The following is a 57,671-nucleotide window of genomic DNA, read 5'->3' as shown; positions in this document are numbered from 1 at the left end:
ATGAGAAAGACTGGATAAAAGCTAAAAGTGAGTTACAACCGGATAAACTTAAAAGTATATTTCCTGAAAATGTATTAAACACAAGTACTTTTATTATTGAAGAATTTATTCGTGGAGAAGAATATGCAATCGATTATTATTACGACAATAATGGAGATGCTGTTTTGTTAAACGTTTTACACCACCTCTTTTCATCCGGAACAGACACAAGTGATCGGGTTTATTCAACATCCAAAGCAATCATTGAAAAGTATAAAATTGATCTTGAATATTTTTTAAGTAAAATTGGTAAAGAGTTACATTTAAAAAATTTTCCGGCTCATGCAGAAGTCCGCATAGATGAAAATGGGAAAATAATCCCCATCGAAGTAAACCCTTTACGCTTTGGTGGATTTTGCACCACGGCCGACCTTCTAGGAGTAACTTTAGGATTTAATGAATACAAATGCTTTTGTGAAAATAAAAAACCAGACTGGGATTCTATATTTAAAGGCAAAGAGAATAAAATATTTAGTGTCATTGTTTTGGATAATAATTCAGGAATAATCCCTTCGGATATTTTAAGATTTAACTATTCAGATCTTGCTAAAGATTTTGAAAAACCAGTATTAATTAGAGAATTAGATATAAATAATTATCCTGTATTTGGATTTGCTTTTATTGAAAGTGCAGCCAGTAATAAAAAGGAATTAAATGATATTCTAACCTCTGATTTAAGAAAATATATAGTATCGAAATAAGGAAAATTTTAAAGTGAACATGCTAACTTAGCCATCATAGAAAGTTAAGAAATAATCTTAATTTTAATCTATGAAACAAGTGCGCAAAATTTACGAAAAAGCTTTTAAAGAAAAAGCTGTCCAAAGCTAGACTTGGTTGCGTGGCACAATAAAAGCATCTGCACTATTTTACCTTTCAGCAAATTCCACAAAAAAAGCCCCAAACGGGGCTTTTTACATATAACAAAATTCAAGTTTTTATTTACTCAAATACATTTTTCTTCTAGAGTACAATTCGTAAAACTGATCGTCTTTCAAGTCATCAATAAACAAGATGCTTTCTCCTGTTGATTTCATTTCTGGTCCTAATGCTTTGTTCACATTATGGAATTTACTGAAAGAGAAAACCGGTTGCTTGATAGCATATCCTTTCAACTGTGGGTTGAAAGTAAAGTCGGTTACTTTATTATGCCCTAACATTACTTTAGTCGCATAGTTCACATAAGGTTCTCCATATGCTTTTGCAATAAATGGAACCGTACGAGACGCTCTAGGATTCGCTTCAATGATGTAAACGATATCATCTTTTATCGCAAACTGAATGTTGATTAAACCAACGGTTCTCAAAGCCAATGCAATATTTTTGGTATGGTCTTTTATTTGTTGCATTACAAATTCACCTAAGTTAAACGGCGGCAAAGTGGCGTTACTATCACCAGAGTGTACTCCGCAAGGTTCAATGTGCTCCATAATTCCTATGATGTACACATTTTCGCCATCGCAAATTGCATCAGCCTCTGCTTCTATTGCGCCATCCAAATAATGGTCTAAAAGCAATTTATTTCCTGGAATCGTTTTCAATAAATTGATAACGTGCTCTTCTAATTCTTGTTTGTTGATTACAATTTTCATTCCCTGACCACCCAACACATACGAGGGACGAATCAATAATGGAAAGTCCAAAACATCTGCTAGAGCAGAAGCTTCGTCAGCAGTTTCTGCAATTCCAAATTGTGGAAAAGGAATTTTTAAATCGGTTAACAATTCTGAGAAACGTCCTCTGTCTTCGGCTAAATCCAAAGCATCAAAGCTCGTTCCTATTATTTTAATACCGTATTTAGATAGTTTTTCGGCCAATTTCAAAGCCGTTTGACCACCTAATTGAACGATTACGCCTTCTGGTTTTTCATGTTGGATAATATCGTAGATATGTTCCCAGAAAACGGGTTCAAAATACAATTTATCGGCTGTATCAAAATCAGTCGAAACCGTTTCCGGATTACAGTTAATCATGATGGTTTCATAGCCACATTCTTTGGCAGCAAGCACACCGTGAACGCAAGAGTAATCAAATTCGATTCCTTGTCCAATTCTATTTGGGCCAGACCCAAGAACAATTATTTTCTTTTTATCAGTAACAGTACTTTCGTTGTCCACGTAACGAGTACCGTCCGCTTTTTCTATTTCGGCTTCAAAAGTTGAATAGTAATAAGGCGTTTTTGCTTTGAACTCCGCCGCACAAGTATCTACTAATTTAAACACACGATTGATGTTCATTGTAGTTCGCAACGTATGCACTTGGCTTTCTAAACAACCTACCATGTGCGCGATTTGTCTGTCGGCAAAACCTTTTTGTTTCGCTTCCAATAACAATTCTCTTGGCAAAGAATCAACTTTATAATTTGAAATTTCTTTTTCTAACGTATAAAGCTCTTCATATTGTTTTAAGAACCACATATCAATTTTAGTGATTTCATGAATACGACTCAATGGAATTCCCAGCGCGATAGCATCGTAAATCACAAAAACACGATCCCAACTCGCAAAAGTCAGTTTCTCGATAATCTGTTCGTAGTTCGTGTATCCTTTTCCGTCAGCACCCAAACCATTTCTTTTAATTTCCAAAGATTGAGTCGCTTTGTGTAATGCTTCTTGGAACGAACGTCCAATTCCCATTACTTCACCAACGGATTTCATTTGAAGCCCTAAAGTTCGGTCAGCTCCTTCGAATTTATCAAAGTTCCAACGAGGAATTTTTACAATCACATAATCCAAAGTTGGTTCGAATAAAGCCGAAGTCGATTTGGTAATTTGATTTTGCAGTTCATCTAAGTTGTACCCCAAAGCTAGTTTGGAAGCAATTTTTGCAATTGGATAACCCGTTGCTTTTGATGCCAAAGCAGAGGAACGAGACACACGAGGATTAATTTCAATCGCTACGATGTCTTCTTTATCATCTGGCGAAACGGCAAACTGCACGTTACAACCTCCAGCAAAATTTCCGATGCTACGCATCATCAATATTGCATAGTCACGCATTCTTTGAAAAGTCGTGTCAGACAAAGTCATTGCTGGCGCAACAGTGATGGAATCTCCGGTGTGAATTCCCATTGGATCCATATTTTCGATCGAACAAATAATAACAACATTGTCATTTTTATCTCTCAAAAGCTCCAATTCGTATTCTTTCCAACCCATCAAAGCTTTATCAATCAAGACTTCGTGAATAGGAGATGCTTCTAACCCACGAGTCAAAAGTTCGTTAAAATCTTCTTTTTTATAAACAATAGCTGCTCCTGTTCCGCCTAAAGTAAAGGACGGACGAATTACTAATGGAAAACCAAATTCCTGAGCAATTTCTTTTCCTCTCAGATAAGACGTACATATTTCTGCCGGAGCAGATGGCACACCTATTTTTTTAAGCAATTGTTTGAACTGTTCTCTGTCTTCGGTAATATTGATAGCGTTTACATCAACACCAATTAATTTTACTCCAAAATCAGCCCAAATCCCTTTTTCATCGGCTTCTAAACAAAGATTTAAAGCCGTTTGCCCTCCCATTGTAGGCAAGACTGCATCAATCTGAGGATGTTCTTTTAAAATTTGAATAATTGATTTTGTCGTTAAAGGCAATAAATATATATGATCCGCCATTGATGGATCAGTCATGATTGTTGCCGGATTCGAATTGATCAAAATAACTTCGATTCCTTCTTCACGAATAGAACGTGCAGATTGTGATCCCGCATAATCAAATTCACATGCTTGACCAATAACAATAGGACCTGAACCTATTATTAAAACTGATTTTATGGATGTATCTTTTGGCATTTTATAGTATTATTGTGTTGTGTAGTTGTTGTTTTGAAAAGATTAAAATTACTGAACTCAAATCTTTTAACTGTAAATCTTAAACATTTTTTAACGAATAGGTATAAAAAAAGGCGATACTAAAAAAAGTAACGCCTTATTTATGTTTATACAAACATTATTTTTTGTGTCTTGGTTCGCAAGAAACAGTCAATTTATGTCTTCCTTTAGCTCTTCTTCTAGCAAGAACTTTTCTTCCATTCGCAGAAGCCATTCTGTCCATAAATCCGTGCTTATTTCTTCTTTTTCTTTTCGATGGTTGAAACGTTCTTTTGCTCATTGCTTTGTATCTTTAAAATCTTATTTATATGTCTTCTTATTTTGAATAACCGTTATTCTAAAACCGAGTGCAAATATACAAAGACTTTTTTTCCTCACAAGTAGTTTTGTAAAAATATTTTCATTTCATTTTACTATATTTGTGATCTTAAAATAATCACACTATGTTTCACAGAAATATTAAACTTATTATCGCCGGACTTATCATCGCTACTGGCATTTGGCAATTCACAGAAAGCAATATCGGTAATGGAATCTTCCTAATATTATTAAGTGCAATTCCTATATTCCTTTACTTCAAAAACGAATTCATCTTATTGGCTTTCTTAAAACTAAGAAAACAAGATTTTGAAGGTGCCCAAAAATGGTTGGCGTACATCAAAAACCCCGAAACAGCTTTAGTACAAAAACAACAAGGCTATTTCAATTACTTGCACGGAATTATGCTTTCACAAACAAATATCAACAAAGCGGAAAAATATTTCAGAAAAGCAATTGAGTTAGGATTATCAATGGATATGGATTTGGCTGTAGCCAAATTAAACTTAGCCGGAGTTGCCATGACACGCAGAAGAAAATTAGAAGCTACTTCCCTATTGAATGAAGCTAAAAAATTAGACAAACAGAATATGTTGAAAGATCAGATCACAATGATGAAAGATCAGATGAAAAAAATATAATTTATACAACTACAGAAAAAGGGTCAAATGATAACACATTTGACCCTTTTTTTATAGTTTAAGCATTGAAGTCAACGATTTTATAACTCCACTTATATTTTCTTAAATGCCTGATATCGTTTAAAAAATAATTAATACCCTTTTAGAGGAATTTCAATTTGGTATTTTTTACCAGTATCATTTATTAATTTGGTTTCCCTGAGCCAAGGATTGTGTATTTTCAAAATCTTATAATTAATCCCTTGTCCTTTTGCAAATGACGCCAAATCTGTAATCGAACTGTCAATTTCGATTTTCTTGGTTGGCAAAATTTCATACAAATCACCCGGAAGTATATTAAACTCATATTTTACCGGATTCTTCATGATCTCTTTCAAAGCTAAAATCCTAAAAACATAGCGAGACGTTTCTTCCGTAAGCAGCAAATCATAATAGTCAGACACTTTTTGGATTCCAATTTGTTTATTGACACCTGACATTCCCCCATTGTATGAGGCTGCCGCCAAAGTCCAGCTTCCAAATTTTCCTTTGGCACTCAAAAAATAACTGCAAGCTGCTTCCGTCGATTTTTCAAGGTCATAGCGCTGATCTACATTTTCAGTCACTTCTATTCCGCGTTCCTTTGCTGTATCCGGCATGAATTGCCAAACTCCCCGTGCTCCAGCTGGCGAAACTGCATTCACCAATCCGCTTTCAATTACTGCCAAGTATTTGAAATCGTCCGGAATACCATTCTTTTTCAAAATAGGCTCAATTACCAGAAAAGCCCGATTGGCTCTTTTTATCGCTAAAATTGTGGACGCGTGTAAATTCACATTCACCAGCAATTCCCGATCAAAACGTTCCTTTACATCTGATATTTTTAATGGTGTTTCCTCACCGGCAAAGTCTAATTTCACAGGAAAATTAGAAACAATTCCATCTTCAATATTTTTTTGTTTTGCATCATTTGTTGTAGCAAAAACAAATAGGCCACTCGCAAATACTACGGTACTTATTACCGCTACTTTATTAATTAATTTCATCTTTTTCATTTTTATCCTTTCATATCGTTATTAAAGTGTGATTACTTCATTTTTGCCCCCAATATAATCGAAGGTAAATTTTCGTTCAACCATTTGTATTTATTCAAAATCATGATGTGCGTCCCGCCTTTTACAACGATACAATTCTTAATATATTTTATAGGAAACACATCATCCGCATCACCGTGAATGTGAATTACGTTTTCATCAACAACGGTTCTATCCCATAAAATCACTTGCTCCACAGCCCAATTTAAATACCGAATATCCCTAACGGAAAGGAATTTCTCATATAATTTGAGCCGTTGATTTACTTTTTCACCAAAAGAAAACTTAGCCAGACTTTCGATATTTGCAAATAAACTCATCGGAATGAGTTTATAGGCTTTGGTGGTTTTAGCAATTTTTAGTCTTCGAGGAAATTCAGAATTACATCGTACACTCGAAATAATGATAACTTTGCGTGCGTCCACATATTTTGCCATTTCCTGAACTAAGATTCCACCAAAAGAAACACCAATCAAAACGGGATTTTTATGCTTTATTTTTTTTGTAATTCTCTGGGAATAATGCGTTAATGATTCATTGTCCAGCGGAATCTCCCACTCTAATAAATGGATTTCAAATGTGTCTTCGGGAAGTACAATATGCTCAAAAATAGCAGCACTTGATGCCAAACCAGGCATTAGATACACGGGGATTTTACTCATAATTCTTTTAACGATTTTATAACAAAATTTAGTCTTTTTATAGCGAATTTTGTATAAAATTAATTTTTTTATTCAAACCCCATCCGCTTTTTACTTTATATTATCAATAATTTATGACAACGCAACTATTTGAATCAAATACAAGAGGCAAGGCCGATTTTGGATGGCTTAAAGCCAATTTCTCTTTTTCGTTCGGCAATTATTTTAACCCTGAGCGTTTACAATTTGGAATGTTACGCGTTTTAAATGATGACACCATTGCTGGAGGTACAGGTTTTGGTACTCATAGTCACGCCAATATGGAAATCATTACCATTCCACTCGAAGGCGGCTTAGCGCACAAGGACAGTATGGGAAATGAAGGCGTCATTCGTTTTGGAGAAGTCCAAGTAATGAGTGCGGGATCCGGAGTGGAACATTCTGAACTGAATGCGAGTCAGAGCGAAGAGGCAAAAACTTTACAACTATGGATTTTTCCTGACTTAGAAAACGTGCCACCAAGATACGACCAGAAATCATTTGATATTGAGAATCAAATTAATACCTTTGTAAACATTGTTTCGCCAAATGATCAAAATGATGGCAACGCACTTTGGGTTTACCAGAAAACCTTTTTCCATTTAGGAATATTCGAGAGCAATACCAGCGTTACTTACAAAGTACGAATTCCTAAAAACGGTGTTTATTTATTTTTAATTGAAGGCGAAATAGAGGTTAACAACAACGTTTTGAAGGCAAGAGATGCCATGGGAATTACAGATTTTGACGCATTTGAAATCAAGATCAGTACCAAATCAAAAATACTTTTGGTAGAGGTACCAATGAATCAGAGTTAATTATTATGGATGCATCAAGCACTATGGAAATCAAAGACAATACTTTTTCAAGACAATTTGAAACTTTAGTCGATCAAGGATTAGTTTCTGTTGAATATTCTTTTCAGGAAAAAAAGATATTTTTAACCAAAATAAATGTTCCGGAAACGTTCGAAGATGAAGAATTTATTTCTAATTTCCTGAAAAACATAATGGAAATTGCGATTGAACGAAAATTGAAAGTGGTTCCTATTCTTCCAAAAATAGTAGTATTTTTCAAAAAAAATCCTGTTTACAAAGAGTTGCTTCCGCCGGGAATTAGACTGTAACAAAAAGCGGCTGTATTCTAAAAATACAGCCGCTTTTTGATTTATAAAGATTCCAACAAAATTATTTTTCTATCTCTCGCATGCTTTCCATTTTCTTATTAGCCAAGAAACCTGCAATATCTTCAAAATGTTCTACTACTCTTTTGTTTCCAAATTCAAAAACCTTTGTCGCTAACCCGTCCAGAAAATCCCTGTCGTGCGAAACTAAAATCAAGGTTCCGTCAAAATCGCGCAAAGCATCTTTGATAATGTCTTTGGTTTTCATATCCAAGTGATTCGAAGGCTCATCGAGAATCAATAAATTGACTGGTTCCAACAATAATTTTATCATCGCCAAACGCGTTTTTTCCCCACCGGAAAGCACTTTTACTTTTTTGGTAACATCATCTCCTTGAAACATGAAAGCGCCCAGAATATCTTTGATTTTAGTTCGAACATCACCCACGGCAATATCATCAATGGTTTCAAAAATAGTGGCATTTTCGTCTAGCAACGAAGCTTGGTTTTGGGCAAAATAACCAATTTTCGCATTATGTCCAATTTCTAAACTACCGCCATTTATTTCAATTTCTTTCATAATGGCTTTGATCATCGTCGATTTTCCTTCTCCATTTTTCCCTACGAAAGCTACTTTTTCGCCTCTTTCAATCACCATATTTGCATTGGAAAAAACAACATGATCGCCATACGATTTTGACAAATCTTTAACTATCACAGGATATTGTCCAGAACGGGCAGCAGGAGGAAATTTTAGTTTTAAAGCCGAAGTATCCACTTCATCCACCTGAACTATAACAAGCTTTTCTAACATCTTAACACGAGACTGAACGGCATCCGTTTTAGAAAAAGTTCCCTTGAAACGGTCAATAAAAGTCCTGTTATCGGCAATCATGCGCTGTTGCTCGTCATACGCTTTTTGCTGATGCACACGTCTGTCTTTTCTAAGTTCTAAATAATGAGAATATTTGGCTTTATAATCATAAATACGTCCCATTGTAACTTCAATGGTACGATTCGTAATATTATCTACAAAAGCTTTATCGTGAGAAATCACAACAACAGCTTTGGCTGAATTAATCAAAAAATCCTCTAACCATTGAATACTTTCAATATCCATGTGGTTGGTTGGCTCATCTAGTAATATTAAGTCTGGTTTTTGCAAGAGGATTTTGGCCAATTCGATTCGCATTCTCCATCCTCCGGAAAATTCTGAAGTTTGACGATTAAAATCTTCGCGAACAAATCCCAAACCGATCAATATTTTTTCAACTTCGGCTTCATAATTTACTTCTTCTATCGCATAGAATTTCTCACTTAAGTCAGAAACTCTTTCGATTAATTTCATGTAAGCATCACTTTCATAATCGGTACGAATCGTCAATTGCTCATTAATTTCATCGATCTCTGCTTTCATTTGGAAAATCTCACCAAACGCTTTTGACGTTTCTTCCATCACCGTTGCTCCGTCCGTAGTTAATAAATGCTGAGGCAAATAGGCCACAACAGCATCTTTTGGTGCCGAAATATTCCCTGTCGAAGGTTTGCTTTGACCTGCAATAATTTTAAGAAGCGTCGATTTTCCGGCTCCATTTTTACCCATAAGGGCAATTTTATCATTTTCATTTATAGCAAAAGAAACATCGCTAAAAAGTGCAGTGCCGCCAAATTGCACCGAAATATCGTTAACTGTAATCATTTAAATTATAAGATTTTTAGATAATTGGATTATCAGATTTTAAAAATGCAAATATAGATTAATTCAGGAAGAAGCCAATTGATTAAGTTACAACAATAAAAATTTTAAAACATTAAAATATAAAATTTAATCGACTTACAATAATATTCTTTTTTCATAGTTTTACATTTGATAATCAAACGGTTAAAAAAACTAAACTGGTACTAAAACGACACACTTGAATTATTCAGATTATAGGAAATACGCTAAAAAGAACTCTATGAAAAAGACATTACTATTAATTCTTTTATGCTCTTTTAATTTTATTACGGCACAAGAAAATGACGAAATTGTAAAAAAGGCAAACGAGATACAAACAAAATGGGGCTATAAAGCCAAAAATAAAAACATCATAACCCTAATTGATTTTTCAAAATCAATAGAGGAATCCCGACTTTACGTTATTGATTTAAAAAACAGTAAAATACTCCTGACCACTAATGTTGATCATGGATCCGGCTCTGGAACAGGATTAAAACCTCAATCTTTTAGTAATAATGTAGGAAGCAACGCAACTTCATTAGGATGTTACGTAACTCTACAAACGTATAAAGGAATGTGGGGCTATTCATTAAAATTAAACGGCTTAGAAAGTGACAAAAATTCGAATGCTTTAAAAAGAAATATTGTAGTCCATTCGTCTAAAAGAATGTATAGCAAATTCAGCTTGGGTTGCTTTTCTGTTCCGGACCAGAATGCTAACACTCTGATTGACTTAATAAAAGATGGTTCGTTAGTGTATGCCTACCAATAATCAGTTCATTTATTTTTATCTGTAAAATAACGTAAGCCTCAATCAAGAGGCTTACGTTATTTTATATATGATGCAGGAATTATTCTTTTCTCCATTTTTTAGTTTCCTCAAAAACATGTTCTAAAATTGCCGATTCTCTTTCATCAAAATCTACGTTTCGGCGGCTCATCACCAACCGAGCAGTTTCAAACGCTTTTTTTGTGATATAAGTCGTGAATCCTGAAGCACCGCCCCAAGAAAAACTTGGCACAAAGTTGCGCGGAAATCCACTGCCAAAAATATTTGCGCTTACTCCCACTACTGTTCCTGTATTGAACATCGTATTAATACCACATTTGCTATGGTCGCCCATCATCAATCCGCAAAACTGAAGACCTGTTTTAGCAAAACCTTCCGTTTCATAGCTCCACAATTTTACTTCTTCGTAATTGTTTTTTAGATTCGAATTGTTACTATCGGCTCCGACGTTACACCATTCACCGAGAACAGAATTCCCTAAAAATCCATCATGTCCTTTATTAGAATAACCAAATAAAACGGAATTATTGACTTCGCCTCCAATTCTTGAATGCGGACCTACAGTTGTTGCTCCGTAGACTTTGGCACCCATTTTTACAGTTGCATTTTCGCACAAGGCAAAAGGACCTCTGATTACCGAACCTTCCATGATTTCTGAATCTTTACCTATGTATATTGGACCTGTAGAAGCATTTAGAGTAACAAACTCTAATTTTGCACCTTCTTCTATAAATATATTTTCGGAAGCGATGACGTTGACACTTTTGGGAATAGGCTGCGATCTTCTGTCTTCAGTCAAGTATTCAAAATCTTCTCGTATTGCCGCATCATTTTTAGAAAAAATGTCCCAAGTATTATGTACCGTCAAACATTCCTCGTTGTACTCTAAAATTTCATAAGTATCAAAATCTACTTCTTCCTGTTCTTCCGAAGTGTAAAAAGCAATCACTTCATCGCCTTTAAAAATAGCCTGATTCGGTTCCAGATTACTTACCATCTCAATCAAAACATCATTAGGAAGAAAGGACGCATTTATCATTACATTTACCTCTAACTCTACCATTGGAAATTTTTCTGATAAATATTCCTCTGTCAATGTGGTGGTGGTAGAACCCAGACGCATTTCCCATTTTTGACGAATCGTCATGATACCAATAAGAATATCTGCAACAGGACGCGTGAAAGTAAAAGGCAATAAGGCATTTCTGGAAGGTCCGTCAAAAAGTATGTAATTCATAAAATTGTTTATTTGTTGATTCAGTTATTTGTTGATTAGAAATTAGTTCAAACAACTTTCTTTTTTATTATATCGTCTTCAAAGTTACAAAGTTTTAAAATAAATAAAATAAAAAAAGCCTTCCGAAAAGAAAGGCTTTACTATAATTATGAACAAGTTAAAATTATTTAACGTGTTTAGCGTATTTGGTTTTGAATTTATCAATACGTCCTGCAGTATCAATAAGTTTAGATTTACCTGTGTAAAAAGGATGAGAAGTTCTAGAGATCTCCATTTTTACAACTGGGTATTCAACACCATCAACTGTTAATGTTTCTCTTGTATCTGCAGTAGATTTAGTAATAAAAACTTCGTCATTTGACATGTCTTTAAATGCAACTAATCTGTAATTTTCTGGGTGAATTCCTTTTTTCATCTTGTTAATCTTTTTTATTTGTTAATTATAATTTGTCTTGAAGCTTTTCTTCTAACAGAAAAGGTATAAACCCCTTATAACTTTTTGTTTTACAATATTATTTTGAGTCTGCAAATTTACAATTTTTTTCCAATAATCAAATATTTGTCTCACTTTTTTTATATAATCGTAAAAAGTGATTTTTAGCTCCGAATATATTGGGAATTGTTATATTTGTGGATTAATAAATAAACTCTTTATGGAAAATAATGTATCGCCAGCTAAATCTGGAATTTCATATGGCGCCTTGTATGGTGTTATAATGGTCTTGGAGTTCGTAATTATGTATGTAATTGGGATGAAGTCGTTAGTAAATACCAGTTTTGGTATAATTGTAAACATTGCAAATTATCTTATTTTACCGCTTATATTTATTTATATAGGATGCAATCATTATAAGAAAAACATAAACGGTGGATACATTAGTTTTGGTCAATGCTTAAAAATTGGTGTTTCTATCGCTTTTGTAGCAGCAATTATTTATGGTGCTTTTAGTGTAATTTTCAATCTTATTTTTCCTGAATTTATTGATGAAATGGTTTCTATTTCTAAAACTGCGATGTTAAAAGAAAATCCAGAAATGACATCTGAACAACTAGACATGGGACTTTCGATGATGAAAAAATTCTCAAATCCATTAATTGTATTTCCCGTCACTTTAGCTATGTATTCTTTTCTAGGTTTAATTTACTCACTTATAATTGGTGCAATAGTAAAAAACGACAAACCTTAAAGTTTTTAAATTAATGAATTTATCACTACTTATACCGCTTCTTAATGAAGAGGAATCACTTAATGAACTCTATAATTGGATCATCAAAGTGATGCATTCTCATAATTATACGTACGAAATCATTTTTCTGGATGATGGAAGTACTGATAATTCATGGTCTATTATAGAAGGATTTGCCCAAGAAAACCCTCATGTAAAAGGCGTTCGTTTCATGAAAAATTTTGGAAAATCACAAGCGTTGCATGCTGGTTTTGCAAAAGCGCAGGGTGATGTTATAATTACAATGGATGCTGACTTGCAAGACAGCCCAGAGGAAATTCCGGGATTGTATGATATGATTACCAATGGGAAATATGATTTAGTTTCCGGATGGAAAAAGAAACGCTACGACTCCGTAGTGGCAAAAAACCTGCCCTCTAAATTATTCAATTGGGCGGCGAGAAAAACATCGGGAGTGGAATTGAATGATTTTAACTGTGGACTGAAAGCCTACAAAAATATTGTGGTAAAAAACATTGAAGTTTCGGGCGAAATGCACCGATACATTCCGGTTTTGGCAAAAAATGCTGGTTTTGGAAAAATTGGCGAAAAAGTGGTGCAGCACCAAGCCAGAAAATATGGTGAAACTAAATTTGGTATGGAACGTTTCATTAACGGTTTCCTGGATTTAATAACAATTTGGTTTCTTTCAAGATTTGGAAAAAGACCGATGCATTTATTCGGCGCCATGGGATCGTTAATGTTTATTATTGGGGTTTTGCTTGCCGGATATATTGGTATTTCAAAACTATACCATATGTATAATGACATGCGCTACAGCCTGGTAACGAACAATCCTTGGTTTTATATCGCGCTTACCACAATGGTTTTGGGAACACAATTATTTTTGGCTGGATTTCTTGGCGAAATAATTTTGCGTACAAAAAATAATGAAGAGCGTTATAAAATATCAAGTGAAGTTAATTTTTTATAGGTATAATTAAATGAAACGATAATAGTTCTTGTTTGCACAATGCCTAGCCCTGATAGCAGCGGCATCCTTTTTATTTTTTTTCTTTAAAAAAAGAAAAAGATATAGCGAATAGCAGGAAATAGCTCCTAAAAAAAAACAACTGGATTTAAATTTTAATTACAAATTTAGAAACTAAAAAACTATAGCATGGAGATCAAACAAAATATATTGGACGCAGTAAATGAGTGGCTTACGCCAATATTTGACACCGCTACACAAGAAGAGATTAAAGAATTGATGATTACATCGGCTACAGAACTGGAAGAGCGTTTTTATAAAAATCTTGAATTTGGAACTGGTGGAATGCGAGGAGTTATGGGTGTAGGAAACAATCGCATCAATAAATATACGCTAGGAAAAACTACGCAAGGACTTTCTGATTACTTGCATACTGCATTTCCTAACCAACCTTTGAAAGCGGTTATTGCTTACGATTGTCGTCATAATAGCGATACTTTGGCCAAATTAGTTGCGGATGTTTTCTCAGCTAACGGAATCGAAGTGTATTTGTTTTCGGAATTGAGACCCACACCGGAATTGTCATTTGCGGTGAAACATTTAGGTTGTCAATGTGGAATAGTTCTTACTGCCTCTCACAACCCACCTGAATATAACGGATACAAAGTGTACTGGCAAGATGGTGGACAAATTGTGCCACCGGAAGATGAGGGAATCATCTCTGTTATCGAGAATTTAAATTACAATCAAATCAAGTTTACTGCCAATGAAAACTTGATACACTATATTGATACCGAAGTTGATGAAGCTTTTATCAAATCGACTATCGACAATGCCAGCTTTGGAACTTCGGCTGAAGCCAAAGAAAATCTGGATATCGTTTTCACCTCTTTGCATGGGACTTCCATAACGTTAGTGCCTGATACTTTAGAACAAGCGGGTTACACGAATGTGAATATTGTTGAAGAACAAAGAGTGCCGAATGGTGATTTCCCAACTGTAAAATCTCCAAATCCAGAGGAGCCAGAAGCACTGACAATGGCATTGGCTTTGGCTGATAAAACAAATTCGGATATTGTTATTGGGACTGATCCTGACTGTGACCGTTTAGGAGTTGCCGTTAGAAACAACGAAGGCAAAATGATATTGCTAAACGGAAATCAAACCATGATTTTGATGACTGCATTTTTATTGGAACAATGGAAAAAAGCAGGGAAAATCAATGGAAAACAATTTGTAGGTTCTACAATCGTTTCTACTCCTATGATGATGGAACTAGCGACAAACTACGATGTAGAGTGCAAAGTGGGTTTGACTGGTTTCAAATGGATTGCTAAGATGATCAAGGATTTTCCTGAGTTGGAATTCATAGGTGGTGGCGAAGAAAGTTTTGGTTATATGGTAGGTGATGCCGTACGCGATAAAGATGCTGTTGCGGCTACTTTATTGATTTGTGAACTTGCAGCTCAAGCCAAAGCCAAAGGAAGTACGGTTTACAAAGAATTACTACAACTGTATGTTGATAACGGTTTTTATAAAGAATACTTAGTTTCATTGACTAAAAAAGGAATGGATGGTTTGCAGGAAATCAATCAGATGATGATTGACATGAGAGAAAATCCATTGAAAGAAATCAACGGACAACGTGTGATCATGCTGGAAGATTACCAATCATCGATAGCAAAAAATTTGCTTACGGATGAGGAAACCAAAATGGATATTCCAAAATCAAACGTATTGATTTACTACTCGGAAGATGGTTCTAAAATTTGCGCCAGACCAAGCGGAACGGAACCTAAAATAAAATTTTATATTAGTGTAAATACAGAATTGGAATCAGTTGAAGATTTCAACGAAGTAGAAAGCATTTTAAACGAAAAGATTAAAAATATTATTATTGCAATGCAATTGAACTAATGGACAGAAATTTAATAAAATTAATTCCTTTTACTAAACCGTACAAAACTCATATTATTTGGAATGTGATATACAACGTTCTTTATGCGTTGTTCAGCACTATTTCTATGTTGACTCTGCTTCCAGTACTCCAAGTACTTTTTGGAAAAATCAAAACAATTGAAAAAGAGCCAATATATACCGGAATCGGAAATATAAAAGATTACGGAACTGATCTTTTGTATTTTAAAATAACCGAATTAACAAAAGATAACAGTCCTCAGTTTGCCCTTTTACTTGTCGTTTCTTTGGTAATCGTCACTTTTTTATTCAAAAATTTGTTTAATTACCTTGCTTCTCACCACATCATGCACCTCAAAAATGGCGTATTACGCGATTTACGAAAATCAATGTATGATAAAATCATTGAATTACCTATATCCTACTATTCAGAGAAAAGAAAAGGGGATATTATGGCGCGAATGCTGGGTGATGTCAACGAGGTTCAAAATTCTTTTTTTTCGATACTGGAACTGATTGTAAAAGAGCCGTTAACGATTGTATTTGCAATAGTCACCATGTTTTTTATAAGCGTAGAACTAACCTTTTTTGTTCTAGTTTTTATTCCGATTTCGGGATTTATCATTTCAAAAATCGCTAAAAATTTGAGAGCACAATCCTTAGAAGCACAAAAAGAAAGTGGTTTTTTGATTTCAATAGTAGATGAAAGTTTGGGTGGTTTGAAAGTGATTAAAAGTTATAATGCAGAACCTAATTTTAAAAACAGATTCAACGATTCAGTAACCCGATTATTGAATTTATCAAATAGCATTGGAGACAAAAATAATTTGGCAACGCCATTAAGTGAATTTTTAGGAATCACAACAATAGCTGCCTTGTTATGGTATGGTGGTAACTTAGTGTTAATTGACAAAACTCTTGAAGGCGCTGCTTTTATTGTTTTTCTTACTCTGGCCTTCAATATTCTAACTCCTGCCAAAGCCATTTCTAAAGCATCTTATGCCGTGAAAAATGGTTTAGCTGCCGCAGAACGGGTTTTTGAAGTTTTAGAAGTCGAAAATGAAATCACTTCAAAAGAAAATGCCATAGAAAAAAATACTTTCGATTCGAACATAACCCTCAAAAACATTAACTTTAAATACGAAAAAGAAAATGTTTTGAAAGATTTTACGCTTGAAGTCAAAAAAGGACAAACGGTGGCTCTTGTCGGGCAATCCGGAAGCGGAAAAAGTACCATTGCTAATTTGCTCACCCGTTTTTATGACACAAGTGAAGGCGAAATCACCATTGACGGAACAAACATAAAAGATTTTAGTTTAAAATCACTTCGAGGTTTGATGGGCTTGGTTACACAGGACAGCATTTTATTTAATGACACGATCAAAGCCAATGTCGCATTGGGAAAAATAGACGCTACAGATGAGGAAATTATTGAAGCGTTAAAAATTGCCAATGCCTATGAATTTGTCAAAGATTTACCGTTCGGGATTCACACGAACATTGGCGACAGCGGAAACAAACTTTCCGGTGGTCAAAAACAACGATTATCTATCGCCAGAGCCGTTTTGAAAAACCCTCCGATTATGATTCTCGATGAAGCGACATCAGCATTGGATACCGAAAGCGAAAAGTTCGTGCAAGTAGCATTAGAAAACATGATGCAAAACAGAACTTCCATTGTTATTGCGCACCGCCTTTCTACAATTCAAAAAGCAGATTTGATTGTGGTGATGCAAAAAGGAAAAATAGTGGAGAAAGGAAAGCACGACGAACTAATTGCATTGAATGGCATGTATAATAAATTAGTGTCTATGCAATCTTTCGAATAACGATGAAGAACACCGTTTTTCGTGACCATTAAAATCTTTAAAGTATATTATTTTTTAAATCTTTAAGTCTGAAAAATGTACATCAATAATCCCAACATAAAACTTCCAGAAGACCCAGATACTGTTGTTTGGAAATACCTGGACTTGTCTAAGTTTTTAGATTTATTGATGTCCGACAAATTATTCATGTCACGGTCGGATAAATTCGAAGATCAATATGAAGGTACTTTCAGCGAACCCACTTTTGAGGAAATAAAAAAGCTTTCGATTGACAATCCTGACTTTTTGAACTATTACAAAACACATCGAGAAAAAGTAGCGATCAGCAGCTGGCACATCAATGAATACGAATCGTTCGCCATGTGGCAGATTTTTACCCAAAACAGTGAAGGTCTAGCAATTCAGTCTACAATTGGGCGTTTGCAGGACTCGCTTGCGTCAGAAACAAATTTCAAGCAATATATTGGGGAAGTAAATTATATTGATTACAAAAAAGAACACATTCCGTTTGACGATATGTTTTTCCCTTTTTTATTCAAACGAAAAAGTTTTCAGTATGAAGGCGAAGTACGCATCATCACAGACATTGGCGAAAGCGATATAAAAATCAACGAGGGGCTTAAAATCAATGTGGACATCAATCAGCTAATCGAAAAAATTTACATTCATCCCAAATCCGAAAACTGGTATAAAAATCTGGTCATTCAGTTAGTTAAACAACTTGGTTTTGATTTTACCATTGAAAAATCAGATTTGGAAAGTGATATTTTGATTTAAAATCAGTGTTTCTAAATTGGCTCATATCCAATTATTTTCCATTCCTTTTTTGACAAATCAATATAATAATAATTCACCACATCTTTCTTATCAAACTCGCCGTTTTTATTGGTATCCTCAACCGTTCTGTAATACAAACGATTATTAGAACCAATCAATTTCCAGTCGATCAATTCCTGAAAATCAGAAGATATTTTAGTGAATTTATCGCCGCTGATTTCGCTTAAATACAGAGCTTTAATATCACTTGTATCTAATTTTCCATCTTTATTCGTATCCATATCCACCATTGTGTACACCATGATTTGATTACTGGTTTTATCAGCAACCGACTTCAGATACGTAGCTGTTTGAATTAAAACAGGTTTGTCTGTTAATTTTCTGATGGAATCGGAATCGATTTTTTGGAATTTTAAATTCTGCAAAAAACCGGTAATTTCAAATTCGCCATAATTCGATATGGTAAAACTCAAATCATTCACACTCGAAGAGCCATATCTCGATTTTATCCCTTTCTCACGAATACTTAAATCCGCCACAGGATGAATCAAATAATCGGTTCCTTCCATTTGTAACGGCAAATCGGCAATTTGTATCTGACTTGAATCAGCTTTTGCAATTTCTTTTGCTCTACTGGTTCCATCGTAAGTAACTTTGGGTTTTTCAAATTCTTCCTTACAACTCGTTAAAAGCAAAATTGCAATTCCTAATATCGTGATATGTAGTTTTTTCATGTTGTTGTACTATTAAAATTCAAATGTAATCATTTTTAAAAATGGTAACGGCATTCAATACTTGATTTTAACGAATTAAAATTGCCTTAAATTTCACGGATTCTTAATGATTACAGCCTTGCAGTTAATTTCACATTAAAAACTCTGGTGGTCATATAGTTAGGAATCGCATATTGATTTTTAGAATACACATCGCGAACCCAAGTATTCGTAATGGCATTTTGATTATCAAAAAGATTAAAAATCTCTAATCCGATTGCCAACTCTTTAAAATCTTTAAACCAACCCGTATTCTTTTTTACGGTTGTATTATCGATAAAAACTTTGGAGAAACCTACATCCACACGGCGGTAATCATTTAACCTGTTTTGATACAGATAAGCATCTGCATACGACGGCGAACCTCCCGGCAATCCAGTATTGTAAATTAAATTTAGGTACAATTTTATACTTGGAATATTAGGCATATAATCTTGAAACAAAAGCCCAAATTTTAATCTTTGGTCTGTAGGTCTGGCAATATACCCTCTGTCTTTGCTGTTTTCTTCTGTTTTCAAATAACCAAAACTAAACCAAGATTCTGTTCCTGGCACAAATTCCCCATTCAAGCGAACGTCTAATCCTTGCGCATACGCTGTTGCATTATTGTTGGCAGCGTAACGAATGCGAACATTGTCAATGGTGTACGTATTTACATCTGTCAACGATTTATAATACAACTCCGAAACCAATTTAAAAGGACGTTCCCACATTTTGAAACTATAATCATTCCCAAAAACAAAATGAACAGATTGTTGCGCCTTCGTATTGGGTTGCACGATTCCCTCAGCATCTCTCAATTCCCTGTAAAATGGCGGCTGATGGTATAAACCTCCCGAAAGTCTGAAAACCAAATCTTTCTCCCAATCTGGTTTTATCGCAAATTGTGCTCTTGGACTAAAAGTAACCTGTGATTTTCCTGTTACAGTAGCGCCTATAACTTCCCAATTGTGCATGCGAACTCCGGCATTATACCAAACTTTACTAGAACCAATATTCGATTTCAAACTCCATTGACCATAGCCTGAAAATCTGTTGATAGAATTAAAATTAGTTGCTCGGATATTTTGATATGGAACAAGCGGTCCAGTGTAAGGCGAATACGGTTGATCATTTTTAGGCAAATCAATAATTGGTGGATTCAGTGAAAAACCAGCCGAATCAATAATCTCCCACTCTATTATTCTGTCACGAATAGATTCTCGTGTATATTTTATGCCCCATTCAAATTGGTTTTCTTTCCAATCGTGGAATCCTTTTATCTCAGTATTTACAATTAAGGCATCCAAATCATTTCTTGCATGACTCAACTGAGAACCAATTCCTCTTGTAAAAGCAACTTCTCCAAACGTTTCTGATCCAATACTGGAATCCACTTCGCCTAAACGGTATTGGGCGAAAATATCAAAATATTCTTGTTCTAAAGTCTGAAAAACAGAACCGATAAATTTCAAAGTAAAGTTATCCGAAAGATTGAAAGTTGTCTTTAAAGCTCCAAAATAAGTATCGTATTTATCTTTTTCCTGACCTTCATAAAAAACAGTCAGTGCCATAGGATTATCGATCGTTCCAAAATTAGTCTGCCTCGTCAATGGCTGATATTGGTATTTATTTTGAGAAATATTCCCCAGAAAACTCCATTGCCATTTAGCCGAAGACTGATAGCTTATATTGGTTTGAATATCCGCAAACGATGGCGTAAAATTCGTCTGTGTCTCTTGGCTTTTCACCAAAAGGCTGTTGTTGCGGTACCTTACTCCCGTTACTGCAGACCACTTTTTATCGTTGGAAACTGCATCAACAGAAAGGCTTCCTCCAAGAAAACTCGCTTCGAGGCTTGCGCCAAATCTAACCGGCTTCCTGTAAGTAATATCTAAAACAGAGGATAATTTATCTCCAAACTTCGCCTGAAAACCACCCGCCGAGAAATCAATATTTTGTACCAAATCCGTATTGGTAAAACTCAATCCTTCTTGTTGTCCAGACCGAATCAAAAACGGGCGATAGACTTCAATTTCATTTACATAGACCAAATTCTCGTCGTAATTCCCACCGCGCACCGCGTATTGCGTACTCAATTCGTTGTTAGAATTTACTCCGGGCAAGGTTTTTAAAATGTTTTCAATACCAGCATTAGCGCCTGGAATTTTTCGGATCATTTCAGGCTCAATTGTAGCAACACCCTGAATTAACTTTCTGTTATTCGATGTCACTATCACTTCACCCATTTGTTCTTCCCGATCACTCATCACTGGGTTAAACTCTTTTTGTTCATTGGAATCCAAAGAAAAAATTACCGTTATTTTTTTTAACGAGACATGCGTAAAAACTAGCGTTACTTTTTGGTTCGCATGGACTTTTATATCGTAAAATCCATTTTTATTGGATTGAGTGCCAATACTGGAATACGAAACATTTACGTTTTCTACCGGTTGATTGTTTTTGTCTAAAATAACTCCTTTTATTCTAGCCGTTTGGGCCAATAAAGGTAGGCTTGCGAAGCAAAAAAAGAAAACAAAAATTAATTTATTAGTGCTCAAGTTATTTGGTTTTTATTTTTTTTGACCTATGAAAAAGTGAGTTTCAAAGGTTGTCGAATTTCCAACATTATCCATCACCACAACTTTTAAATCATTGGCACCATCAGCAACAATTCCATCACTGAAATAATGAGTTAATTTTCTGGTTTTATTATCGTATTCGAATAATACCCATTTTCCGTTTAAATAGCCGTTGTATGATTTTATGCCTGACAATTCATCGTAAATGGAAAGCTGAATTGTTTTTTGCTCGCTAATCCATTTTCCTTCTATGGGAATAGCGATGCTTATTTTTGGCGCGACCATATCCGAAACCAATGCATATTTACCTAAAATTTTAACCTTCGTATTGAAAACGTTGTCCTTTCTGTAGGTGGGATTGTAATTTATTTTTTTTCCTTCGATTCTGCCGATAAACATTTTTTCTCTTTGCGCTTCAGTTGATTTTGTGTCTTCAATTAAAACTGTAAAATTCGTATGTGCAGGAACCGTGTCATCGTGTAAAAATAATGTATCATTTTTTACATCAAAATTTAGATCAAAATCTTCATAAAAAGTCCCCGCAGGAAAGAAAACCGACATATTCTCTAACGCAAAATTACTGTCTTTGTTTGCTCTTACAAAATAATTAGATTGAATTGACTCCTTAAGGATTACGGTAGGCAGAACATCATATTTGATTGGAATGGCTATCGTTTTTTTGTTTCCAAAGAAATCCGAAACTTCAATACGATATTGCGATGCTAAATTAGGAGTTACTTGTAAAATCCCCTTATTTTCATCGGCTTGAATAAAACTCAAATTGTATGGGCTTTTCATGAATAATTTCTGAACCCGTTGTTGTATTTTCTTGTATCGCGAATAATCAATTAGCGCATTGATGTAACGCATATCATCAAATGAATAGGTATTAAATTCGTATCCGAAATTTGGTTTTCCATTATAAAAAGACTGCACTTTATACACTCCGTTATTATTAAACGAAACGTCATCAGTGTCATAAGCCGAAATGCCAAAACCTATCGCGCCATTGGCCACCACTCTATCCGATAAATAGGTCCCGTCTTTTTGCAACGAGACATTCAGTAATAAAGGTCGCTTTGAATTATTGACTGTGGTTTGAGAATCTAAAGGATACACATAAACTCCTGATATGATGGGCTTCTTCGTGTCTTTTAAAAATTTATTAAAACCAAAAAGCATCGGGTTGATAATAAACTCAGTTTTAGAATCCCGAAATTCAAAATGCAAATGTGGTCCTTCTGAAGCTCCTGTATTTCCAGAAAAAGCAATGATTTCGCCTTTTTTCACCACCATTTCACCAGGCTTAAAAAACATTTCGATTTCAAACGATTGTTCTGCATATTGTGTTTTCTTAATGTAGTTCTCTATTTCACCGTTGGCAATTTTCAAATGCCCATAAACGGAGGTAAAACCATTCGGATGATTTACGTAAATTGTTTTTCCGTTACCAAATGTAGATATCTTTATTCTTGACACGTAACCATCGGCCACAGCGTATACTTTTAATCCTTCTTTTTGTTGCGTTCTCAAATCAAAACCTGCATGAAAATGATTGGGCCTTAACTCTCCAAAATTCCCGGATAATTGCATCGGAATATCCAAAGGTGATCTGAAATACTCTTTTGGATAATCAACTTGCGCAAAAACAGCCGTACAAAACAGTAAAAAAATCAAAGGAAATCTCATGGTTTACATTTTTGCTAAGATAAAAAAAGTATTCAAATCATCACTAAAAAAAACAGTTCGTAACCATTTGTAAAACTGATATTTAATTAATTTAATGCAAAAAAAATAATAAAATATTGCAAAATTAAAAAGGAATACTAACTTTGTATGATTATGTAATGAATAAGATATATAATGAGTGCGATTGCAGAAATTATTGATACTCTTGAAAATAAAGTCGAAAAACTTTTTAATAAAATGAAAAGTTTAGAGAAAAATAATCAAGATTTGAAAAACGAATTAATAAAAACTGCATCCATAATACAAAGTCAATCACAAGAGATTGAAGCGCTAAAAACGCAGTATGAAACTCTAAAAGTCGCAAATTCATTACTAGGCAGTGACGATAATAAAAGAGATACAAAGCTTAAAATAAATTCATTAATTCGCGAAATTGATTACTGTATAGCGCAGCTATCCGATTAATAAAAGATATGGACGAAAAGCTTAAAATTAAAATATCAATCGCAGATAGAGTTTACCCGTTAACGGTTGATTTCTCTCAGGAAGAAGGTCTTAGAAGCGCTTCGAAAAAGATTGATAAAATGATTAAGCAATTTGAAGAAAATTACGCTGTTCGTGACAAACAAGATGTTTTGGCAATGTGTGCCCTACAATTTGCGTCACAAACAGAACAAAAACAAATTGATAATGCCATTGACGGAGAAGCTACAATTGAAAGAATAAAAAAAATCAATGCGGTTTTAGATCAATATCTCGACAAATAAACGTTCTTTACAAAAACTAAGATACTGCCTACATTAGTTCATATTTGGTAAACTCAACACTAACAATTTAGAATGAGCAAATCATCACTACTAAAGCATGCCACGCTCCGGCGAGGAAACTTGAACAGTGAGTTAGCTCAAAACTTGTCTTTTCGAGTTTATTCAATCACTCTAATGTAGGCTTTTTTATACATAAATTTTAACAAACATGGACAACATATTAACGATTATTATTTCAGGAATTATAGGTATTGCGGGAGGTTTTGCTATCGCCAAATTGATAGAAAAAAGCAATATTTCAAACTTAATTAAAAATTCAAAAAAAGAGGCAGCATCCATTTTAAAAGATGCTAATCTGGAAGCCGAAAACATTAAAAAAGATAAAATTCTACAAGCAAAAGAGAAATTTATTGAATTGAAATCAGAACATGAACAAGTTATTCTATCCCGTGATAAAAAAGTTGCTGAAATAGAAAAAAGAGTTCGAGATAAAGAATCTCAAATATCTAACGAGTTATCAAAAGCTAAGAAGGTAAATGATGACTTTGAATCTAAAACTTTAGAATACGCCACTAAAATTGAAAATCTAGATAAAAAACAAGTTGAAGTTGATAAATTACATAAAAGTCAATTGCAACAGTTAGAAGTTATATCTGGTTTATCTGCCGAAGAAGCTAAAGATCAATTGGTAGAAGGATTAAAAGCAGAAGCTAAAAGCAAAGCAATGTCGCATATTCAAGATACTATTGAAGAGGCAAAATTGACAGCACAACAAGAAGCTAAAAAAATCATCATCAATACCATTCAACGAGTAGGAACTGAAGAAGCAGTAGAAAACTGTGTTTCGGTATTCAACATTGAATCAGATGATGTAAAAGGTAGAATTATTGGTCGTGAAGGAAGAAATATTCGCGCACTGGAAGCTGCAACCGGAGTAGAGATTATTGTAGATGACACACCGGAAGCGATTATCCTTTCTTGTTTTGATCCTGTACGTAGAGAAATTGCACGATTGGCATTACATAAACTAGTTACTGACGGTAGAATTCACCCGGCTCGTATTGAAGAAGTAGTAGCAAAAACTGCTAAACAAATTGACGATGAAATTATAGAAGTTGGTAAACGTACCGTTATCGATTTAGGAATTCACGGATTGCATCCTGAATTGATTAAAGTCGTAGGACGTATGAAATACCGTTCTTCTTACGGACAGAATTTATTGCAACACTCCCGTGAAGTTTCTAAGCTTTGTGGAATCATGGCTGCTGAACTTGGACTTAACGTAAAATTGGCCAAAAGAGCGGGTTTATTACACGATATTGGTAAAGTTCCAGACGCCGAAAGTGATTTACCACACGCTTTATTAGGAATGCAGTGGGCGGAGAAATACGGTGAAAAAGAAGAGGTTTGTAACGCTATTGGAGCGCATCACGATGAAATTGAAATGAAATCATTATTGTCACCAATCATTCAGGTTTGTGATGCTATTTCTGGAGCGAGACCGGGAGCAAGAAGACAAGTATTGGATTCTTACATTCAACGTTTGAAAGACCTTGAAGAAGTGGCTTATGGATTCAGCGGTGTGAAAAATGCTTATGCTATTCAAGCTGGTCGAGAACTCCGAGTAATTGTAGAAAGCGAAAAAGTTTCGGATGAAAATGCTGCAAGCTTATCTTTTGATATCTCACAAAAAATACAAACAGAAATGACTTATCCTGGACAGGTCAAAGTAACTGTTATACGTGAAACAAGAGCGGTAAATATTGCTAAATAAATAAAGGCAATCTTCAAAATAGAAAGACGTATTGATGTAAAATCGATACGTTTTTTTTTATTTTATAATGCAGCAATGTTATTTGTCGTCCAACAATTTTCTTGGATGAAATGAATTCAGAACATTTGCTAGAAACCTTCTGTCAAGGTGCACATATATCTCTGTGGTAGTTATGGATTCATGACCCAGCATCAACTGTATCGAACGCAAATCAGCACCGTTTTCAAGAAGATGAGTCGCAAAAGAATGACGTAAAGTATGTGGACTGATTGTTTTATAAAGATCAATTTTTACAGCCAAGTTCTTGATAATCGTAAAAATCATAGCTCGTGTCAATTGTTTTCCTCTTCTATTTAAAAACAATGTGTCTTCAAAACCCTTTTGAATTGTAAGATGTTTTCGAATAGTATTACTATACATCTGAATGTATTTTTGCGTAAAATCACTGATTGGAACGAAACGTTGTTTATTCCCTTTCCCAGTTATTTTGATAAAACCTTCATCAAAAAATAAATCCGATATTTTTAATGCAACTAATTCCGAAACCCGAATTCCGCAACCATAAAGGGTTTCGACCATCGCACGGTTGCGCTCTCCTTCATTAGAGCTTAAATCAATAGCTGCGATAAGTCGATCAATCTCTTCTACAGATAAAGTATCCGGAAGTTTTCGCCCTGTTTTAGGTGTTTCGATTAATTCTAACGGATTGTCAATTCTATAATCTTCAAAAATCAAATAGCTGAAAAAACTTTTCAGACCAGAAATAATTCTGGCTTGCGAACGCGGATTGACTTCTTTTGCAACGTTATAAATAAACTGTTGCACGGTTTCATCACTAATATTAATTGGGGAAACATCGATTTCATTTGTCTCTAAAAAAAGGCACAAACGTTCAATATCAAAAGAATAGTTTTCTATTGTATTCTTCGACAAACCGCGTTCAATTTTTAAATACGATTGATAATTTTTTATGTAGCTATCCCAATTCATGGCTACAAAGAAACACTTTTTGAGCATAAAAAAACCACTCCGAAGAGTGGTTTTTACTTATTTTGATGCGAAAAAATTATTTTCCCCATTTGCCACCACCCACATAAAATCCTAAATGGATTCCTACATAGGAATTAGCTACAGTTCCCTTATTATTGCCATTGATATCTTGTAAAGTAGATTTAGGCACTAAATTATACTCTAATCCCATTCTGAATTTTCCCCACTCAAAACCACCTCTTACCAATGCTCCCGCTTTACCGCTTGCATCTACATTTACACCAGAAGAATTATTTGTATCATCAAACTGTACATTTGCGATACTATAATATCCCGCGCCAGCTCCAATGTAAGGAACAAAAGACTTCCCTGACGCATTAAAATAATAATCATAAGTGGCCACATATGAGCCGTTAGCTGAGGCTTTTGCACTAGTAGTGCCACCAGAATCATTTACATCGCGAACAATCGCAGCTACTCCTATTCTTAAACCAACATTCATATTATCTTTGATGTTGTATTTTGGTTCCAAAGATAAAAGTATACCGCCACCACCATTGGTAGGTACAATTCCTAAATCCAGACCAACTCTAAAACCGCCTTCTTTTTGTGCATAGCCACTGAGACTCAATAAAGCAATAAATACCGATAAAATAATTTTTTTCATTTTTTTTTTAATTTGTTATTAATAAGGATATAAAAGTATATTAATTTTAAAGTAATACACTTCCTACCATTACAAGTTATTAACATTTTTATTGAAAATTTATTGTCAACGTCAAGGTACTTTTGACACAATTATTTTTATTTAATTACAGCTATCAGTAAAATAATAATAAAAAAATATTTAAAATAATCAAAAATAGATATACCGATAAACGACTGTATTGCATTAATTTAAAACAAAAAAAGCTTAGTTTATATTTAAATTTTCTGCAATAGGAACTTTAAATAATAATTTGTCAATATTTTTGGACTAATATTTGCTTTAAGATATGGTAGATCAATAAGACAATAATTATTCAACAAAATAGTTTTAATCAAAAGTCCCATTTCAATAAATACTAATTAATATTAAAAAAACAAATTATGAAAAAAATAATTCTAGCAGCAGTAGTTTTACTCGCAGCATCAGTAGACATGCAAGCACAATTGGTTAAATTTGGATTAAAAGGTGGTATAAACTACGCCAATCAATCAGGAAGTAACATCACCGTAAATAGTGACAATTATAATACTGACGCTATTACCAGTTACCATGCAGGTTTGGTAGCTGAACTTAAACTAACTGATGGCTTTTCTATACAACCCGAGTTACTGTACTCTACGCAGGGAGCAACTTATAAAAATGCATTTGAAGAATTCAAAAACGAATTAGGTTATTTATCCATTCCTGTTTTAGCCAAAATACATTTTAACAAGACCGTCAGTTTAGATCTTGGACCACAGGCTTCCTTTTTGTTGAGTGAAAGAAATGAATTTGATGTAAAAAATGCTGAAACATTTGAATTTGGCGTAGCCGGAGGTTTAACTTTAAATGTAACAAAAAACATTTTTCTTCAAGGTCGCTACGTTTTAGGACTAACAGAAGCTTCAAAAGAGGCAGAAGTAAAAAACTCAGTGCTTCAGATTTCAGCGGGATTTACATTCTAGAAATAATAAAATTAAATTTATTAAAACCGTTCTATAAATTGGAACGGTTTTTTTATTTTTACCAAAACAGGAATTATAAAATGAGCATATCGGAGATGTAATGAAAACCAGATAAGTCATATGCGAATTCCATATTCAAATAAAAAACAAATATTAACTACGTATGAAAATCAGCATCATCAACGGACCAAACCTTAATCTTCTTGGCAAACGTGAACCAGAAGTTTACGGAAGTCAAACTTTTGAAGAATATTTCACCACCTTACAAATAAAATTTCCTTCAGTAGAATTCACTTATTTTCAAAGTAATATTGAAGGCGAGTTAATTGATAAAATTCAGGAATTTGGTTTTTCATTCGATGGCATTATCTTGAATGCCGGAGCATACACGCACACTTCTATCGGAATCGGCGACGCTATCAAGGCCATTACTACGCCTGTTATTGAAGTCCATATTTCGAACACATTTTCCCGTGAAAGTTTTAGACATCAATCCTACATTTCAGGAAATGCCAAAGGTGTTATTTTGGGTTTTGGTTTAAAAAGTTACGAGTTAGCAGTACAGTCTTTTTTATAGTTTTAAATTATAATTACCTCCCAAATAAATCTTTAACAAATAATTAATACGCTATTTTTAAACTTCTATTATTTTTGTGAAAGAAAAAACTTTCATGAAAAAACATTACTTACTACTGCTTTTCTTAGTTTCATTTGTTAGCAATGCACAAATAAAAGGAACTGTCACGGACGAAAAAGGAAACCCATTACCTTTTGTCACTATTTTTCAGGAAGACACTTACAATGGGACCACTTCAAATGAACGAGGAAACTATGAATTTACTTTAAAGAAAAAAGAAAAACAAACGGTTGTCTTTCAATTTTTAGGTTTTAAAACCCAAAAAATAATAATACAAACTGATAAATTGCCTTATTCATTAAATATAAAAATGGAGGAAGAAAGTTTTTCACTGAATGAAGTGATTATCAATAAGAAAAACAATCCCGCTTTGGCGATTATAAAAAATGCTATTGCCAGCAGAAAAGTAAACACTTTAAAAACCAACCGATTCAACGCTGACTTTTATTCCAGAGGTATTTTTAAATTAAAAAATGCCCCGAAAAAAATATTAGGCCAAAAAATTGGTGACTTTGATGGCGCTTTAGATTCTACCGGAACCGGCATTATTTCCTTATCGGAAACCTTTTCGAAAATAGCTTTTGAAAAACCCAACAACTTAAAAGAAGTTGTTACTGCCTCAAAAGTAAGTGGCAGAGATAATGGTTACAGCTACAATACTGCCAGATCTTCATTCTACGACTTTTATGACAATACCATCGATTTTGGTGTCCAAATGATTTCTCCGATAGCAAACAACGCTTTCAATTACTATAATTACACCTTAGAAAGCACGTTTTTTGACGAGAATAAAAATATGATCAACAAAATAAAAGTGATAGCAAAGCGTGACAGCGAGCCCGTTTTTGAGGGATACATTTATATAGTGGAAGATTCCTGGGCGGTTTACGCAGTTGATCTGGATATAAAAGGCTACCGAATGAAAGAGGAATTTGTCGATGTGATGACCTTAAAACAAAATTTCAGCTACAACAGCAGCAATAAAATTTGGGCAAAAAACACACAAAGTCTCGAAATTACAGCAGGCGCTTTTGGGATAAAATTTACCGGAAAATACAATTACGTGTATAGCAATTATGAATTTATAGATGCATTTGCTTCCAAAACATTTACAAATGAAATTACGCGCATCGAAATAAATGCCAATAAAAAAGACAGCTTGTTCTGGAATTCCAACAGACCCATTCCGTTAACAATCGAAGAAAGCACTGATTATGTTAGAAAAGATAGCATTTACAAGGTTCGAAATTCAGAAAAATACTTGGATTCGATAGATGCAAAAGAAAATAAATTTAAATTATTAAAGGTACTGACCGGTTACACGTATAAGAATAGTGCTGAAAAACAGAGTTTTAGTTACGAAGGATTATTGAATCTTGGTTCACTAAGTTTCAATACCGTACAAGGATATAATTTTGATTCTGGGTTTCGATACACCAACAGGAAAAATCAGGAATATAGAGGAATATACACTTCCATCAGTACTAAACTTAATTACGGTTTCGCTGAAGATCGTTTGCGTGTCACCGGACAATTTATCCACCGGTTCAACAATCAAAATTTTGCTACCTTATATATGATGGGCGGAAGTTCCTTAAAGCAATTTAATACGAATGATCCTATTAGTAAAACTGTAAACACGATTAGTTCATTAATTTTTAAGAACAATTTTATGAAGTTGTATAATCTGGAATCGGTGGCAATTGGCTACAGCCAGGATATTGCAAATGGAGTGAACCTGAATGGAAAGTTAGAGTATCAGCAACGCAAACCATTATTCAATAATACTGATTTTTCGTTGTTCAACAAGGACGATTTATACACTTCGAATAATCCTTTGGCACCTAATGATTTCACAACTCCAGCTTTTGATAAACACCATTTGACAAAAGTAAATTTGATTGCAAAAATCAATTTTGGAAACAAGTATTCTTCCCGTCCTGATGGGAAATTTAACATCCGAAATGAAAAATTTCCAACTCTATATTTAGGCTATGAAAAAGCAATTGCAGCCAACGAAAAGAAATATGAGTTCGACCATTTCAACACCCGATTAACGTATGATTTGACATTAGGAAATAAAGGAGTTGTAGGGTTGAATCTAAAAGCGGGAAAGTTTTTGAATGCGGACAATATTGCTTTTATAGACTTCAAGCATTTCAATGGAAACCAAACCCATATTGGACAATCAGCGCGTTATTTGAATGTATTTAACTTGCTCCCATATTATTCTAACAGTACGAATGACAGCTATTTTGAAGCGCATATTGAATACAATGACAAAGGCTATATCATGAATAAAATACCATTGTTGAACAAACTAAAATCAACTTTGATACTGGGTGCTCATGCACTTTCTACACCCAATAACAAACCTTACACTGAAATGACAGTTGGGCTGGACAATTTAGGTTTTGGTAAATTTAAAATGCTTCGTGTAGATTATGTTCGTTCGTACCAAAATGGTTTTCAAGGTGACGGAGTTGTTTTTGGGCTTAAGTTTTTGAATATATTGGAGTAAAAAAATAATTTTAATGATTGAGTCCTATTGTCAGTTCGAGCGAAATCGAGAACCATTATTGCATCTTGACTGCGTTTGATGTAACAAAATCCCAACAAATTAAGAAAGGCACCAGAAAATAGTTTCGGTGCCTTTTTTTATTTTATTTGATTAATAACTAATCATTTGGTTCCACATGAATCAACACATGTCCCAGTTCCGGAATTTCTTCCTGCAAGGTGTCTTTTAGTTTATGAGCCAGATCGTGTCCTTCTTTCACAGTAATATTTGAATCAACTGTAGCATGTAAATCCACATGATATTGCATACCAGCTTTTCGAATAAAACATTTCTCGGTATCAATAATTCCGTCCACTTGAATTGAAACCATTCGGATTTGTTCTATCAAATCATCGTATAAATGTTCATCCATTATTTCGCCCAAAGCGGGTCTAAAAATAAGGTAACTGTTATAAAGTATGAATCCTGAAGCAAAAAGTGCCGCCCAATCATCAGCAGATTCATAACCATTTCCTAAAATCAAAGCAATAGAAATCCCAAGAAACGCCGCAACAGATGTTATTGCATCACTGCGATGGTGCCAAGCATCAGCTCTTAGTGACGAACTATTGGTTTCAATACTGCGTTTCATCACTATTCGAAAAGAATATTCTTTCCAAACAATGATTGCCCCAAGAACTAATAATGTCCACGGTTTTGGCAATTGATGTGGCGTTCCAATATTGATAATACTTTCATAAGCAATAATAGTTGCCGAAGTAATCAAAAAACCTACAACCAAAAAAGTAATCAATGGTTCTGCCCTGCCGTGTCCGTAAGGATGGTTTTTATCCGCTGGTCTGTTGGAATATTTGATTCCGAACAGGACTAAAAATGAAGAAAAAATATCAGTAGTTGATTCAATTGCGTCTGCAATTAATGCATACGAATTTCCAAAAAAACCTGCCAGACCTTTTATAATGGCCAAAGATGTATTTCCAATTATACTAAAATAAGTCGCTTTTATCGCTGTTTGTTCGCTTGACATGTATTTTATTTATAGATGAATGGAAACTAAAATCGTTTAAGTAAACTGAATTGAATTTTAGATTTAAATCCTTTCTAGCTTACTTAAACGATATTTTTTTATGATTTATGTTATTTATGCTCTAACAATATTAGCACCAATGGCTCTCAATCGTTCATCAATACGCTCGTACCCTCTATCGATTTGTTCAATGTTTTGAATAGTACTGGTTCCTTTTGCGGAAAGCGCTGCAATCAATAATGAGATTCCGGCACGAATATCTGGTGATGACATTGTGGTTGCTTTAAGTTGAGATTTAAAATCGTGCCCCATAACAACAGCACGGTGCGGATCACACAACATAATTTTTGCTCCCATATCAATCAGTTTATCAACAAAAAACAATCTGCTTTCAAACATTTTTTGGTGAATTAAAACATCACCTCTTGCTTGAGTGGCAACTACTAAGACGATGCTTAACAAATCTGGGGTAAATCCGGGCCAGGGCGCATCAGCAATTGTCAAAATAGAACCGTCAATATCTGTTTTCACTTCATACCCATCTACGTGAGCAGGAATGTAAATATCATCTCCACGACGTTCCAATGTAATCCCAAGTTTTCGAAACGTATTAGGGATTACTCCAAGATTATCCCAACTTACATCCTTTATCGTAATTTCCGATTTTGTCATTGCAGCCAGACCAATCCAGCTCCCAATTTCAATCATATCCGGAAGAATTCTGTGCTCGCAACCGCCTAAACTTTCAACCCCTTCAATGGTCAATAAGTTAGATCCAACGCCGGAAATTTTAGCTCCCATGCAATTTAGCATCTTGCACAATTGTTGCAAGTAAGGCTCGCAAGCAGCATTATAAACGGTTGTTTTTCCTTTGGCCAAAACTGCAGCCATAACAATATTAGCGGTTCCGGTTACAGATGCTTCGTCTAATAACATATCGGCACCTTTTAATCCTTTTGGTGCTTCTACGCCATAAAAATGATCTTCTCTATTGTAACGGAATTTAGCACCCAGATTCATGAATCCTTCAAAGTGAGTATCCAATCTTCTGCGACCTATTTTATCACCGCCTGGTTTCGGTATATATCCTTTTCCAAATCGTGCCAAAAGTGGTCCAACAATCATAATAGAACCTCTTAGAGACCCACCTTCTTTCTTGAATGCCTCGGTTTCCAGATAGTTTATGTTCACTTCATCCGCTTGAAAAGTATACGATCCTGATCCTGTTTTTTGGATTTTAACACCTAAATTTCCTAAAAGTGTAATTAGTTTGTTAATATCTATAATATCGGGAATATTATTGATAATCACTTTTTCCGGTGTTAAAAGAACGGCACATAAAATTTGTAGCGCTTCGTTTTTAGCTCCTTGTGGCGTGATTTCTCCTTTAAGACTAATGCCTCCTTCTATTTTGAAAATTCCCATTTTTTACAATTATGAGTTATAAATTATTTAGATATGAGTTAAAAAGTTACGAGTAAAAAGTTATTTCTTAAAAAATTAATAACCTAAATACTCTTAATTTATAACTGATTTACAAAGGTTTTCTGTTTTGATTTTTGTGAACTGGATTTGGTTTTCCAGTTTTCGTATTCTTGTTACTAAGAATTTTTGGTTGGCCAACCGGTAAGATTTTATTCGAAACCCGTTTGTTGGTTCGTAATAAATCGGTGGTATTTAATAATTCCTCTGTACTTTGAATCAAATTCAATTTGCCATCGGAAAGTTCATATAAATGCTCGAAAATTACATCATCTTTCACAGTGTCTTTGTTCCAACTTAAATACGATTTTTTCATGTGATTGGCAATCACTTTCACTAGAGCACTTTTCATCTCGCCATCTTCCCATTTATTGGCCACATCAATCATATATTTGATATTGTTGCCGTAAAATCTGTATTTTGGAAAATTCTGTGGGTATTTTAAAACATCCGGTTTCAATTGCAACACTTCGCGCGATGGAATTGGATAAGGTGAATCAGCCACTAATTTAAAATCAGACATAATAAAAATCTGATCCCACAATTTATGCTGAAAATCAGGAACATCACGCAAATGTGGATTCAAACTTCCCATGACCTGAATAATGTATTTTGCCGCTTTGTTGCGTTCTACATTATCTTCAATTTTAGTCGCTTGATCAATCAATTTCTGCAAATGACGGCCGTACTCCGGAATAATCAAATGCGATCTCTCGGCATTGTATTCCAAATGATGCACGACATCGTTCGAGTTTTCTTTAATATATTTTGAATTCATATTCGAATGTATCTATTTTGATTCTCATGCTTTTTTTCGAAAATTAAATCCATTCGAAGGCAGCAAATCAAAAATTTTATGTTGTATTTAAAGGGAAATAATACCGTCTATTGTAGAAACTTCTAAGTATTTATCTACTATTTCTTGCGAATTTTTCATAGTAACATCAACCGATATGCTAGTGAATTTTCCTGTTTTGGATTTTGTAGTTTTAATAACTGCGCCCAAACAATCAAATGCCAATTCCACTCGTTCAATGTTATCATTTTCTGTTGGTACAATAAATTTAAATAAGTACTCTGCTGGCCATGTATTGCTCATGTCCAACTCTACTTTTAATCTATCATAAAATTCTTCAGTCTTCTTATCCATTTTTTATTTAAAAATAAAGGCAAATATACGGTTTCAAACGTAAATTATGAATTTTGAATTATGATTTTTTGTCTAATCGCATTTTAACCGTAATGATTTTTTCAAATCCCAATTAGTTTAAGTAATTTTGCGCCTTATTTTTTAAAAGTGCAAAAAGAAATTATAGTTATCATTGGCGGTCCAGGAACCGGTAAAACCACTATCATCGACGGATTGGTCGCTAAAGGACATTGTTGTTATCCCGAAATTTCCCGCGAGGTAACTTTGGAAGCAAAAAAGCAAGGAATCGAGCAATTGTTCCTTGAAAAACCATTGTTATTCAGCGAATTACTTCTTGAAGGAAGAAAAAAACAGTTTCAAAATGCTGTAAAAGAGTCTCATGAAGTGGTATTTATCGACAGAGGAATTCCGGATGTTTTGGCCTATATGCATTATATTGGCGATAGTTACCCTGCTACTTTTGATGCCGCTTGCCGCGAACATACCTATTCAAAAATCTTCATTCTTCCGCCTTGGGAGGAAATTTACATCAGCGATGACGAACGTTACGAAAACTTCGAACAAGCGAAACTTATTTATAATCACCTTACTGAAACTTACCAGAATTACGGTTACGAACTCATAGAAGTTCCAAAAGACACGATGGATAAAAGAATTCTTTTTATCTTAGATGAAATTTCTAAATAGTCTGCAGGTTTAGGATTTATGCTTTGGACTGTTTTTCAATGAAATGAAATCTATACTCTATGCAAGAAGCAGTAGCTATTCTTCAAAAATATTGGAAACACGACAAATTCAGGTCGCTACAATACGAAATCATCGACTCTGTTTTAAGCGGTCATGATACTTTTGCATTGATGCCAACCGGCGGTGGAAAATCAGTTTGTTTTCAGATTCCGGCTATAATGAATGAAGGCATTTGCTTAGTCATTTCGCCTTTGGTAGCACTGATGAAAGATCAAGTAGCCAATTTGCAAAAGCGAAACATCAAAGCCATAGCATTGACAGGCGGGATACGATCCGAGGAAATGATTGATTTACTGGACAATTGCCAATTCGGAAATTATAAATTCCTTTATTTATCACCGGAACGTCTACAATCCGACTGGATTTTGGAACGAATAATAAATCTTCCCATCAATTTAATCACCATAGATGAAGCGCATTGCGTCTCACAATGGGGACATGATTTCCGGCCAGCTTATTTAAAAATTTCGGAACTAAAAAAGCATTTTCCAAAAGTGCCCTTTTTAGCATTGACTGCCACTGCTATGCCAAGGGTCAAAGAAGATATTATCATTGAGTTGGGATTACATAAACCACAGATTTTCGAGAAATCATTTGCCAGGGAAAATATTGCTTACATGATTTTTGAGGTCGAGGATAAACTGTTCCGAATAGAGCAAATTTTGAAAAAAAATCCACAACCGTCTATAATATATGCGCGAAACAGAAAATCGTGTCTGGATATTTCCTCGCAATTGAATTCATTAGGATTTAAAGCTACGTATTATCACGGCGGACTTTCGTCCAAAGAGAAAGACAGAAACATGCAATCCTGGATGAACGAAGAAGTGCAGGTAATTGTGGCTACCAATGCCTTTGGAATGGGAATTGACAAAGCCAATGTAAAAACGGTAATCCACATTCAGCTTCCGGAAAATATGGAAAATTATTATCAGGAAGCGGGACGTGCGGGACGAAATGGAGAAAGAGCCTTTGCTGTTTTATTGACCAGTCCTTCCGATAGTATTCAGGCTCAAAGCCAATTTATCAACATTCTTCCCGATAAAAAGTTCTTGAAGTTAATGTATGTCAAGCTCTGCAACTATTTTCAAATTGCTTACGGAGAGGGGATCAACGAACAGTTTACCTTTAATTTGCATCATTTTTGTTTAAAATACGAATTCCCAACACTTAAAACATACAATGCAATGCAATTTCTGGACCGACAAGGAATTATTAGCCTGTCCCAAGAATTTTCAGAAAAAATCACGTTGCAGTTTCTGATTCCTTCCAAGGAGGTAATTCGGTACATGAGTTTAAATCCGAACGACGAGGAAATTATTTTGGCAATATTGAGAACATATCCCGGAATTTACGAAATGCAAACCACTTTCAATTTACAATTGATTGCTAAAAAATCAAATCATAAGGAAACTGAAATTCAGGCTGTTTTACATAAATTGAAAGAAAAAGAAATTATAGAATATCATTCGAAAAACAATGATGCCACATTAATTTTTAATGAAGTCCGCGAAGATGACAAAACTATCAATCGGGTCTCAAAATATTTAGAGCATCAAAATCAGTTAAAAAAAGAGCAGCTTCAATCTGTTATTCAGTACATCAGTGAGAAAAAAGTATGCAAGAACAAGTTGATTCTAAATTATTTTGGCGAAAAAACAACTGTTGATTGTGGCATTTGCTCGTTTTGCATTACAAAGAATATAAAGAAAAAAGATGTCACGCTGCTTTCACGAGAAATAATTGCTTTACTGCAAGCCGAAGATTTAAATTCGAGAGACATTCAAAACAAAACTAAAAATAGTCCGGACGAAGTTATCGGTGTACTTAAGGATTTATTAGAAAACAACACGATTTTGGTCAAACCAAATAACAAATATACTTTAAGATCATAATGGAAAAATTACGAATTGTTTTTATGGGAACTCCCGAATTTGCAGTGGGGATTTTAGATACCATAATCAAGAATAACTACGAGGTTGTAGGCGTTATTACCGCTGCAGACAAACCAGCAGGTCGTGGACAAAAATTAAAATATTCAGCAGTAAAAGAATACGCGCTGCATCACAATCTACCTTTATTGCAGCCTTTAAACCTAAAAGACGAGGCTTTTTTAGCTGAATTGAAAACATTAAATGCTAATTTACAAATTGTAGTCGCCTTTAGAATGTTGCCAAAAGTTGTTTGGGAAATGCCATTTTTAGGAACTTTTAATCTTCATGCTTCACTCCTGCCGAATTATCGCGGCGCCGCACCCATAAATTGGGCAATTATAAATGGGGAAACTAAAACGGGTGTCACCACTTTTTTTATCGATGATAAAATTGATACTGGGGCGATGATCTTAAGTTCCGAAATCACAATAGATGAATATGAAAATGCGGGAAACTTGCACGACCGATTAATAGAATTAGGCAGCAAGACTGTTATTGATACTTTAAAAATGATTGATAAAGGAAATGTATCTACAGTTATTCAAAAAGATACTGCCGATATAAAAACAGCCTACAAACTCAACAAAGAAAATTGCAAAATAGATTGGACAAAATCAGCTCAGGAGATAAACAATCTGATTCGAGGCTTAAGTCCTTATCCTGCGGCTTGGTGCTTCTTTGGAGACAAGAATGAGGAATGGAATGTAAAAATATACGATGCTACTATAATTTCTGAGGAGCATAATTATGCTGTTGGGAGTTTGATTTGTAGCAAAAAAGAAATGAAAATTGCAGTAAAAAACGGATTTATCCAAATACTTAATTTACAGTTCCCAGGTAAAAAGAAAATGAATACAACAGAATTATTGAATGGAATTGCTTTTTCAGCCGATGCAAAAGTCTATTAACACCAATAAAAACGGGTGTTTCTTAACTTTAATCAGAAATTATCATTGATTTATCAACAAAAAAAATAAGTTATCAACAAAATAAACTAAATTAACATAAAACGCTTGCAAGGAACGTATTTCCTACTAAATTTGTGTATTAACAATTTTTTTTAACCAACAATTAATAACTATTTATTATGAACAAATCAGAATTAATCGATGCTATCGCTGCTGATGCAGGAATCACAAAAGCTGCTGCAAAATTAGCTTTAGAGTCATTTTTAGGAAACGTAGGAGGTACTTTGAAAAAAGGTGGAAGAGTATCTTTAGTAGGTTTCGGATCATGGTCTGTTTCTGCTAGAGCTGCTAGAGACGGTAGAAATCCTCAAACAGGAAAAACTATCCAAATCGCTGCGAAAAATGTAGTGAAATTTAAGGCAGGTGCAGAATTAGAAGGTGCGGTAAACTAATTTTTGTCTCCCTTATATAATCAAAACCTTCCATCTGGAAGGTTTTTTTATACGTTTCAACGATTTTATTTGGCACTCTTATAATAAAAAACTTAAATTTAATAAAAAATCCAATCCAATGATTACAGACAAATTAAAAAAAGGATATTTGCTTATCGCAGAGCCTACGATAATTGGGGATTTATCATTCAATAGATCAGTAATTTTATTAGCTGACTATAACGAAGAAGGATCCGTTGGTTTTATTATTAATAAACCATTGAAGTACACCATCCACGATTTGATTCCGGATGTTGACGCACGATTTAAGATTTATAACGGTGGCCCGGTGGAACAAGACAACCTATATTTTATACATAACATTCCAGAACTAATTCCTAACAGTATTGAAATATCGAATGGAATTTATTGGGGTGGCGATTTTGAATCGACAAAAGAACTCATAAATAAAGGAGAAATAAGCAAAGACAATATCCGATTCTTTTTAGGATATACTGGTTGGGATGAAAAACAATTAGAATCAGAGATGGAAAACAATTCCTGGATTATCACTTCCAATAGCTATGAGAACAAGATAATTGGAAAATCAGCGACTCATTTCTGGAAAGAACAAATCATGGAATTAGGTGGGGAATACCTCATCTGGTCAAACGCTCCAGAAAATCCATACTTAAATTAGGTACTACTTATCATTTCGTTAAGTTTCTCTAACAGTTCAAGAGATATTTTCGTGGTGAAAGTTTTTTTACGATATTGTGTTATTGGTTGTATTCCTTTTATAACATTAGTTAAAAATAATTCATCTGCTTTTTGAAGATCAAATGGAGAGATTACCTCTTCTACAACGTCTAAATTTTCTATCTTCTTTGCTAAACTTAGGATCTGCTTTCTCATAATCCCATTTAAGCAGCCTTCAGAAACTGGTGGGGTAATCAATTTATTACCCATCAGCATAAAGATATTTCCTTGAAGTGCTTCAATTATATTCTTACTGTCATTAAGCAATAAACAATTATCTAACCCATTTTCATTTGCAAAAATACTTCCCGTTATATTGATGATTTTATTAGTCGTTTTGATAGACGACAGCAATTGTTTTGTGATGTAAAAATCTTTGTATAAATCTACTTCATATTCCTTTTTTTCGATTGAATATAGCGTGTTTTCAAGTGCTACAGCGTAAATTAAAAAAGAAATCGTATTATTTTGTGGTAAATAATATCCTCCATCGTTTCTATACACTGTAATTCTGGCACGAGAAGAGGACGTCAGTCCATTTTTATTAACTAAAATAAGGATTTGTTCTTCCAGAAACTCCATTGTAAAATTCATGGGGATTTCCATTCGAACAACTCGCATGGAAGACATGAGTCTAAAATAATGATCCTCCAGAAAAAGAATTTTATTGTTTATTATTTTAACTGTTTCAAAAACTCCGTCGCCATATAGAAAAGCACGGTTGTGTGTCAAAATATTGGCATCCTCAGACACAATAGTTCCATTAAAATTAATCATAAAAAAAGCCCTAAATTTTATTCAGGGCAAATATAAGTTATAAAAAATGATTTTTTACACAGAACCTATTAGATGTTTCAAATCAGAAATTTGATTTTCCCACAACAATGTTGCTTCATCGACTTCATCTTTAAGAGCAAAATCAACTACCATTAAAGAAACGTCTTTCGTGAGTTCATCTACCAAGATATGTAGTTCAAAAAAGTACTCGGTATCCTTACTATTTTCATCTACCCACTTAAATTTCACTTTTTCACCTGTTTTTTTTGAGGCTAGTCTTGCTTTTTCTTCGGAGTCATTCCAAATAAAAGTAAAAAATTCACCACGAGAATTCACATTATCGGCAAACCACTCAGACAAACCGGATGGAGTCGATATGTATTGATACAACAACTGAGGCGAGGAATTTATGGGGAACTCGATTTCATAACGTACTTTTTGATCCATGAGCTACATTTAATTTTTCGGAAATATATAGAATATAACTACATAAAAAAAGTGTTTTGAAAAATATTTTTTTTTATTAAAAATATGCTTGCAAGCTCTAATATTATTTTTATATTTGCACCCGCATTCAGGGCTGGCTTACCACCCTAACAATGGCGAGATAGCTCAGTTGGTTAGAGCGCAGGATTCATAACCCTGAGGTCCCGAGTTCAAATCTCGGTCTCGCTACCAAAGCAAAAACCCTAACATCAATATGTTAGGGTTTTTTTATGTCTAAATGTCCCGTCCTGAAATAGCGATACACAAAAAATATCCTAATGGAAAAACATGAAGAAAGTCGCTATGATAAGCACACCCAAAAAGACTACACAATTTCTTTTACATTACAAATTGTTCAAGAAATAGAACGACGACAACTTACAAGTACAGAAGCTACAAAGAAATATGGTATTCAATGTAGAAAGACCGTTGTACAATGGCTAAGAAAATTTGGTAACTTTGATTGGGAAAATCAAATACCTTTTAATATGACAAAGTCTCCGGAACAGAAGATAATGGAGCTTGAAACCAAAGTAAAACTTCTAGAGAAACAGAAGTCATTTTTGGAACAACAAGCTTTTGTTGCCGATAAAAAAGCTATAATTTTTGATATGATGATCGATATCGCTGAAGAAGAATATAAAATTGATATACGAAAAAACTCTCCCCCGGACGATAGACCATTTTAGACAAAAAGAACAGCAAACAATAATGTTCGTCTGTAATTTGTTCGGGATAGACAGACAGGTTTATTATCGAAGAATTAAAAGAAAAACCATCAAAGAAGCCAAAGCTATTGAAGTGGTTTCGATGGTTCTTGAAATCAGAAAGAGCATGCCAAGATTAGGAACAAAAAAGTCTTATCATATTTTATTAAATAAGTTTCAATTAATGAATATTGGAAGGGATAAACTATTTGATATTCTTAGAGCTAATCATTTATTGATACAACCCAAACGGAGTTATCATATAACTACAAACTCTCATCATCGATTTAGAAAACACCAAAATTATATTCTTGATTTAGAAATTAACAGACCCGAACAAGTCTGGGTCTTCGACATAACCTACATTGGACAAGAGACAAGCCACGTTATTTAAGCATTGTTACCGATGCTTATTCTAAGAAGATAATGGGATATTATGTGCCAGACAATATGAATACAGAGAGTAGTGTTATGCCTCTAAAAATGGCGATAAGACAAAGAAAAAACAAAAAAATGCCGTTAATTCATCACTCAGATAGAGGATTACAATATTGAGCTAATAATTACCAAAGTGTTTTGAGTAAAAATGGAATACTGGATATGCAAATAAAACCCGCAGTATTAGTTAAGCAACATTTTTAAAATTATTTTTCTGTTTCCAAAATTCTTCAATTGTCTTGTAGTCTAGAGCTGAATGCCTTCTTTTTCTATTGTACCAAATTTCAATAAATTCAAATATATCTCGTTCCATCTGTTCTTTTGATATAAGTTTATTTCCATAAATTTGTTCTGTTTTCAAAGTCTTAAAAAAGCTCTCAGCTACTGCATTGTCCCAACAATTCCCTTTTCTACTCATGCTTCTTGTAATCATTTTATAGGAATCAATTACATTGGTAAACTTTTTACTAGCATATTGAATTCCTCGGTCAGAATGAAATAGTAATGATTTTTCAGCACATCTGTTTTTAATAGCCATTCTCTGAGCTGCCAACGAAGTTTCCTCTATGCTAATTCCATTACTCAAACTCTAGCCAATAATTTTTCTGTCATAGAGGTCTAAAATGGTTGTTAAATATATAAATCCTTCTTTTACTTTAATATATGTAATGTCCGACACCCAAACTTTTGACGGTTCTGTAACTGAAAATTCTCTATTCAAAACATTTGGCACAATTAAATACTTATGCTTTGAGTTGATTGTAACCTTAAATTTCTTGCTTAATTTGCTTCGTAAACCGAGTTGATTCATATATTTGGCAACGCTAACTCTTGATATATTATTACCCAAAGAAGCCAACTCTCCCGTCATTCTCGGACTTCCATATCTTTGTTTTAAATCAAAATAAATGGAAGTTATTTTTTCTTTAACCAGCTCAGCTCTTTCTTTTCTATCCGAAATAGCCCCATTTTTCCATGGATAATAACTTCTTTGACCAACTTGTAATACTTTGCACATTTTTTCAATCGGAAATATCTTTTCATTGTTTCTGATGAAAGTATAAATCATCGACCGTTTTTGGAAAAGATGCCTATTACTTTTTTTAATATATCTCTTTCTAATTCCTCATCTGTGAGTTTTCTTTCAAGCTCTGCAATCCGCTCCTGTTCTGGTATTAACTTGGCATTGCATTTGCCTGCTAAAATTCCTTGCCCAAACTCTTCATACTCTTTTCTCCACTTATACAATTGTGGAGCAGCAATATCCATTTCTCTAGCTAATTCTGAAATGTTATGCCTTTCATAACTCAATTGAACCGCTTTCTCTGTAAAAACTCGGTCGTAAATTTTTAGCGTCCTTTTCATAAATTAAAATTAAGGTTTTTATTCTTAACTTTTTATGAGGGTAAGATTAGCATGTCCAGGACGCAACACAATAGTAACTTTTTCTGAAAGTACTACTTTATAAGTACTATTCCGAAATTAAATTATGGACAATCAATTTGGCGGAGGCATTATTATATTAAAATTATCCTCGCCTACAGAATTATTTTTTATTTTTAAAACAAATAAATCAGCAATCCGTTAACAACTATTTATTATTAAATATTAACAACGAATTTTATTCTGCAGTAATTTTACAAAATGAAATTATAAAGTCGGCAAATAAGTAATCTGCATAAATCATACTAAGTTTTAGAATAAACGTTATTTGTTTTTATCCTTTAAAATATGTTATAAATTAGGGTTTTGTATTTCAAAAAAATAATTGTTCGTATTAAATCATCTCAATAAACTAAATTTCATGGATTCTGACACCTTTATTTTCTGCCTTGAAGCAGTTCCTGATGTAGACACAAATAAGACAACTGAAGTGGTCAAAAACTTAGAGCAACTAGCTTTTGAACGAGGTATTACAAGCATTTACAAAACATGTGATTCTATTGAAGGATTAGAAGAAAGTTTAAATTCTCTGCTTTATGAAGACCATAATTTTACCAATTATGAAATCATTTACTTCGTAGTGAAAGGCGAAGGAAATACTATTTGCCTGAATGAATATTATTATAGCTTAGAAGAAATAGCCGAACTTTTTGAAGGAAAAATGAAAGGAAAAATTCTGCATTTTGCAAACGCAAAAGTATTGGACTTAAGCCCAGATGAGGCTCAATATTTTTTAGATGTTACAGGAGCACGCGCAGTTTCCGGTTATGGGGCTTCCCACCAAAACATATCCAGCAGTTCCCTTGATAAACTTTTTTTCAGCTTGTTTGAAGAACAAGATGACATCAAAGAAATTGTAGAAGAATTACATCAAAAAAACTATGCTCTTTGCAAACTTCTCGATTTTAGATTGTATTATTAGCAGAACTAGTATTATTTTTTATTGAGGTGTACGCTTATTAGAATGTATTAATATAAAACTTTTTGAGTATTCACAACTCTGTTTATAAGTAGGTCAAATATGTTTTCCTTGTAAATTGACCTATCAATACGGTCACTAAACTCGTCTACATACTTCTGAAAATGCACTTTATGAACTTAAGAAAAAGTACTTCTCAACCAAGATTTCACACGATAAATTGTAGTGTTTAATTCTTTTCAAGATTTGCCTTTGTCACTTATTATCTGTTTCAAATCAAACTCTTTTTTTAACGGATCATATCCAGTCTATTTGTCTATTTTCATTGATGTAGATTTGCAAAAGTGTTTATCAAATATTTCGCCTAATTATTTACACGAATAATCTTCAAGCTGGTCACAATGTAATCTTTACATTCCGCCAGTAACATTGGTTCTAACGGAGATTATTAATTTATTTTTTTTGAATCATTGCTCCTTCCTTATTTGAGCCCTTCTCGCCAACCAAGAATCTTGTTTATTATAAAACATCAATTTACTCATCACAGATCTTTAAACAATCCGCGAGCAATGACTATTTTCATAATTTCATTTGTTCCGGCATAAATACGTGCCACACGGTTATCAGCATACATACGAGCAATTGGATAGTCCCACATATAGCCATAACCACCATACAATTGCAAACATTCATCGACGACCTTCCCGCACATGTCGGTTGCCGAATATTTAATCATCGAAGCACTTTCTGTTGTCAATTTATGATCTACTAATAATTCGATACATCGATCTAAAAAAGCCTGATGTATTTGAAGTTGGGTAGCACATTCCGCAAGTTTAAATTGGGTGTTTTGAAATCCGGAAATAGGGCTCTCAAAAGCGGTTCGTTGCTTGGTATAGCTTATAGTATTTTCGATAGCACCTTCAGCGGTAGCAACCGCCGTAATACCAACAGTAAGTCGCTCTCGAGCCAGTTCCCGCATCATAATTTTGAATCCTGCTTTTTCATCTCCCAGCCTGTTCTCCTTTGGAACTTTGACATTATCAAAAAACAACGCGCACGTATCTTGTGATTTCATTCCAATCTTTTTGAAGGGAACTCCTTTATGAAAGCCTTCCATTGTTGATTCTAAAATAAGTAACGTAACACCCTCCTCATCCGAATTATGATTGGTTTTGACAGCCACGACAGCCATATCACACATAAATCCATTGGTGATAAATGTTTTTTGACCATTTACCAAGTAGTGATCTCCTTTATCTTCTGCCGTTGTTCGAAGGGCTTTCAAATCACTCCCGCAACTAGGTTCGGTCATTCCTATTGCAGTAATAATTTCTCCTTTGGCCATCAACGGCAAATATTTTTGTTTTTGTGACTCGGTTCCATAATACAATAAATAAGGCGCTACAATGTCGGAGTGCAATGAAAATCCAGGACCGGTTATTCCTTTTTTGGCAAACGCTTCAATTAACAAAGCATTAAATGTAAAATCCAATCCACCTCCCCCATATTCTTCAGGCATATCCATACACAACAATCCTAATTCCCCCGCTCGTTTCCATATTTCACGGGATACCATCCCATTTTTCTCCCATTCATCTAAATGATCTATAATATCATTCGAAATGAATTCTTGAATCATTTCTTGCATCATTTTATGCTCTTCGGAGGCATAAATTTTTCGTTCCATTACTATATTTTGTAGCATTTTAATACAGTTTTTAGTTTATAAAATACTTGAACTGATGCTGATATTGGAAAAATTAAAAAAAGTAATTCCCAATTTGCATCTTGAAAAAGATTTCGCTATCTAAAGTTACATAAATTTTGGATTCAAAAACGTGTCAGTAAACTAATCATAAGTTACTGAATCACAATCCAATTAAAAAAGCTGCTAGACTTCTCTGAAATACCAACACCTTTTCAATCACGGTGGTCAAAAAGCTGACACCAAACAAAATCTAAATACTAAAAACTTTTTGCTACTTTTGTACCATGTTTTCACTATTCAAATCAAAATCTGTACTGAAAGACTTAATTCCGGATCATCATATTGACATCCATTCCCACTTGTTACCCGGAATTGATGATGGCGCCAGAATATTTGAAGATACGCTCCGACTGATAAAAGCACTGCAGGGATTCGGTATTTCCGAATTTATCACCACACCACACATTATACAACATGTTTGGGACAATACTCACGAACAAATTCTCGCCAAGAGAGCAAGCACATTGGCTGAATTAAAAAAAAATGCAATAACAGTTCCCTTCAAAGCAGCGGCCGAGTATTTAATGGATGATCAATTTGTTCGTCTTTTTCAATCGGGTGATTTATTGACCCTAAAAGACAAATATGTGCTGGTGGAAATGTCGTACATCAATGCACCAATCCAATTATACTCGATACTTTTCGATTTGCAGGTAGCCGGATACATACCGGTATTGGCACATCCTGAACGCTACCTTTTCTACCACAGTAATTTTAATGAATACGTAAAATTAAAAAGAGCAGGTTGTCTGTTCCAACTCAACCTATTATCCACTGTGGGGTATTATGGCGGTGCTATTACTAAAATAGCAGAAGAATTGTTGCAAAAAGGGATGTACACTTATGTAGGAACGGATGTGCATCATGACAACCACATCGCTGCCTTTGATCAAAAAGTAGCCATCAAAGACATAACTCCGTTGAAAGAAGCGATAGCGAACAATCAGTTTTTTAAATTTGGATAAATTAAAGTAGACCTAATGATTTTAAAAGTAAGTTTGACCCTTTCCAAACCGATATCAGCTACCTTTTTAAATCTGTTTAAAACTTGGATCAAAACGAAAAGAAATCTTTTTTATAAAACGGAGGAGTACCACATGAATTACTAAATCCAAAACTACTTTTTAAAGAGCTTTTTAAAAACAGCAAATACAACCTCTCACATTCGTATAAATTCGTGAAATTCGTTGCGAAAAATTTGAAGAATAAAACCTGCTAAAACTCCGGTCTGAACTACTATTAATACCATAAAAAAAGGTTGTAAAGCACCTATACTTTACAACCTTTCTGGTGCAACATTCCTAAATAAAATTCTACTTATCCAATAATTCAAAAGTAGAATTCATACTCTTAAACTCAGGTACAATTTGCTTCATTTGGGCGACCATTCGGTCATTGTCAAATTGATTGGCTGACACAATAAGTTCATATATAGCATGATTTAATAGATTAAAATCATCTAAAACCTCCTCCGCTATCATAATTTTTTCGTGATACGTGGGTAGGGTTTTTGAAGTATTATTCAACAATTCTTCATATAATTTTTCCCCTGGTCTCAATCCGACTATGGCTATTTTGATGTCTTTTTCAGGTGTAAAACCGGCCAGTTTTATCATTTTTCTCGCCAAGTCAATAATTTTGACGGGTTTACCCATATCAAAAATATAAATCTCTCCTCCATTACCCATAGCTCCAGCTTCCAAAACCAATTGACATGCTTCAGGAATAGTCATAAAATACCGGATAATATCAGGATGCGTAATGGTAATAGGGCCGCCTCTGGCAATTTGCTTTGTAAACAAAGGAACTACGGAACCATTCGACCCCAATACATTTCCAAATCGTGTCGTAATAAATTTAGTAGTCTTTTTTTCTCCGTCATTCGCATTTTTGAATTGCAGGGATTGCACATACTTTTCGGCGATTCGCTTGCTGGCACCCATCACGTTACTGGGGTTCACAGCTTTATCAGTGGAAATCATTACAAATTTTTTGACTTTATACAAGCACGATAAATCGGCGAGATTTTTGGTTCCCTCAATATTGGTAAGAATCGCTTGTGAAGGATTTTCTTCCATCAAAGGCACATGTTTATATGCCGCTGCATGATAGACAACCTGAGGCAAGTGGGTTTTAAAAATACTGTTTAATACTTCTTTATTTCTTACATCAGCAATAATGGTGACTATGGTAGTAGAGGAAATATGACTTTGTATTTCTAAAGATAAATGATGCAGGGGCGTTTCGGCATGATCCAAAATAAGTATTGTTTTGGGATTAAAGCTGATTACCTGCCGTACGATTTCACTTCCAATAGATCCTGCCGCACCACTGATTAAAATGACCTTATCTTTAAGTTGTTTTGAAATTAATTTACTATCCAAAAGTATCGGTTTTCTTTCCAGCAAATCCTCAATTTGAATCGTTTTTATTTTTTGAGAAATCTCTTTTTGATTTTCCCAATCGGAAATCAATGGCACAGTATAAACGCTGTAATTAAACTCTAAACATTGATCTACAATAAGCAATTGTTCTTCTTTTGATAAACTTTTATCTGCAATAATTACGGCCTGAGCATTAATGGAGCGCATCAACGGGGGTAATTTTTTCTTTTTGAACAAAATCGGCAGGTCCATAATACGCTTAGCCGTATTTTGATTGTTTTTATCTACAAATCCAACAATTTTAAATCGGGTGGGAGTTTCAAATTTTAAGGCATTCGCAACCGAAATAGCATTGGCATCTGTACCGTAAATGATTGCTCTTATTAATTTATTGGTTCCTTTGACAGAGAAAAAAAATTCAAATAACTGTTTGATTAAAATACGGTATAAAAATAATCCGCAAAAAGAAAATACAATATTGATGAACAACGCGGTATTTAAAAACGCTTTTACACCAAAGAAAAATTCGTACGTGAAGTTAAAAAGCAAAAACACGAAGAGTACTCCAAGTTGAGAAAACAAAATCTTTACAGCGTCAATATAGGAAGAATGACGAATAATTCCGGAATACGTTCTAAAAATCCAAAAAAAGAAAATATTCACCCCAAAAAAAAGAAACAAGAATTTAATGGGATTTGGTGTAATAACAAAATTTAATCCTGTTCCCCTAAAAAGCATAATGGTAAGAAAACAAGACAATACTAACACTATGACATCGATCAGTACGACGATCCATCTGGGCAAATAACTTAAATTAGACAGGCTAAATTTCAAATTTTCTCTGGATAAAAAATTTGGTTTCATAACGGATGAGTTTGTGTTTTTAATAGTACTCAAAATAGTATTTTAAAAGGTTGTGCTGGTAATATAGAAATAGTTTTTCAACTTGATTACAAAAAGGAAACAAAATTAAAACTAACTAGTCGTAAACTTAGAAATACGCTGGTAATTCACCGATTTTATAATAATATTAAAACAAATGTCAAAAAGAATATTAAACTAATTGAAAAAAATATGACAAGAGACAATTGTTTACGACTTTCTAAGAATCATTTTCCGATGAACGAACGAACGGATAAGGATATAAAGCAAGGTCAAAACTGCTAAAATTATAAGAACAAATGACAAAGATAATTGTCCTCTGGCATCCATATAAACAACTAGTCCATTAATAACCAGTTGCAGTACCGCATAAATAAAAGCCACTACAATTTGATAGTGTCCCATTTCATTGGCAAGATATTGGTACAGATGAGAACGATGCGGTTGAAATATGTTTTCTTTCTTCATCAATCGGCTGACAATCGTGACAACAGCATCAATACCATAAACGGAGAAGAAAAGAATATACCCCACTTGTCCGGTGACAAATATAGTTTTTATCATAAAATACCCTAAAAACAACGCCATACTAATACTTCCCACATCACCTGCAAAGGTTTTCGCTTTATTCCGAACATTAAAAATTCCGAAAGCAATACAAGCTAATCCCATCGTTAGCAATAAGGGCAAATGGGCACTGTGAATGGGCAAAAAAGAAAAACTGAGTAGTGCTGCCATTGCATACAAAACTGTTATTCCATTGATGCCGTCCATGAAATTAAAAGCGTTAACCCAGCCGATCATCAATACGAGTAAAATGGGCAAGATCCATAAAGGCTGGTAAAACAAATTGAGTTCAAAAAAAACCAATCCGACAGCAATAAGGTGTGCTAAAAATCGAGGCAGCTGTGGTAGCGGTCTCATGTCATCGATAAAACTGACCACGCCCACTAATACAACTGCAGCAGTCAAGGGCCAGGAAACATATCCCATAAAAAATGCGATAAATGTCGCAATAGGAAAAATGATACCGCCACCTCTCAAAGTGACAGCCGTATGTGACGATCTGGTATTGGGTTTATCAATAATGTGACATGCCTCTGCTATTTTAAAATAAAGAAGTTCTATGCTTACAAATAAAAGAATCAGTAGAATGTATTCCATTTTCAATGAGAAGTAGTGTAGTGAAGGCAGGTAAAGTAGAAGATATTAAGAATCAAACACCTTAAAATTAAGGCATTTAAAATACAACAAATTCTAGTCTGCTTGTTTTATTATTTGTTTTTCAATAATCCCAAAAGATACTCTCCGTAACCGGATTTCTTTAATGGTTCTGCCAAATCTTTCAACTGTTGCTCTGTAATGAAACCTTGTCTCCATGCAATCTCTTCGATACAGCCTACTTTAAGTCCCTGACGTTCTTCGATTACCTGAACAAATTGTCCGGCTTGCATCAAACTATTAAAAGTTCCGGTATCTAACCAGGCTGTACCTCTGCTTAAAATCCCAACTTTCAATGCCCCTTTTTCTAAATAAACTTTGTTGACATCTGTGATTTCATATTCCCCACGCGCACTTGGTTGAATATTCTTGGCAATTTCAACAACTGAATTGTCATAAAAATAAAGTCCCGGTACGGCATAATTGGATTTAGGCTCCAGTGGTTTTTCTTCGATTGAAAGTGCCTTAAAATCCGCATCAAATTCAACCACACCGTACCGTTCCGGATCCGAAACGTGATAGGCGAATACCACTCCACCATCTGGATTCGTGTTGGATTGCAACAATTCATCCATATTAGAACCAAAGAAAATATTGTCCCCAAGAACCAATGCTACACTGTCAGAACCTATAAATTCTTCCCCAATAACAAATGCCTGCGCCAGACCATTAGGCAAAGCCTGTTCCGCATAGCTAAAATGACACCCAATAGAGGATCCATCACCTAATAACTTTTTAAAATTAGGCAAATCGTGAGGCGTAGAAATAATTAATATTTCGTTAATTCCTGCCATCATCAAAGTGGATAACGGATAGTAAATCATCGGTTTGTCATACACTGGCATCATTTGTTTACTCATCGCTAAAGTCAATGGATGCAAACGGGTTCCGGAACCTCCGGCTAAAATAATTCCTTTCATAAATGTTAAATTTATTATTTATTAATCATTTTCGCTATCGCTATTTAGGCATTGGTGTTTGCTTGCACAAACTCATTTTTAATGCCGATTTCATATTAATATGATTATGGTGTTTTGACTCTGAACTTTGATTAGTATGTTTCTCATTACCTAAAATTTGAATTCTCAAAAATTTATTGACAACTCACTACTGAACATCAATCACTCAAAACTAACTTGTAAAAGTTGATTATTGAAAACTAATTGTACTGTTTCTCGTAATAAGTTGCATACTCCCCAGAAGTGATATTATTCAACCAGGTTTGATTTTCCAAATACCAGTTAACCGTTTTTTCCAAACCTTGCTCAAAAGTAACCGAAGGCTTCCATCCCAATTCTGTATTGATTTTACTGGCGTCAATAGCGTAGCGCAAATCATGGCCAGGGCGGTCCTTAACATACGCAATTAACTGTTCTGAAGTTCCTTGGGCTCTTCCTAATTTGTCATCCATTATTTTGCAAAGCAATTTGACCAAATCGATATTCTGCCATTCATTAAAACCGCCAATATTATAAGTATCGTGGTTTTTTCCCTCATGGAATACCAAATCAATCGCTACAGCATGATCCTCAACAAAAAGCCAGTCGCGGGTATATTTTCCATCACCATAAACCGGTAAAGGTTTATTCTGGATAATGTTATTGATAAACAAAGGAACTAATTTTTCCGGAAAATGAAAAGGGCCATAATTATTGGAACAATTGGTCAACACATAAGGCAAACCGTACGTTTCACCATACGCTCTTACAAAGTGGTCTGAACTCGCTTTAGAGGCAGAGTACGGGGAATTAGGATCATAAGCAGTTGTTTCTGTAAAGAGTCCTTCGGCACCCAAACTACCATAAACCTCATCAGTACTGATATGGTAAAAACGCTTTCCTTCATAATTGCCTTGCCAAGTTGCTTTGGCGGCATTCAACAAATTCATCGTTCCAATCACGTTTGTTTTTACAAAAGAAAGCGGATCCGTTATGGAACGATCTACATGTGATTCAGCTGCTAAATGCAAAACACCATCAAATTGATGTTCCGCAAACAATTGATCAATAAAAGCGGCATCAACAATATCCCCTTTGATAAAAGTATAATTGGGAGCTGCTTCGATGTCAACTATATTCTCTAGATTTCCGGCATAAGTAAGCGCATCCAAATTAAAAATTTGATAATGTGGATACTTGTTTACAAAAAGTCGTACCACATGAGACCCTATAAAACCGGCACCACCGGTGATTACTATTTTTTTCATTTTATTTTTATGTTTTAATTAGTTTTAAAAACGTACTAACTTTTTTTGTTAACTCTTAAATCACATTAAAAAGGAACGTCCTTTTTTCAGCTATGTTTGCTGCTGGAGCGAAAGGAAAATTGCAAGCGTGATCTCCTCTCATTGTTTATCATTTTCAAACAACTAATCGCTTCTAACTACTCAACAACATTATACATTTCTCTAAACTAACTTAATATTCAGTCACGGAAAGCCCGAACGTATTTTTTATTTTGCTTTTATCCAATAAAGAAAGGGCTGGTCGTTTTGCCGGTGCTGGATAATTAACGGTGGGAATTCCGTTAATTTCGCAGTCAAAACCACCAATTTCCTGTATCGCTAAAGCAAATTAATACCAACTGATTCCGCCCTCATTAGAAAAATTATAAATCCCGGACTGACAATTATCGTGTGTGTGTCAGTAGTCATGATCGCTTGTGTCAAATCGCCGGCATAAGTAGGACTACCTATCTGATCAGCTACAACATTCAGATGATCACGCTCTTGTATCAATTTTGACATTGTTTTGACAAAATTAGCGCCAACACTGGAATAAACCCAAGAGGTGCGGATTATAATCGCATCCGGATTTTGTTGTAAGCATGCTTTTTCACCCGCTAATTTGGTGACACCATATACATTAATGGGTTTCGTTGGTTCATTTTCGTTTAATGCGGTGGCTGTCGTTCCGTCTAAAACATAATCAGTAGGTATGTGTATCAGTTAACACAAGTTGCCATGGCTCCATTTTGCAAGAACCGCTATTGATTGATGATTGCGCATATCAGCCAATTCAACTTCGGTTTCGAATTTGTCCACTGCAGTGTGTGCGGCACAATTGATAATAATCTAAGAATTAAGAAAATTCAATTGCTTTGCTAACTGTTCTAAATTACACAAATCCAACTCTTGACGGTCTGTAATAATCCATTCAAATTGTGAATATATTTTTGACTACCGGGTTAATTCAGAACTTAACTGTTCTTTCGATCCGGTTACTAAAATTTTTTTTATTTTATTTTTTTTTGCACTCAAGCATTAGGATTTCAAGTGTATTTTATACTGTAGCAATAGTTTGATGCACAAACGATTTGTATTTTTTTTTTAAATATGGATTCAGATTACGGTGAAATTCAACAGTCTGAATTGCAATTTTTACGACTAAACACTGAACACTTCCAGTCATATAATTTAGAATACTCCACATCTTCTTTGTGAACTTTGCAATTCAATTATCAATAGTACAGACAACTTGAAACTTTAAACTTTATACTTTTATAAACTTTGAACGTTAAACTCTTAGAAAGACTTTGCTAACACAAAAACTTTGTGCCTTTTAAGAACTTTGCGGTTAAACGTTTAAAACTCCCAGTCAATGGAATCAAATTCCGGCAATATCAAATCCTTATCAGAAACAAGTACTTCATCCGGAAGCAATTGCCAATCAATGGCCAAAGTACGATCATCATAGCGGATACCTCTTTCACTATTTTTATCATACGCACCATCAACTTTATACAGCACGGAAGCTGTGTCACTCAAAACCGAAAAACCATGCGCAAACCCATGAGGCACCATTAATTGTTTTTTATTTTCGGCACTCAAAACTACGCTAAAATGCTGCCCGTAAGTACTTGAATTTTTTCTTAAATCTACCGCTACATCGAGAATTTCTCCTTGCAACACACGTACTAATTTAGCCTGTGCAAAAGGATTAATTTGCAAATGCAAACCTCGAATTACTCCTTTGGTAGAGAAGGACTGATTGTCTTGTATAAATTCATAATCTATCCCATTTTCTAAAAATCTGGCTCGATTGTAAGCTTCGAAGAAATACCCGCGCGAATCTTCAAAAACAGTTGGCGTGATTAGGATTAAATCGTGTATTGGGGTTTTTTCGAAAATCATTTTTATTTAATTAACATTTAATATTGAAGAGGACTTTGTTTTATAATTGAATACAAATGGCCTCTAGTTATGTTTTTTTTTGTCAGGTGAGGCAAAGTTGAGACCAAAACAAAAATTTATTTTTTAAAGGAAGTAAATGTTTTAAGTAAACCTTCTTTTGAGGCAATAGGCAAAGGCTTTCCTATCGCTTTAATAATTTTTTTATTACTTACGACATAATTTTCAGTCAGTTTTTTCAAACGTTCCGTATTAAGGGGTAAGTGCAAGTGATCTCCCAATTTGGCGATGCCTTTTATCCAAGGAGATGGGATAGCTATAATTCTGCTTTGTTCGCCTAAACTACTCCCTAATAAAGTAATAAGCTCGTTGGTCGATAATGCTATATCATCCGAAACCTGATAAATTCCGGAGGGTATCATCGCATTTTCTAATAATTCTTGAACTACAAAACAAAGATTTTCAATACTCAAAAAAGAACGTTCGTTTTTAAAATCGCCCAAAGGCCATGGCAATCTTTTAGAAACCAACTGATACAATAAATTCAAATTCCCTTTGTTTCCCGGACCATGAATCATACAAGGTCTAAGGATATAAACTCTTTTCCCATTCGGTAATTCCTGAGATAAAAGATATTGTTCGGCCTGCAGTTTGGCTATCCCGTAATGGGTTTTAGGATTTGGCATTGCTTCTTCCGTTAGGATTCCGTCGATGGCATCTGCTACCGCTTTTACAGTACTCATAAATATAAAAACAGAAGCTGTTGATGCTAAAAACGAATCGAACAATTGTTTGGTTAACTCAAAATTAGCTTCGTAATAATCCGTTGGATTAGACACCTTTTTTAAATCGTGTGCTTTGCCGGCCAGATGAATAATGGCATCGCAGGCCAAATCAAATCGCTGATTGGCCACATAACGTACTCTCATAGCATGGACATCATGTGCATCTTTCAAATACTCTTGAAGATTATATCCGACAAATCCCGAAGCGCCTGTAATTATAATTGAATTACGCATTAATTTGTATATAAACGTAAATAGGCTTCTGACATTTTCTCCCTGGAAAATAGTTTCACCCTATCTAGTGCATTTGAAGAAAAAAATTCATACAATGGTTTATTGTTAATTATTTTTTCTATCGCCTTTTGTAAAGCTGCTGAATTTTTTGGTGCCACTGTAATTCCCGAATAATCATCTGTGGAAACAAAAGGAACTCCTGAATCTAAACGGGTATTGATAACCGGTAAACCATTTGCCATTGCTTCCAATTGCACTACGCCGAAAGCTTCCGCTTCATTAATGCTCGGCAAAATAAACAAATCAGAAGAATGGTACACTTGCGCTAATTTTTCGTCACTGGCATTGGCAATAAAACAAACTTTATCCCTGATCCTTAAGGCATCTACTAATTCTTCCAAATTAGCCTGCTCTTCCCCATTACCAATAACAGTCAGTTTTACATTTAAAGTCTCGATTGCTTTTATTAAGTATTCAACGCCTTTGTATTTCCTCAATTTACCAACAAAAAGCAACTGAAAACATCGGTTTTCAGGATATTTTTTACTTTGAGAAAAGGAATATTTGGGATCAAAACTCAATGGAATAACGGTAACTTTCTGTTTGTATCTTTGTAAGATATCAGATGCTTCAAAAAGTTGTGGTGATGTTACCACTATTGCATCCGCTCTTTCCAGTAATTTTTCAGTCATTGGATTATACATCTTTTCAATCCAGCTCCATCTAGAGTTTTTAATATTGGCATGCCAAGTAATTATAAATTTTTTATTAGCCATGTTTTTCAAATACCGCAGTAAAGTGAACTCCATCGTCGGAAAAGGATAATGATGATGAATCACATCGTGATCCTGTATTAATTTTTTTAAGGAGGGATATCTTAAATTAAGTGGCTGGCTTTTCAAGTAAAAAGGGGTCGCTTCTTTGATCACTTTAATCCTATCATATCGTTTAGTGTCCTTACTAAAATTCCTCAAATGATTGTTGGAATAAACCGTAAAGTCAGATGCATCTGAAATAGCAACAACACCTTCAACTATATTTTTAACCACTGATTCCATCCCACCCTGACAGGGATCATAATATTTAACGATGTTCAATATTTTCATTACGTATGGTAACTATTTTTTATTACTATTTCCTCATTCGGCGTATCCCCAATCTCATGATGGAGGTCTTTCCTTTCCAATGCGCTGCAACTTTCTCTTTAATCTGTATTTTTATTATTTGCAACAGGGTCGATTCAAAATGTTGTTCCTCTTTACAATTGGCATCCACTATACTCTATTACTCCTCAAAATTGCTACCTGTCTCATAATCCCTTCCTTCTTAAACTACATTTTTTTCACTAAATAAAAAAATATATTGTTTGCTAGCGTCAAAGACAATGTTATAGAGCAATAATCATCCTTATTTCTGTTTTAAACAAGCCTTCTTAGATATTGAAGAATAAATTCCACCCGATAGCTTATTTTAAAATTTAAACTGTTTTCACTTTTCATCCCTGAAGCAGTTACTGCAGCACTATGACGTTGATATCGAATTAATTTCTTCTCTAGAAAGG

57 protein-coding genes and 1 tRNA gene (2 of these 58 running past the window's edge) are annotated in these 57,671 nt (G+C 34.3%); 27 read left to right on the top strand and 31 right to left on the bottom strand.

Annotated elements, in window-relative coordinates:
- Positions 1 to 740, top strand: the 3' portion of a protein-coding gene (locus ACP7AT_RS06650; protein ID WP_426063544.1) for an ATP-grasp domain-containing protein. It extends 331 nt beyond the left edge of the window; only the last 740 of its 1,071 coding nucleotides appear in the window; its start codon lies off the left edge, out of view; its stop codon occupies positions 738 to 740.
- Between the two features lie 237 nt (positions 741 to 977).
- On the opposite strand, the gene carB is transcribed toward ACP7AT_RS06650, so the two are convergent.
- Together carB and rpmH are read right to left on the bottom strand one after the other, a co-directional pair.
- Complete coding sequence (gene carB / locus ACP7AT_RS06645) at positions 978 to 3,830, bottom strand: carbamoyl-phosphate synthase large subunit (protein ID WP_426063543.1); 2,853 nt, start codon at positions 3,828 to 3,830, stop codon at positions 978 to 980.
- A 157-nt stretch (positions 3,831 to 3,987) separates the two neighbouring features.
- Entirely contained in the window at positions 3,988 to 4,149 is a 162-nt protein-coding gene (rpmH, locus tag ACP7AT_RS06640) for a 50S ribosomal protein L34 (protein WP_007136275.1), read from the bottom strand.
- A 163-nt stretch (positions 4,150 to 4,312) separates the two neighbouring features.
- Here rpmH and ACP7AT_RS06635 point away from each other — a divergent pair, with 163 nt between their 5' ends.
- Positions 4,313 to 4,828 (top strand): DUF2892 domain-containing protein, encoded by a 516-nt coding sequence (locus tag ACP7AT_RS06635; RefSeq protein ID WP_426063542.1) that lies wholly within the window; start codon positions 4,313 to 4,315, stop codon positions 4,826 to 4,828.
- Between the two features lie 131 nt (positions 4,829 to 4,959).
- On the opposite strand, the gene ACP7AT_RS06630 is transcribed toward ACP7AT_RS06635, so the two are convergent.
- Positions 4,960 to 5,853: a lytic transglycosylase domain-containing protein gene (locus ACP7AT_RS06630; protein ID WP_426063541.1), complete on the bottom strand. Its 894-nt coding sequence runs from the start codon at positions 5,851 to 5,853 to the stop codon at positions 4,960 to 4,962.
- Positions 5,854 to 5,894: 41 nt separating this feature from the next.
- Complete coding sequence (locus ACP7AT_RS06625) at positions 5,895 to 6,563, bottom strand: alpha/beta hydrolase (protein ID WP_426063540.1); 669 nt, start codon at positions 6,561 to 6,563, stop codon at positions 5,895 to 5,897.
- 113 nt (positions 6,564 to 6,676) lie between these two features.
- On the opposite strand from ACP7AT_RS06625, the gene ACP7AT_RS06620 reads away from it, so the two are divergent.
- On the top strand, positions 6,677 to 7,399 hold the full coding sequence (locus ACP7AT_RS06620; RefSeq protein WP_426063539.1) for a pirin family protein: 723 nt from the start codon (positions 6,677 to 6,679) through the stop codon (positions 7,397 to 7,399).
- Between the two features lie 23 nt (positions 7,400 to 7,422).
- Positions 7,423 to 7,707, top strand: coding sequence for a GNAT family N-acetyltransferase (locus ACP7AT_RS06615; RefSeq protein ID WP_091206953.1), 285 nt, complete (start codon positions 7,423 to 7,425; stop codon positions 7,705 to 7,707).
- Positions 7,708 to 7,768: 61 nt separating this feature from the next.
- Here the strand turns inward: ACP7AT_RS06615 and ACP7AT_RS06610 are convergent, their stop codons facing one another.
- Positions 7,769 to 9,403 carry an ABC-F family ATP-binding cassette domain-containing protein gene (locus tag ACP7AT_RS06610; protein ID WP_426063537.1) on the bottom strand — a complete coding sequence of 545 codons (1,635 nt, stop codon included), beginning with the start codon at positions 9,401 to 9,403 and terminating at the stop codon, positions 7,769 to 7,771.
- Between the two features lie 259 nt (positions 9,404 to 9,662).
- On the opposite strand from ACP7AT_RS06610, the gene ACP7AT_RS06605 reads away from it, so the two are divergent.
- Positions 9,663 to 10,196 (top strand): murein L,D-transpeptidase catalytic domain family protein, encoded by a 534-nt coding sequence (locus ACP7AT_RS06605; protein WP_426063536.1) that lies wholly within the window; start codon positions 9,663 to 9,665, stop codon positions 10,194 to 10,196.
- 79 nt (positions 10,197 to 10,275) lie between these two features.
- On the opposite strand, the gene ACP7AT_RS06600 is transcribed toward ACP7AT_RS06605, so the two are convergent.
- Both ACP7AT_RS06600 and ACP7AT_RS06595 read right to left on the bottom strand, forming a co-directional pair.
- Positions 10,276 to 11,451 (bottom strand): GlmU family protein, encoded by a 1,176-nt coding sequence (locus ACP7AT_RS06600; RefSeq protein ID WP_426063535.1) that lies wholly within the window; start codon positions 11,449 to 11,451, stop codon positions 10,276 to 10,278.
- 163 nt (positions 11,452 to 11,614) lie between these two features.
- Positions 11,615 to 11,866 carry a type B 50S ribosomal protein L31 gene (locus ACP7AT_RS06595; protein ID WP_039109118.1) on the bottom strand — a complete coding sequence of 84 codons (252 nt, stop codon included), beginning with the start codon at positions 11,864 to 11,866 and terminating at the stop codon, positions 11,615 to 11,617.
- Between the two features lie 238 nt (positions 11,867 to 12,104).
- Between ACP7AT_RS06595 and ACP7AT_RS06590 the strand changes: the two genes are divergently transcribed.
- The 5 genes from ACP7AT_RS06590 (at position 12,105) to ACP7AT_RS06570 (ending at position 18,131) form a co-directional block, all read left to right on the top strand.
- On the top strand, positions 12,105 to 12,638 hold the full coding sequence (locus ACP7AT_RS06590) for a DUF4199 domain-containing protein (protein WP_426063534.1): 534 nt from the start codon (positions 12,105 to 12,107) through the stop codon (positions 12,636 to 12,638).
- Positions 12,639 to 12,651: 13 nt separating this feature from the next.
- Complete coding sequence (locus ACP7AT_RS06585) at positions 12,652 to 13,611, top strand: glycosyltransferase family 2 protein (RefSeq protein WP_426063533.1); 960 nt, start codon at positions 12,652 to 12,654, stop codon at positions 13,609 to 13,611.
- Between the two features lie 186 nt (positions 13,612 to 13,797).
- Positions 13,798 to 15,525, top strand: coding sequence for a phospho-sugar mutase (locus ACP7AT_RS06580; RefSeq protein ID WP_426063532.1), 1,728 nt, complete (start codon positions 13,798 to 13,800; stop codon positions 15,523 to 15,525).
- Positions 15,525 to 17,354, top strand: coding sequence for an ABC transporter ATP-binding protein (locus ACP7AT_RS06575; RefSeq protein WP_426063531.1), 1,830 nt, complete (start codon positions 15,525 to 15,527; stop codon positions 17,352 to 17,354). The genes ACP7AT_RS06580 and ACP7AT_RS06575 overlap by 1 nt, the downstream gene beginning before the upstream one ends.
- Before the next feature lie 75 nt (positions 17,355 to 17,429).
- Complete coding sequence (locus tag ACP7AT_RS06570; RefSeq protein WP_426063530.1) at positions 17,430 to 18,131, top strand: hypothetical protein; 702 nt, start codon at positions 17,430 to 17,432, stop codon at positions 18,129 to 18,131.
- 11 nt (positions 18,132 to 18,142) lie between these two features.
- On the opposite strand, the gene ACP7AT_RS06565 is transcribed toward ACP7AT_RS06570, so the two are convergent.
- The 3 genes from ACP7AT_RS06565 to ACP7AT_RS06555 all read right to left on the bottom strand — a co-directional run bounded on the left by ACP7AT_RS06565 (position 18,143) and on the right by ACP7AT_RS06555 (position 23,154).
- Positions 18,143 to 18,865 carry a hypothetical protein gene (locus ACP7AT_RS06565; RefSeq protein ID WP_426063529.1) on the bottom strand — a complete coding sequence of 241 codons (723 nt, stop codon included), beginning with the start codon at positions 18,863 to 18,865 and terminating at the stop codon, positions 18,143 to 18,145.
- Positions 18,866 to 18,975: 110 nt separating this feature from the next.
- Positions 18,976 to 21,444 carry a TonB-dependent receptor gene (locus tag ACP7AT_RS06560; protein WP_426063528.1) on the bottom strand — a complete coding sequence of 823 codons (2,469 nt, stop codon included), beginning with the start codon at positions 21,442 to 21,444 and terminating at the stop codon, positions 18,976 to 18,978.
- Positions 21,445 to 21,456: 12 nt separating this feature from the next.
- On the bottom strand, positions 21,457 to 23,154 hold the full coding sequence (locus ACP7AT_RS06555; RefSeq protein WP_426063527.1) for a M23 family metallopeptidase: 1,698 nt from the start codon (positions 23,152 to 23,154) through the stop codon (positions 21,457 to 21,459).
- Between the two features lie 174 nt (positions 23,155 to 23,328).
- Here ACP7AT_RS06555 and ACP7AT_RS06550 point away from each other — a divergent pair, with 174 nt between their 5' ends.
- The 3 genes from ACP7AT_RS06550 to rny all read left to right on the top strand — a co-directional run bounded on the left by ACP7AT_RS06550 (position 23,329) and on the right by rny (position 25,695).
- Positions 23,329 to 23,619 (top strand): hypothetical protein, encoded by a 291-nt coding sequence (locus tag ACP7AT_RS06550; RefSeq protein WP_426063526.1) that lies wholly within the window; start codon positions 23,329 to 23,331, stop codon positions 23,617 to 23,619.
- An 8-nt stretch (positions 23,620 to 23,627) separates the two neighbouring features.
- Positions 23,628 to 23,921 carry a cell division protein ZapA gene (locus ACP7AT_RS06545; protein ID WP_091203538.1) on the top strand — a complete coding sequence of 98 codons (294 nt, stop codon included), beginning with the start codon at positions 23,628 to 23,630 and terminating at the stop codon, positions 23,919 to 23,921.
- Positions 23,922 to 24,129: 208 nt separating this feature from the next.
- Positions 24,130 to 25,695 carry a ribonuclease Y gene (gene rny / locus ACP7AT_RS06540; protein WP_426063525.1) on the top strand — a complete coding sequence of 522 codons (1,566 nt, stop codon included), beginning with the start codon at positions 24,130 to 24,132 and terminating at the stop codon, positions 25,693 to 25,695.
- A gap of 78 nt (positions 25,696 to 25,773) precedes the next feature.
- Here rny and xerD read toward each other — a convergent pair whose 3' ends face one another.
- The gene (gene xerD / locus ACP7AT_RS06535; RefSeq protein ID WP_426063626.1) at positions 25,774 to 26,685 is read right to left on the bottom strand and encodes a site-specific tyrosine recombinase XerD; all 912 of its coding nucleotides are present in this window, start codon (positions 26,683 to 26,685) and stop codon (positions 25,774 to 25,776) included.
- 76 nt (positions 26,686 to 26,761) lie between these two features.
- Complete coding sequence (locus ACP7AT_RS06530) at positions 26,762 to 27,352, bottom strand: hypothetical protein (protein WP_426063524.1); 591 nt, start codon at positions 27,350 to 27,352, stop codon at positions 26,762 to 26,764.
- 422 nt (positions 27,353 to 27,774) lie between these two features.
- Here ACP7AT_RS06530 and ACP7AT_RS06525 point away from each other — a divergent pair, with 422 nt between their 5' ends.
- The 3 genes from ACP7AT_RS06525 (at position 27,775) to ACP7AT_RS06515 (ending at position 31,496) form a co-directional block, all read left to right on the top strand.
- Positions 27,775 to 28,338: a porin family protein gene (locus ACP7AT_RS06525; RefSeq protein ID WP_426063523.1), complete on the top strand. Its 564-nt coding sequence runs from the start codon at positions 27,775 to 27,777 to the stop codon at positions 28,336 to 28,338.
- Between the two features lie 163 nt (positions 28,339 to 28,501).
- A complete protein-coding gene (aroQ, locus tag ACP7AT_RS06520) occupies positions 28,502 to 28,915 on the top strand; it encodes a type II 3-dehydroquinate dehydratase (RefSeq protein ID WP_426063522.1) in 414 nt (137 codons plus the stop codon).
- A gap of 94 nt (positions 28,916 to 29,009) precedes the next feature.
- The gene (locus ACP7AT_RS06515; RefSeq protein ID WP_426063521.1) at positions 29,010 to 31,496 is read left to right on the top strand and encodes a DUF5686 and carboxypeptidase regulatory-like domain-containing protein; all 2,487 of its coding nucleotides are present in this window, start codon (positions 29,010 to 29,012) and stop codon (positions 31,494 to 31,496) included.
- 157 nt (positions 31,497 to 31,653) lie between these two features.
- Here ACP7AT_RS06515 and ACP7AT_RS06510 read toward each other — a convergent pair whose 3' ends face one another.
- From ACP7AT_RS06510 to ACP7AT_RS06495, 4 genes are all read right to left on the bottom strand, one after another.
- Positions 31,654 to 32,523 carry a cation diffusion facilitator family transporter gene (locus ACP7AT_RS06510; RefSeq protein WP_426063520.1) on the bottom strand — a complete coding sequence of 290 codons (870 nt, stop codon included), beginning with the start codon at positions 32,521 to 32,523 and terminating at the stop codon, positions 31,654 to 31,656.
- A gap of 114 nt (positions 32,524 to 32,637) precedes the next feature.
- On the bottom strand, positions 32,638 to 33,948 hold the full coding sequence (gene murA / locus ACP7AT_RS06505) for a UDP-N-acetylglucosamine 1-carboxyvinyltransferase (RefSeq protein ID WP_426063519.1): 1,311 nt from the start codon (positions 33,946 to 33,948) through the stop codon (positions 32,638 to 32,640).
- Positions 33,949 to 34,057: 109 nt separating this feature from the next.
- The gene (locus ACP7AT_RS06500) at positions 34,058 to 34,783 is read right to left on the bottom strand and encodes a DUF4290 domain-containing protein (protein ID WP_426063518.1); all 726 of its coding nucleotides are present in this window, start codon (positions 34,781 to 34,783) and stop codon (positions 34,058 to 34,060) included.
- Positions 34,784 to 34,870: 87 nt separating this feature from the next.
- Complete coding sequence (locus ACP7AT_RS06495; RefSeq protein WP_426063517.1) at positions 34,871 to 35,155, bottom strand: DUF493 family protein; 285 nt, start codon at positions 35,153 to 35,155, stop codon at positions 34,871 to 34,873.
- 147 nt (positions 35,156 to 35,302) lie between these two features.
- Between ACP7AT_RS06495 and ACP7AT_RS06490 the strand changes: the two genes are divergently transcribed.
- From ACP7AT_RS06490 to ACP7AT_RS06470, 5 genes are all read left to right on the top strand, one after another.
- Complete coding sequence (locus ACP7AT_RS06490; protein ID WP_426063516.1) at positions 35,303 to 35,842, top strand: AAA family ATPase; 540 nt, start codon at positions 35,303 to 35,305, stop codon at positions 35,840 to 35,842.
- Positions 35,843 to 35,901: 59 nt separating this feature from the next.
- On the top strand, positions 35,902 to 37,797 hold the full coding sequence (locus tag ACP7AT_RS06485) for a RecQ family ATP-dependent DNA helicase (RefSeq protein ID WP_426063515.1): 1,896 nt from the start codon (positions 35,902 to 35,904) through the stop codon (positions 37,795 to 37,797).
- Positions 37,797 to 38,744, top strand: a complete 948-nt coding sequence (gene fmt, locus ACP7AT_RS06480; RefSeq protein ID WP_426063514.1) for a methionyl-tRNA formyltransferase — start codon at positions 37,797 to 37,799, stop codon at positions 38,742 to 38,744. The genes ACP7AT_RS06485 and fmt overlap by 1 nt, the downstream gene beginning before the upstream one ends.
- A gap of 179 nt (positions 38,745 to 38,923) precedes the next feature.
- Complete coding sequence (locus ACP7AT_RS06475) at positions 38,924 to 39,196, top strand: HU family DNA-binding protein (protein ID WP_073017033.1); 273 nt, start codon at positions 38,924 to 38,926, stop codon at positions 39,194 to 39,196.
- 118 nt (positions 39,197 to 39,314) lie between these two features.
- A complete protein-coding gene (locus tag ACP7AT_RS06470; protein WP_426063513.1) occupies positions 39,315 to 39,875 on the top strand; it encodes a YqgE/AlgH family protein in 561 nt (186 codons plus the stop codon).
- Here ACP7AT_RS06470 and ACP7AT_RS06465 read toward each other — a convergent pair.
- Together ACP7AT_RS06465 and ACP7AT_RS06460 are read right to left on the bottom strand one after the other, a co-directional pair.
- The gene (locus tag ACP7AT_RS06465) at positions 39,872 to 40,711 is read right to left on the bottom strand and encodes an aminotransferase class IV (RefSeq protein WP_426063512.1); all 840 of its coding nucleotides are present in this window, start codon (positions 40,709 to 40,711) and stop codon (positions 39,872 to 39,874) included. The genes ACP7AT_RS06470 and ACP7AT_RS06465 overlap by 4 nt on opposite strands.
- A gap of 54 nt (positions 40,712 to 40,765) precedes the next feature.
- The gene (locus ACP7AT_RS06460) at positions 40,766 to 41,158 is read right to left on the bottom strand and encodes an START-like domain-containing protein (protein WP_091203555.1); all 393 of its coding nucleotides are present in this window, start codon (positions 41,156 to 41,158) and stop codon (positions 40,766 to 40,768) included.
- Positions 41,159 to 41,312: 154 nt separating this feature from the next.
- On the opposite strand from ACP7AT_RS06460, the gene ACP7AT_RS06455 reads away from it, so the two are divergent.
- From ACP7AT_RS06455 to ACP7AT_RS06440, 4 genes are all read left to right on the top strand, one after another.
- Positions 41,313 to 41,389, top strand: a tRNA-Met gene (locus tag ACP7AT_RS06455).
- 86 nt (positions 41,390 to 41,475) lie between these two features.
- Positions 41,476 to 41,886, top strand: coding sequence for a hypothetical protein (locus ACP7AT_RS06450; protein WP_426063511.1), 411 nt, complete (start codon positions 41,476 to 41,478; stop codon positions 41,884 to 41,886).
- Between the two features lie 22 nt (positions 41,887 to 41,908).
- A complete protein-coding gene (locus ACP7AT_RS06445; protein WP_426063510.1) occupies positions 41,909 to 42,298 on the top strand; it encodes a hypothetical protein in 390 nt (129 codons plus the stop codon).
- 32 nt (positions 42,299 to 42,330) lie between these two features.
- On the top strand, positions 42,331 to 42,459 hold the full coding sequence (locus ACP7AT_RS06440; protein WP_426063509.1) for a hypothetical protein: 129 nt from the start codon (positions 42,331 to 42,333) through the stop codon (positions 42,457 to 42,459).
- A gap of 70 nt (positions 42,460 to 42,529) precedes the next feature.
- Here the strand turns inward: ACP7AT_RS06440 and ACP7AT_RS06435 are convergent, their stop codons facing one another.
- From ACP7AT_RS06435 to ACP7AT_RS06425, 3 genes are read right to left on the bottom strand one after another with little or no spacing between them, the layout of a single operon-like run.
- The gene (locus tag ACP7AT_RS06435; protein ID WP_426063508.1) at positions 42,530 to 42,928 is read right to left on the bottom strand and encodes a transposase; all 399 of its coding nucleotides are present in this window, start codon (positions 42,926 to 42,928) and stop codon (positions 42,530 to 42,532) included.
- A 3-nt stretch (positions 42,929 to 42,931) separates the two neighbouring features.
- Positions 42,932 to 43,411 (bottom strand): IS3 family transposase, encoded by a 480-nt coding sequence (locus tag ACP7AT_RS06430; protein ID WP_426063507.1) that lies wholly within the window; start codon positions 43,409 to 43,411, stop codon positions 42,932 to 42,934.
- Positions 43,408 to 43,707 carry a transposase gene (locus ACP7AT_RS06425; protein ID WP_426063506.1) on the bottom strand — a complete coding sequence of 100 codons (300 nt, stop codon included), beginning with the start codon at positions 43,705 to 43,707 and terminating at the stop codon, positions 43,408 to 43,410. The genes ACP7AT_RS06430 and ACP7AT_RS06425 overlap by 4 nt, the downstream gene beginning before the upstream one ends.
- A 439-nt stretch (positions 43,708 to 44,146) precedes the next feature.
- On the opposite strand from ACP7AT_RS06425, the gene ACP7AT_RS06420 reads away from it, so the two are divergent.
- On the top strand, positions 44,147 to 44,707 hold the full coding sequence (locus tag ACP7AT_RS06420) for a DUF6642 family protein (RefSeq protein ID WP_426063505.1): 561 nt from the start codon (positions 44,147 to 44,149) through the stop codon (positions 44,705 to 44,707).
- A 538-nt stretch (positions 44,708 to 45,245) separates the two neighbouring features.
- Here ACP7AT_RS06420 and ACP7AT_RS06415 read toward each other — a convergent pair.
- Positions 45,246 to 46,412 carry an acyl-CoA dehydrogenase family protein gene (locus ACP7AT_RS06415; protein WP_426063504.1) on the bottom strand — a complete coding sequence of 389 codons (1,167 nt, stop codon included), beginning with the start codon at positions 46,410 to 46,412 and terminating at the stop codon, positions 45,246 to 45,248.
- 287 nt (positions 46,413 to 46,699) lie between these two features.
- On the opposite strand from ACP7AT_RS06415, the gene ACP7AT_RS06410 reads away from it, so the two are divergent.
- Positions 46,700 to 47,440 (top strand): tyrosine-protein phosphatase, encoded by a 741-nt coding sequence (locus ACP7AT_RS06410; protein ID WP_426063503.1) that lies wholly within the window; start codon positions 46,700 to 46,702, stop codon positions 47,438 to 47,440.
- Between the two features lie 348 nt (positions 47,441 to 47,788).
- Here the strand turns inward: ACP7AT_RS06410 and ACP7AT_RS06405 are convergent, their stop codons facing one another.
- From ACP7AT_RS06405 to ACP7AT_RS06365, 9 genes are all read right to left on the bottom strand, one after another.
- On the bottom strand, positions 47,789 to 49,723 hold the full coding sequence (locus ACP7AT_RS06405) for a polysaccharide biosynthesis protein (protein WP_426063502.1): 1,935 nt from the start codon (positions 49,721 to 49,723) through the stop codon (positions 47,789 to 47,791).
- Positions 49,724 to 49,951: 228 nt separating this feature from the next.
- Positions 49,952 to 50,905, bottom strand: coding sequence for a UDP-GlcNAc--UDP-phosphate GlcNAc-1-phosphate transferase (locus ACP7AT_RS06400; protein WP_426063501.1), 954 nt, complete (start codon positions 50,903 to 50,905; stop codon positions 49,952 to 49,954).
- A 110-nt stretch (positions 50,906 to 51,015) separates the two neighbouring features.
- Positions 51,016 to 51,882, bottom strand: coding sequence for a glucose-1-phosphate thymidylyltransferase RfbA (rfbA, locus tag ACP7AT_RS06395; protein WP_426063499.1), 867 nt, complete (start codon positions 51,880 to 51,882; stop codon positions 51,016 to 51,018).
- A gap of 239 nt (positions 51,883 to 52,121) precedes the next feature.
- Entirely contained in the window at positions 52,122 to 53,168 is a 1,047-nt protein-coding gene (rfbB, locus tag ACP7AT_RS06390; protein WP_426063498.1) for a dTDP-glucose 4,6-dehydratase, read from the bottom strand.
- Positions 53,169 to 53,525: 357 nt separating this feature from the next.
- On the bottom strand, positions 53,526 to 53,900 hold the full coding sequence (locus ACP7AT_RS06385; protein WP_426063625.1) for an SDR family oxidoreductase: 375 nt from the start codon (positions 53,898 to 53,900) through the stop codon (positions 53,526 to 53,528).
- A 645-nt stretch (positions 53,901 to 54,545) separates the two neighbouring features.
- Complete coding sequence (rfbC, locus tag ACP7AT_RS06380) at positions 54,546 to 55,094, bottom strand: dTDP-4-dehydrorhamnose 3,5-epimerase (RefSeq protein WP_426063497.1); 549 nt, start codon at positions 55,092 to 55,094, stop codon at positions 54,546 to 54,548.
- Positions 55,095 to 55,210: 116 nt separating this feature from the next.
- On the bottom strand, positions 55,211 to 56,110 hold the full coding sequence (locus ACP7AT_RS06375) for an NAD-dependent epimerase/dehydratase family protein (protein WP_426063496.1): 900 nt from the start codon (positions 56,108 to 56,110) through the stop codon (positions 55,211 to 55,213).
- The gene (locus ACP7AT_RS06370) at positions 56,110 to 57,216 is read right to left on the bottom strand and encodes a glycosyltransferase (RefSeq protein ID WP_426063495.1); all 1,107 of its coding nucleotides are present in this window, start codon (positions 57,214 to 57,216) and stop codon (positions 56,110 to 56,112) included. Before ACP7AT_RS06370 ends, ACP7AT_RS06375 begins: the two co-directional genes overlap by 1 nt.
- Positions 57,217 to 57,528: 312 nt before the next feature.
- Positions 57,529 to 57,671, bottom strand: the 3' portion of a protein-coding gene (locus ACP7AT_RS06365) for a glycosyltransferase family 2 protein (protein WP_426063494.1). 595 nt of this gene lie beyond the right edge of the window; the window shows 143 of its 738 coding nt (coding positions 596–738); its start codon lies off the right edge, out of view; its stop codon occupies positions 57,529 to 57,531.

Origin of the sequence: Flavobacterium sp. DSP2-3-1 (assembly GCF_049896865.1) — a bacterium.
Classification (GTDB): domain Bacteria; phylum Bacteroidota; class Bacteroidia; order Flavobacteriales; family Flavobacteriaceae; genus Flavobacterium.
This window is presented reverse-complemented; position numbering and strand designations above follow the sequence as displayed.

What these genes read in the sequence shown, in the direction of transcription:
- carB (WP_426063543.1), bottom strand. Translation starts at nt 3,830, where the DNA reads ATGCCAAAAGATACATCCATAAAATCAGTTTTAATAATAGGTTCAGGT.
- rpmH (WP_007136275.1), bottom strand. Translation starts at nt 4,149, where the DNA reads ATGAGCAAAAGAACGTTTCAACCATCGAAAAGAAAAAGAAGAAATAAG.
- ACP7AT_RS06635 (WP_426063542.1), top strand. Translation starts at nt 4,313, where the DNA reads ATGTTTCACAGAAATATTAAACTTATTATCGCCGGACTTATCATCGCT.
- ACP7AT_RS06630 (WP_426063541.1), bottom strand. Translation starts at nt 5,853, where the DNA reads ATGAAATTAATTAATAAAGTAGCGGTAATAAGTACCGTAGTATTTGCG.
- ACP7AT_RS06625 (WP_426063540.1), bottom strand. Translation starts at nt 6,563, where the DNA reads ATGAGTAAAATCCCCGTGTATCTAATGCCTGGTTTGGCATCAAGTGCT.
- ACP7AT_RS06620 (WP_426063539.1), top strand. Translation starts at nt 6,677, where the DNA reads ATGACAACGCAACTATTTGAATCAAATACAAGAGGCAAGGCCGATTTT.
- ACP7AT_RS06615 (WP_091206953.1), top strand. Translation starts at nt 7,423, where the DNA reads ATGGAAATCAAAGACAATACTTTTTCAAGACAATTTGAAACTTTAGTC.
- ACP7AT_RS06610 (WP_426063537.1), bottom strand. Translation starts at nt 9,403, where the DNA reads ATGATTACAGTTAACGATATTTCGGTGCAATTTGGCGGCACTGCACTT.
- ACP7AT_RS06605 (WP_426063536.1), top strand. Translation starts at nt 9,663, where the DNA reads ATGAAAAAGACATTACTATTAATTCTTTTATGCTCTTTTAATTTTATT.
- ACP7AT_RS06600 (WP_426063535.1), bottom strand. Translation starts at nt 11,451, where the DNA reads ATGAATTACATACTTTTTGACGGACCTTCCAGAAATGCCTTATTGCCT.
- ACP7AT_RS06595 (WP_039109118.1), bottom strand. Translation starts at nt 11,866, where the DNA reads ATGAAAAAAGGAATTCACCCAGAAAATTACAGATTAGTTGCATTTAAA.
- ACP7AT_RS06590 (WP_426063534.1), top strand. Translation starts at nt 12,105, where the DNA reads ATGGAAAATAATGTATCGCCAGCTAAATCTGGAATTTCATATGGCGCC.
- ACP7AT_RS06585 (WP_426063533.1), top strand. Translation starts at nt 12,652, where the DNA reads ATGAATTTATCACTACTTATACCGCTTCTTAATGAAGAGGAATCACTT.
- ACP7AT_RS06580 (WP_426063532.1), top strand. Translation starts at nt 13,798, where the DNA reads ATGGAGATCAAACAAAATATATTGGACGCAGTAAATGAGTGGCTTACG.
- ACP7AT_RS06575 (WP_426063531.1), top strand. Translation starts at nt 15,525, where the DNA reads ATGGACAGAAATTTAATAAAATTAATTCCTTTTACTAAACCGTACAAA.
- ACP7AT_RS06570 (WP_426063530.1), top strand. Translation starts at nt 17,430, where the DNA reads ATGTACATCAATAATCCCAACATAAAACTTCCAGAAGACCCAGATACT.
- ACP7AT_RS06565 (WP_426063529.1), bottom strand. Translation starts at nt 18,865, where the DNA reads ATGAAAAAACTACATATCACGATATTAGGAATTGCAATTTTGCTTTTA.
- ACP7AT_RS06555 (WP_426063527.1), bottom strand. Translation starts at nt 23,154, where the DNA reads ATGAGATTTCCTTTGATTTTTTTACTGTTTTGTACGGCTGTTTTTGCG.
- ACP7AT_RS06550 (WP_426063526.1), top strand. Translation starts at nt 23,329, where the DNA reads ATGAGTGCGATTGCAGAAATTATTGATACTCTTGAAAATAAAGTCGAA.
- ACP7AT_RS06545 (WP_091203538.1), top strand. Translation starts at nt 23,628, where the DNA reads ATGGACGAAAAGCTTAAAATTAAAATATCAATCGCAGATAGAGTTTAC.
- rny (WP_426063525.1), top strand. Translation starts at nt 24,130, where the DNA reads ATGGACAACATATTAACGATTATTATTTCAGGAATTATAGGTATTGCG.
- xerD (WP_426063626.1), bottom strand. Translation starts at nt 26,685, where the DNA reads ATGAATTGGGATAGCTACATAAAAAATTATCAATCGTATTTAAAAATT.
- ACP7AT_RS06530 (WP_426063524.1), bottom strand. Translation starts at nt 27,352, where the DNA reads ATGAAAAAAATTATTTTATCGGTATTTATTGCTTTATTGAGTCTCAGT.
- ACP7AT_RS06525 (WP_426063523.1), top strand. Translation starts at nt 27,775, where the DNA reads ATGAAAAAAATAATTCTAGCAGCAGTAGTTTTACTCGCAGCATCAGTA.
- aroQ (WP_426063522.1), top strand. Translation starts at nt 28,502, where the DNA reads ATGAAAATCAGCATCATCAACGGACCAAACCTTAATCTTCTTGGCAAA.
- ACP7AT_RS06515 (WP_426063521.1), top strand. Translation starts at nt 29,010, where the DNA reads ATGAAAAAACATTACTTACTACTGCTTTTCTTAGTTTCATTTGTTAGC.
- ACP7AT_RS06510 (WP_426063520.1), bottom strand. Translation starts at nt 32,523, where the DNA reads ATGTCAAGCGAACAAACAGCGATAAAAGCGACTTATTTTAGTATAATT.
- murA (WP_426063519.1), bottom strand. Translation starts at nt 33,948, where the DNA reads ATGGGAATTTTCAAAATAGAAGGAGGCATTAGTCTTAAAGGAGAAATC.
- ACP7AT_RS06500 (WP_426063518.1), bottom strand. Translation starts at nt 34,783, where the DNA reads ATGAATTCAAAATATATTAAAGAAAACTCGAACGATGTCGTGCATCAT.
- ACP7AT_RS06495 (WP_426063517.1), bottom strand. Translation starts at nt 35,155, where the DNA reads ATGGATAAGAAGACTGAAGAATTTTATGATAGATTAAAAGTAGAGTTG.
- ACP7AT_RS06485 (WP_426063515.1), top strand. Translation starts at nt 35,902, where the DNA reads ATGCAAGAAGCAGTAGCTATTCTTCAAAAATATTGGAAACACGACAAA.
- fmt (WP_426063514.1), top strand. Translation starts at nt 37,797, where the DNA reads ATGGAAAAATTACGAATTGTTTTTATGGGAACTCCCGAATTTGCAGTG.
- ACP7AT_RS06475 (WP_073017033.1), top strand. Translation starts at nt 38,924, where the DNA reads ATGAACAAATCAGAATTAATCGATGCTATCGCTGCTGATGCAGGAATC.
- ACP7AT_RS06470 (WP_426063513.1), top strand. Translation starts at nt 39,315, where the DNA reads ATGATTACAGACAAATTAAAAAAAGGATATTTGCTTATCGCAGAGCCT.
- ACP7AT_RS06465 (WP_426063512.1), bottom strand. Translation starts at nt 40,711, where the DNA reads ATGATTAATTTTAATGGAACTATTGTGTCTGAGGATGCCAATATTTTG.
- ACP7AT_RS06460 (WP_091203555.1), bottom strand. Translation starts at nt 41,158, where the DNA reads ATGGATCAAAAAGTACGTTATGAAATCGAGTTCCCCATAAATTCCTCG.
- ACP7AT_RS06450 (WP_426063511.1), top strand. Translation starts at nt 41,476, where the DNA reads ATGGAAAAACATGAAGAAAGTCGCTATGATAAGCACACCCAAAAAGAC.
- ACP7AT_RS06445 (WP_426063510.1), top strand. Translation starts at nt 41,909, where the DNA reads ATGTTCGTCTGTAATTTGTTCGGGATAGACAGACAGGTTTATTATCGA.
- ACP7AT_RS06440 (WP_426063509.1), top strand. Translation starts at nt 42,331, where the DNA reads ATGGGATATTATGTGCCAGACAATATGAATACAGAGAGTAGTGTTATG.
- ACP7AT_RS06430 (WP_426063507.1), bottom strand. Translation starts at nt 43,411, where the DNA reads ATGATTTATACTTTCATCAGAAACAATGAAAAGATATTTCCGATTGAA.
- ACP7AT_RS06425 (WP_426063506.1), bottom strand. Translation starts at nt 43,707, where the DNA reads ATGAAAAGGACGCTAAAAATTTACGACCGAGTTTTTACAGAGAAAGCG.
- ACP7AT_RS06420 (WP_426063505.1), top strand. Translation starts at nt 44,147, where the DNA reads ATGGATTCTGACACCTTTATTTTCTGCCTTGAAGCAGTTCCTGATGTA.
- ACP7AT_RS06415 (WP_426063504.1), bottom strand. Translation starts at nt 46,412, where the DNA reads ATGCTACAAAATATAGTAATGGAACGAAAAATTTATGCCTCCGAAGAG.
- ACP7AT_RS06410 (WP_426063503.1), top strand. Translation starts at nt 46,700, where the DNA reads ATGTTTTCACTATTCAAATCAAAATCTGTACTGAAAGACTTAATTCCG.
- ACP7AT_RS06405 (WP_426063502.1), bottom strand. Translation starts at nt 49,723, where the DNA reads ATGAAACCAAATTTTTTATCCAGAGAAAATTTGAAATTTAGCCTGTCT.
- ACP7AT_RS06400 (WP_426063501.1), bottom strand. Translation starts at nt 50,905, where the DNA reads ATGGAATACATTCTACTGATTCTTTTATTTGTAAGCATAGAACTTCTT.
- rfbA (WP_426063499.1), bottom strand. Translation starts at nt 51,882, where the DNA reads ATGAAAGGAATTATTTTAGCCGGAGGTTCCGGAACCCGTTTGCATCCA.
- rfbB (WP_426063498.1), bottom strand. Translation starts at nt 53,168, where the DNA reads ATGAAAAAAATAGTAATCACCGGTGGTGCCGGTTTTATAGGGTCTCAT.
- rfbC (WP_426063497.1), bottom strand. Translation starts at nt 55,094, where the DNA reads ATGATTTTCGAAAAAACCCCAATACACGATTTAATCCTAATCACGCCA.
- ACP7AT_RS06375 (WP_426063496.1), bottom strand. Translation starts at nt 56,110, where the DNA reads ATGCGTAATTCAATTATAATTACAGGCGCTTCGGGATTTGTCGGATAT.
- ACP7AT_RS06370 (WP_426063495.1), bottom strand. Translation starts at nt 57,216, where the DNA reads ATGAAAATATTGAACATCGTTAAATATTATGATCCCTGTCAGGGTGGG.